Here is a 56,123-nt window from a genome sequence, read left to right as displayed (position 1 = left end):
GCCACCGGCAGCACGAGCTGCAGCGGGAACTCCCACACCCGCGTTCCGGGGGCGGCCATGGTCACGGAGGGCAGGATCTGCAGCACGGTCGTGGAGAACAGCGCCACGAGCACGATGCCGACCACGAACTCCGGCAGCGAGGCGAGGATCATGGACCCGGTGTTCAGCGCGGTGTCCGAGGCGCGGCCGCGGCGCAGGGCGGCCCAGGTGCCCAGGGCGAGCCCCAGTGGCACGGCGATCACGGCGGCGATGGCCATGAGCACGAGCGAGTTGACGATCCGCTCGCCCAGCAGCGCGCTGATCGAACCGCCCGTGGCGGCGGAGACGCCGAGGTCCCCGGTGAGGATGCCGCCCAGCCAGTCGAAGTAGCGCTGCCACCAGGGCTGATCCAGCCCCAGCTGCGAGCGCAGGGCCTCGAGCCGCTCGGGGGTCGCCTGCTGGCCAAGGATCGCCTGGGCGGGATCGCCCGGCAGCAGCAGGGTGAAGACGAAGACGACGAAGGACACCGCCAGCAGGACCAGCACGGAGACCGCCAGCCGCTTCAGGATCATGCTCAGCATCTCTCAGGCCTCCCCGTCCGCGGCGTCGCCGGTCTCGATCCAGAGGTTCCGGAAGCGGAACGACGCGATCGGCATGCCCGATCGGTCGCTGGCCCCGCCGCCCACGTAGCGCTGATAGGCATCGGCCACGTCGAAGAAGCCGAAGATGATGTTGCCGCCCTCGTCGTGATGCAGCTGCATGGCCTGGCGGATCAGCTCGTCGCGATCGGCGTCGTCCAGGGTCTCGCGGGCTTGGGCCACGAGCTGCGTGAACTCGGGCTGGTCCCAGTGGGTCTCGTTGTACGGAGAGTCCGGCAGGGAGGTGTCCGCGGCCTGCGGCAGGAAGTTGCGCGTGTAGTAGAACGACTGCGCGAACGGGAACTCCAGGTAGCCCGAGCCGAAGAACGTGGTGGCATCGACCCTGCGCAGCGAGACCTCGATCCCGGCGTCGGCGGCCTGCTCGACGAAGACCGTGGCGGCCTCGACCGCACCGGCCTGGATCGGGGCGGTCACCAGCTCGACGCTCAGCCCGTCCGGGTGTCCGGCCTCGCTCAGCAGCTGCTTGGCGCGCTCGATATCGCGCTCGCGCTGCGGCAGGTCCTGCGGGTAGGCGGAGTCGAACGGCGAGTACATGTCGTTGCCGACCCTCCCCTGCCCGGCGAAGGCGACCTCGATCATCTGCTCACGGTCGATCACGAGCTTGAAGGCCTCCCGCACCCGGGGGTCGTCGAACGGCGCCATGTCGGTGCGCATGGTGAACGGGACCCAGTTGCCGGTCTCGGAGGTGATCACCTGGATGCGGGGGTCCTCCGAGATCACGTGGACCAGCGGCAGCGGCACCTGCGCGATCACGTCCACCTGCGAGGACAGCAGCGAGTTCATCAGCGCGTCCTCGTCGTCGAAGTTCATCAGCAGGACCTCGTCCAGATGCGGACGGCCCTGCCAGTAGTCGTCGAAAGCCGTCAGCTGCGTGGTCCCGCCCGGTTCGAAGTTCGTGAGCCGGAACGGACCGGTGCCGATCGGGTCGGCGGGGTCGTAGTCCTGCGGCACGATGCCCATGACGTATTGGGCCAGCGCATCCGTGAGCACCGCGTCCGGGGAGCCCAGCACGAAGCGCACGGTGCGCTCGTCGACCTCCTCGACGGACTCGAGCGTGGCCAGCTTGCTGGACCCGCTCTTGGGATCCTCCGGGTTCATGATCCGTTCAAAGGTGAAGCGCACGTCCGCCGAGGTCAGCGGCCTGCCGTCGTGGAAGCGCACCCCTTCGCGCAGCGTGACCGTCCACTGATCGCCGGTCTCGTTCGGCTCGGCCGACTCGGCCAGCGACGGCACCACCTGGTAGTCCGCGTCATAGGCGAACAGGGTGTCGTAGAGGTTGAACATGCGGGCGGCGTCGCCGGTGCCCAGGGGAACGTGGGCGTCGACGGTGTCCGAGGCGCCGCCTCCGGTGATCCCCACGCGCAGCGTCCCGCCCTCCACGGGGGTGTCGCCGGCCTCGAGCACCGAGGCCTCCGTTCCGCCGCAGCCGCTGAGCACGAGCCCGGCACCGCCGGCAGCCACGGCCAGCAGCCCCCGACGGCTCAGCCGAGGGGGTATCGGGCGAGCGGAGAGCGCAGACGAGGACAGGGGGATAGAGCGGAGCTGAGGGTCTGAAGCCATGGAGTCATCCGAGTGTCGAGCCCCGAGACGTGACGGGGCGCTGCGCCCGGGCGATCGCAGCGGACCTGACCGGGTCGTGGGCAGAAGGATGCTCAGCTACGGGATGCTGCCGGAGCTGCGCTCATGGAAGCTCCAGTCGCGGCGGCGGGCCTGGAGGGTGGATCCGCTCACTGTCGTCATGATCCGCCTCCTTCAGGTGCGCGCGACCGCGGCACCGGGGTGGTGCCGGACCCATGAGGTCTCCTGCCGAGTCGCACGTCACACACTAGGCCCCGGGATGGACCGCGGCCAGGGCGGAGGGCTTGATTGCAGGCCTTGTCATGAGCGGGTGCTGCGGAGCCGAGGGCTCGGGTCGGGCGTCGCGGGCCTGCACGTCAGGCCCGGGCGGCCTCCTCGGCCAGCACGTCCATGGCCAGATCGGCGCGGTTCGTGACGATCGCATCCGCCCCCTCATGCAGGAGGGTCCTCATGTCCTGCGGCTCATCGACGGTCCAGACGTGCACCTGGACTCCGACCGCGTGGGCGCGCTCGATCAGCCGCTCGGTGATCAGGCGGCGATCGCGCAGGCGAGGACCGATCACCGGCAGCCCGATCAGCTCGGGGGCGAACCAGCGCCAGAACATGGGCAGCTGCACGGCCTCGAACGGCGGGACCCAGCGCCCCGCCAGCCGGAGCACCACCGGCCACAGCCGCGGCACCAGGCTCAGGCAGATGATCATCAGCGCGGAGCCGAGGGATCCGGCCGACGAGCTCGGCACGGCCAGCCCGCGCTCGCGCAGGTGCTGAAGGGTTCGGCGCCGGCGGCCGTCCGAGAAGGACGCGATCCGCACACGGTCCACGGCACCGGTGCGCTCCAGCAGCTCGGGCAGCGCCGCCACGGAGGCCTCGTCCTTCACGTCGATGTTGAACCGGGCCTCCGGCATCTCCTCGAGCAGGTGCGCCAGCGTCAGCGGGGGCTCTCCCCCTGCCACGCTGAGCTCCATCATCTGGGCGTGGGTGTGATCGCCGACCTGCCCCGAGCCGTCGGTGACGCGGTCCAGCGAGCCGTCGTGGAAGACCATGACCACGCCGTCGCTGGTGGTGTTGACGTCGAGCTCGAGCCACAGGCAGCCGAGGTCCCAGGCGGCCTGGAAGGCGGTGAGGGTGTTCTCCGCTCCCGCGAGGGAGAAGCCGCGGTGGGCCATGACCGACGGGGTGGAGCCGTCCCTGTTGGTGTCGACGGCCGAAGGCGCCGTGCGGGATTCCATGCGCCGATAGTACGCACTTAGTTACCGACGAGTTACCAGAGTTCCTGGCAGTTGCCACGTGATTCCCGCGACGTGGTTCACAGGTCGGCGCGCACCGCCAGCAGCTGCTCGATGACCTGGGCGACGCCGTCGTCGTCGAAGCCGGGCGCGGTGCGCTCGACGGCCGCCACGACCGCCGGGTCCCCGGAGCTCAGGGCATAGCCGTACCCCGCCCACTGCAGCATCCGCAGATCGTTCGGCATGTCGCCGAAGGCCAGGACCTCATGGGCCTCGATGCCCCTCTGGCGGCAGTGCTCGGCCAGCGCCTCCGCTTTGGAGAGCCCGGTGCGCGCGATCTCTGCCAGGGGGGCCTGCGCCACGGAGTGCGTGACCGAGACCAGATCGGAGACCTCCTCGCTGACCGCGGCCACGAACTGCTGCGGATCGGCTCCGGGCAGGCGGGCGAGGAGCTTCACGACGCAGTCATCGGGCTCGAGCACCTGGGGCAGCGGGCCGATCCGAGCTCCCCTGATCCGAGTGCGGTCACCGACCAGCCAGTCCGGCTCGGCCGCCACGCCGCGCAGCGTCTCGGCGCTGAACACGGCCTGCGGGAAGAGTCGGCGCAGGCGCGCATGGACCTCGAGCGCCGTCTGGGCGCTGAGGGTCCTGCTGGAGACCACGGCCTCCTGGGCGAAGTCGTAGACGAGCGCCCCGTTGGAGCAGATGACGGCCCCGATGGGTGCCTGGTCCTCCCCGTCCGCGCCCGGGGCGATCGACTCCCCCAGCTCATGGAGATCGCGCAGAGGATCCAGCCATCGCCACGGGCGCCCCGTGACGAAGATGATCGGGATCCCGGCCGCCTCGAGCTGTCTCAGGGCCTGCTGGGTCCGAGGCCGGAAGCGGAAGTCGTGGCCGATCAGCGTGCCGTCGAGGTCGCTGGCCACGAGACGGACCTCCCGGGCCATCCGCTGCGGATCCGGGCCCAGGAGGTCGGTCCGACTCATTTCTCCTCGTGGGTCCCGGTCAGGAAGGCCCGACCGATGCCGTGGAAGAACAGGTTGAAGTTCAGCACGGCGGGCGAGGCGCCCTCCACGTCCAGGTGATCGGTATCCACCGCGGTGACGCAGAAGATGTAGCGGTGAGGGCCGTGGCCGGGAGGCGGAGCCGCGCCCTCGAAGGCCTCGGAGCCGCCGTCGGCGCGGTGGCGCGTGGAGCCCTCCGGCGGGTTGGCGGCCGCACCGGTCTCCAGGGAGGTCACGTCCGCGGGGATGTTGGACAGCGCCCAGTGCCAATAGCCCGAGGGCGTGGGGGCATCCGGGTCGAAGGCCGTCACCACGTAGGAGCGGGTGCCCTCCGGGGCGCCGGACCAGCTCAGCTGCGGCGAGACGTCCTGCCCCGCGACCTGTGCCTGGGGCAGCGGCTGGCCGTCGGCGATGTCCTGCGAGCTCAGCTCGAAGACGGGCAGCTCGGGAAGTCCTGCATAAGGTTCGCGATCGAGCATGGGATCCTCCTAGATCCGTCGTGTCGTCCTTGCGATGGTGTCCCGGTGCCGCCGGAGCTGTGCGCGGCGGCGCCCGGGGAGCTCAGTCATCCAGCGTCCGGTCGAGCCCGGCAGGATCGGCTCCGTCCGGCTCGACTGGAGCGGCCGGCTCCGCGGCGACGCCCGCCAGGGCCTCGAGCTCGCTGCGGCGCGGGAGATCCGCACCGGCGCGCGAGACGGTGATGGCCGCAGCATCCGCCGCCCGGATCAGGATCTCCCGGACCTCGTCCTCGCCGAGCGCCGCCAGGCGCTGGGCGGCTCCGGGACCGGTGATCCCGCGATCGGCGGCCTGCGAGATCAGCGCGGCCATGAAGGTGTCGCCGGCGCCGACGGTATCCACGACATCCGTGCGGCGGGCGGGGACCTCGATGCCCACGGGGCCGGTGGCCTCGGTCACCGCCCAGGGTCCCATCTCCCCGCGGGTCACGACCACCATGCCGGCGCCCTTGCGCAGCCACGCGCGGGCCGACTCCTGGAGGGTCGAGCCGGGGTAGAGCCACAGCAGGTCCTCGTCCGAGGCTTTGATGAGATCCGAGCGCTCGGCCAGCTCCTCCACGCGGGCGCGGACGCGCTCCACGTCCGGGGTGATCGACGGGCGGCAGTTGGGGTCCAGGCTGATCAGGGCTCGGCCCCGCGCCGCCTCGATGAGCCGACGCACCGTGTCCGCGCCCGGCTCGAGCGCGGCTGCGATGGAGCCGGTGTGCACAGCTTCCGAGGTCTCGGCGATGCGCTCCAGGTCCTCGTCCGACAGCGGCGGATCCCAGGTCAGCGCGAACTCGTACTCGGCCGAGCCGTTCTCGGCCAGGATGGCCTCCGCGGTGGAAGTCGGCTGAGCCTGGCGCGGCAGCGGCAGCTCGATCCCCTCTGCCGAGAGGCTCTGCTCCAGGAGGCGGCCGTCGTCGTCCTCGCCCCAGGTGCCCAGGAAGGTCACGGGGTGCCCCAGTCGGGCCAGGCCCACCGCGACGTTGAAGGGGCTTCCGCCGGGGTGCCTCACGGCCTCTCCGCCCGGGCGTGAGACGACGTCCACGAGTGCCTCACCGATGACTGTCAGCATGGCGCCACAGTAGCAGTGGGCCACGCCGCGGCTGCGTGATGCACCGGCTAGGATCTAGCCCGGATCCAGGCCTCTGTGCCTGCGCCACACACACTCCGGAGCACCGGCCCACCGCGGGCCAGCGGTGCGAGTCGTGCGACGACGCACGCAGCCAAGGCCCCGACAGCGTCGTCGGAGCCAGGAAGCAGGTCATCTGTGAACTCCGTCGAGCCCTGGAACGAGCGCGAGGCCCGCGCCGAGGCCATGGTGCCCGTGATCGGCCGTCTCTACCGCGAGAACAAGGTCGTCCTGAGCATCCACGGCCGGTCGCTGGTCCACAAGTCCGTCCTGGACATCCTCAAGGCGCACCGCTTCGCTCGGCGCATCGTCGGCGAGGAGCTGCCCACGGAGGTCAGCGAGCAGCTCATCGGCATCATCGACTCCCTCGATCTGGGCGCCAGCCGCATCGACCTGGGCCGCCTGGCCGCCGGGCTGCAGGAGTCCCAGCGCGAGGACATGCAGCAGTACGTCCGCGAGCAGCTGGCCGCCGTCGTCCAGCGCAAGGGCCAGAACAGCGCCAAGACGCAGGACGTGGTGCTCTACGGCTTCGGGCGCATCGGCCGCCTGCTGACCCGCATCCTGGTGGAGCGCAACGACGGCACCGGCATGGTGCTGCGCGCCGTCGTGGTCCGCAAGAAGCCCGGCAACGACCTGGTCAAGCGCGCGTCCCTGCTGCGCCGCGACTCGATCCACGGCAAGTTCAACGGCTCGATCGTGGTGGATGAGCAGCGCAACGTGATCACCGCCAACGGCGTGGACATCCAGGTGATCTACGCCGACAGCCCCTCCGAGGTCGACTACACCGCCTACGGGATCCACGACGCCATCCTGATCGACAACACCGGCGTCTGGCGCGATGTCGACGGCCTCTCCCGGCACCTGCAGTCCCAGGGCATCGCCAAGGTCCTTCTGACCGCGCCGGGCAAGGGCGGGATGAAGAACATCGTCTGCGGCGTCAACGACTCGGACATCTCCGCAGAGGACCGGATCGTCTCCGCCGCCTCCTGCACCACCAACGCCATCACCCCGGTGGTCAAGGTGATCGACGACGAGTACGGCATCTCCCAGGGCCACGTGGAGACCGTCCACGCCTTCACCAACGACCAGAACCTCACGGACAACTACCACAACGGCCCCCGACGCGGCCGTGCCGCCGGGCTGAACATGGTGCTCACCGAGACCGGCGCCGCCAAGGCCGTCGCCAAGGCGCTGCCCAAGATGGAGGGGCGCCTCACCGGCAACGCCATCCGCGTCCCCGTCCCCGACGTCTCCATGGCCGTGCTGACCCTGCAGCTCGATCGCGCCCCGGCCGATGCCGCCGAGCTCAACGCCTTCCTGCGCGGCATCTCCCTGGACTCCCCGCTGAGCCGCCAGATCGACTACACCGACTCCCCGGAGACGGTGTCCTCCGACCTCGTGGGCTCCCGCTACGCCTCCGTGGTGGACGGCCTGGCCACCGTCGTGAACGGCAAGACCGTGGTGGTCTACGTCTGGTACGACAACGAGTTCGGCTACTCCTCGCAGGTGGTGCGCGTGGCCGCCAAGATGGCGAACATCCAGCAGCCCACCTTCCCCTCGGACTGGACCGGCGCCAGCGCCATCCCGGCGAACTGAGGCTTAGGGTCCGCGTCGAGCGGCCTCCGGGTGCCGCCTTCCCCGTCGAGTGGCCCCGTGGTGTGCGCTGAGAGCCTCAGACGCACACCACGGGGCCACTCGTCTGCGTGGGAGCCAAAGGCTCACACCGCGGCGCCGTTCGACGCAGGTGAAGGCCGACGTGCGGAATCGAGAGCTCAGACGGCGCGAGCGGTGACGACCAGGTTGTACTCGTAGCTCCAGGCGCCGCCGGTGCTGATGGAGGCGCCGGAGCAGGTCACGAGCACCAGCTCATCCGGACCGGTGCTCTGCAGCATGTCCTCGGGAAGCGCCTGCTGCTCGTAGACCTGCAGCGATTCGACGACGTACTCGTGGACCTCGCCCTCGTCGTCGGTGACCAGGACCGGGGCGCCCGTCTCGAGTCCGGCGATCAGCGACGCTACGGGCGCACCGATCGGCGCGGACTGGTCGTACCAGACGGTGCCCGGCGCCTCGGGCAGCACGAGCGCTCCGTCCACCGCCCGCGACGGCGAGCAGCCCACGCTGATGCTCCGGGTCGGGGCCTCGAGGCGATCGGGCTGACCGGCCAGGGAGGCGGCTGCCGCGGAGGTGTCCACGGAGCCGTCGTATGTGTCTGCGGCGTCGGGCTGAGCGGCGTAGTGCACCGCCGTGCCGATCACCGCAGCCACCACCAGCAGCGCACCGAGCAGCGCCAGGACGGCGGCCACAGGCCTGCGGCGATCAACGCTCATGGGGCCCAGCATCTCTGGATCCAGGGACGACGAAGCCCCCGCCCGACGGCAGCTCCCTCAGGGCTGCCGCCGACCAGGGGCTCCGAGGGCTCACTCGCCGCGCGAGCGCCGCAGGCGCGGCACGGCGAAGACGGCTGCGGCCAGAAGCAGGAGCACGCCGCCGCCCAGGGCGAGGGGCGTCCAGCCGCTCGTGCCGACCAGACCGGCGCCCTCGCCCGAGTGGACCTCCACCTGATCGGGGCCGCCGTGGTCGCCGCCGCCCGAAGCCGGGACCACCGGCTGCTCGGAAGGCTGCTCGCTCGGGGCTGCCGGGGTCTCAGGCACGGCACAGGGCGTCACCGTGGGCTTCGGGGTCGGCTCCGGGGTCGGCTCGTCCGGCACCGCGACGATGCCGGCATCCAGCGAGCGCAGGTGACGAGCCCCGGGTCTGAAGGTCACCGTGGAGGTGGTGACGGCTGCGACAACGGCCAGAGCCGCCGTGCGACGCGGACGAGTGCTGCGGCCGAGGACGGCAGACGGATGCTGGGACATGGGTCTCCTCATGGTGGTGGGGGCGCCACCCGGTGCACCCGCTCACTCTCCCCCATGAGGCCAGGCACAGCACCTTGTGCCGTTGGCCACGTCGTAGACCTGAAACTGCAGGTCGGAACGGCTTTCCGGGGAAAATTTCCGCACCCGTCCCCACAGAAGCACCAGACGATCCCTCAGCCCAGCAGCCACTCCTGCATGGCCCGGCCCAGCCCGTGCAGATCCTCGAGATGGACCATCTCTCGCGCCGAGTGCATGGACAGCAGCCCGACGCCCACGTCCAGGGTGCGCATGCCCAGTCGTCCCGCTGTGATGGGGCCGATGGTGGAGCCGCACGGCACGGCGTTGTGGGAGACGAACTCCTGGACCGGCACATCGGCGCTGCGGCAGGCCAGCCGCCACTGGGCAGCGCCATCGGCGTCGGTCGTGTAGTGCTGATCCGCGTTGATCTTCAGCAGCGGACCGCCTCCCGGCATCGGCCGCACGGCGGGGTCGTGGTGGCCGGGGTAGTTGGGGTGCACCAGGTGCCCGGCATCGGAGGACAGGCACGAGGACGAGGCGATCGCCGCCCGTCGTCGGTCCTCGTCCCAGCCCAGCGCCGCCCCCACGCGCACCAGCACATCCTCGAGGAACGGCCCGGCGGCCCCGGAGCGGGTGCGCGAGCCGACCTCCTCGTGGTCGAAGGCCGCAAGCATCGCGATGTGCCGACCGCCGCGCAGGTCATCGAGCCGGCCGGTCAGCGCCTCGAGACCCGCGTGCACGGAGGTGAGGTTGTCGAGCCGCCCCGAGGCCAGCAGCTCCTGGTGCGCGCCGAAAAGGCGCGGCTGCTGCGTATCGGCCAGCACGATGTCCCAGCCCAGCAGGTCCTCGGCGCGCACCCGCAGACCGCCCCGGGAGGCCGCCTCGGCCAGCAGCGCCAGGACATCCCCGGGTTCGTCGCCGCAGCCCCAGATCGGCTGGGTGTGCTGCTGCGGATCCAGGCTCAGCGCCTTGTTGGCCCCGCGGTCCAGGTGAATCGCCAGCTGCGGGATCCGCGCCACGGGCTCCGTCGCCACCAGGCGGGACTCCGGCCCCTGCTCGGTGCGCACGGTGATCCGCCCGGCCAGGCGAAGCTCTCGATCCAGCCACGAGTTCACGAGCGGGCCGCCGTAGATCTCCACCCCGGCCTGCCACCAGCCTGAATGCCCCGTGCTGGGGCGCGGCTTGAGCTTGAACGACGGCGAGTCCGTGTGGGCCCCGACGACCCGGAATCCCGCCCGCTCCCCCAAGGCCTCCGGGGTCACCCAGGCGATCAGGGCGCCGTCGCGCACCACGTACGACGGCTGCCGGACGTCGTCGCCGGACCAGGCGTCGCGCTCGTCGAGCTGATGGAAGCCGGCGGCCCCGAGCCGTCGCGCGCCCTCTGCGGCAGCGTGGAAGGAGCTCGGCGAGGCCATGACGAGCTCCGCGAGATCCTGGGCGTTCCGCGCGGCCGACGACTGCCGCCAGTCGGGATCGGCGGGGATCTGGGGACTGGGCTGAGCGTGCGTGTCGACCATGTGCTCCAGTGTAGGGACGGCCCACGGAAGCAGCTGCGTGCGATGGCGGGACCCCGGGGCACATCCATCGACTCGAGTCCATGCCGTGCCGTCGGGCTCTGCTCCTTAGAACTTCGAGATGTAGGGCATTCCGAACCTCAGAACCTGTATGTTCGCTGTATGACACACGCGGCGTCGGACGCCCCTCCGAAGCCCGCCTCCCCCCAGATCCCCTCTGACGGCACGGGGCGGGACCCCACCATGGGCATGACCGCCCTGGCCCTGGCCCTGACCGCCATCGTGCTCTCGACGATCTGCGCGGCCTTCGTGGGCGTGGTGCTGATCGAGGCGCAGCAGTTCGGCGACGGCACCTGGGCAGGCATGCCGCGCGACTCTCAGATCAAGGCCTCCGTGCTGCTGGCCGCACAGGCGGTCTGCGGTCTCATGGGCCTGGCCGCCATGGCCATGGGCGCGACCGCCTTCCTGCGCCGACGCGGACGCGGCGCGGGCCGCATGGCCATGATCGTGGCGGCGCTGGGCCCCTTCGTGGCCTGGGGGACCTGGAGCGCCGCCTCGAGCGTCGCAGCCTGAAGACCCGCGCCTGACGGGGCCTCCCGCCGGAGCTCACCCTGCTCTGCCGCACCGCGCCACTCGACCAGGCAGCGCCGCGGCACCGATCACGGTGAGGGCCGCTGGCCCTAGGGGCGCGGCGGAGCCGCCGGGGGGCCCATGGGGGCGGGCTGCTGCGGCTGCCCGGGGACGGGCGCTCCGGGCTGTCCGACGGGAACGTCCGGGCCCGCCTGCCAGGAGGTCGCGCCCGGACCGGCCTGACCACCGGCACGCCAGGCGCCGAGCATGTCCGCGATCTCCGCAGCTGCGGGCAGCTCGCGCACCCCGGCGGCGTCGAGCCCCGTGAAGCGCTCCCAGTCGCGGCGGGCGCGGGCCGGCCACACGGCGCTGTGTCGGGTCACGGCCAGGCCGCTTCGCTTGGCGATCCAGATCGCCAGGAGGCCGAAGGACACCTGCATGACCGCCGTGACGAGGAAGCCGAACCAGCCCACGGACTCTGCCTGCGCCTCCGGGTCGAACGGCACGAACAGCACCGTCAAGGAGGCGAAGATGTTGTTGACGACGTGCAGAGCGATGGCGGCCTCGAGCCCGCCGGTGCGCCAGACGACCCAGCCGGCCACGAGCGCCATCATGCCGACGGAGAGCTGACCCCAGATGTCGTAGAGGTGCCCGAGCATGAACAGCGGGACGGGCAGCAGGATCGCGAACAGGGGGTGACGCAGCCAGCGTCCCAGCATCTGCGCCAGGTAGCCGCGGAACACGACCTCTTCAGCGGTGCACTGGATGGGCACGATCAGCAGCATCAGGATGAGGCTCAGCCACCACCACGGCTGCGGCTCGAACTCGAGGCCCTGCTCCTGCGGGGCCAGCGCGCTCAGCAGCAGGCTGAGCCCCACCTGGATCACCAGGTAGATCGCGGCGGCCACGCCCAGGGTGATGGAGAGGTACTTCCAGCGGATCCGTCCGGTCACCGACCAGATCAGTCCCATCGGCCGGGGCCGCATGACCCAGCGGGCGAACAGCGCGATGGGCAGCCAGATCGCGACCGATCCGAACAGCAGCACGAGCAGCCACGGATCCGCCATGTTCATCTGGTTGGGATCGCCCGTCATGAACGTGTCCGTGAGCTCGGGGCGGAAGACAAGCATGCCCAGCAGGAGCGCGACGGTGAAGAAGATGCTCGCCCCGAGATATATCCCGCCGCTCAGCGCGCCCTCGATCAGCGGGGCCCACGGGCGATGCCGGTGGTCGGCGAGCCCGAGCCGGTGATAGGGCAGGTCGCGGACCTCCGCACCCAGTGGAAGGCGTCGCGTCCCGGAGGGAGCCCCGGTCCCGCGCGCGGGCGGACCGCCGACGGGCCCCGGCGCTGCGGCACCGCCCCAGGGCACGGGCTCAGAAGGGGAAGCCGTGGGCGACGACTGGGCGGAGGCGGCGGTGCTCATGGTCTCCACCGTATCCGCGCGGGACGACGACGCCCTCCCTCCCGAGGATGGTTCCGGACAGCGCCGCGGTCCCTCTCACGGACGACGACGGCCCCCGATCGCTCGCCCGCCGCACCGCGCCGAATCCGACCGGAGCCGAGCCGTCCCCGCAGGCTCTGGCCCTCAGCGGGCGAAGACCTCCGCGAAGCGAGCCAGCAGGCGCCGCGGCTGATCGGCCTGGGGGCCGTCGATCACGCGACGGCGCACCTCCTCGGCGTCCTCCGGACGGAAGTACCCGTGGTTCTTGTAGGCATCGATCCGGCTCAGCAGCGCGGTGTCGTCGAGCTCCGGATGGAACTGCGTGGCCCAGGCGCGCTCGCCGATGCGGAACATCTGCACCGGGCACTCCTCCCCCGTGGCCAGCAGCACGGCATTGGACGGCAGAGCGCGCACGGCCTCCTGGTGCCCCACGTACCCCCAGAAGGTCTCCGGCATCCCCTCGAGCAGGACGTCCCGGGAGCCTTCGTCGGTCACGGTGATCCGGATGGGACCCACGCCCTCGGCGTAGGTGCCGTCCACGACCCCGCCCTGATGCACGCCGAGCGTGCCCACGCCGTAGCAGGCCCCGAAGAAGGGGGTGCCGCGGTCCATGACGCGGTCGAGCAGCTCGCCGAGGTCCTTCTCCACACGGACCTGCACCTCGGTCTTCTCCGCCTGCGGCGTGGAGGTGGTGAACGGCGAGCCGCCCACGAAGATCCCGGAGATCTCGTCCAGGTCCAGATCCTGCAGCTCGCGGGCGACCTCCGGACCCTTCTCCAGGCGCAGCTGGCGCAGCTGATCCGGCTCCAGCCCCGTGAAGCGCAGGAAGGTATCGAGCTCCTCCTCGGCGATCGAGTCCTCCGGCCGGGTGGAGATCAGCAGGAACGGCTTCACCTGCGCCGCCTCAGGCCCGAGCGTCGGACAGCGCGGCCGAGGCGGCCTCGCGGGCGGCCTCCGGCGACGGGGCCTGCACGGCGGCCTCCGCGGCGCGCTTCATCTGCTCGTCCGTGGCCTCGCCGACCTTCACGCCGACGGCTGCCAGAGCCGGGGCGGCCGCGGACAGCGAGGTGATGCCCAGGCCGATGAGCACGCAGGCCAGCAGCGGGTCGGCTGCGGCCTCTCCGCACACTCCCACGGGCTTGCCGGCGCGCTGGCCCGCCTGCGCGGCCATCTGCACGAGCTTGAGCACGGCGGGCTGCCAGGGATCCGTGAGCTGGGCCAGACCCGAGGCCATGCGGTCGGCGGCCATGGCGTACTGGGTGAGGTCGTTCGTGCCGATCGAGAAGAAGTCGACGTGCTCGATCAGCTGATCGGCCAGCAGAGCGGCCGACGGGACCTCGATCATGACGCCGGGCTTGAGGCCGCGCTCGCGGCACAGATCGCCGAACCACTTGGCCTCATCGACCGTGGCGATCATGGGGGCCATGACCCAGGGCTCCGCCCCGGATCCCTCGGCCGCAGCGGCGATGGCGTCGAGCTGACGGGTCAGCACGCCGTCGTCCTCGAAGGCGATGCGCACGCCGCGCACGCCCAGCGACGGGTTGGGCTCTTCCGGCATGGTCGCGAAGGCCAGGGGCTTGTCCGAGCCGGCGTCGAGGGTGCGCACGACCACCTTGGAGCCGTCGAAGGCGTCGAAGACCTCGCGGTAGAGGGCGGTCTGCTCGGCCACGGAGGGCTCGGCCGTGGCGTTGAGGAAGGACAGCTCGGTGCGGAAGAGGCCCACGCCCTCCGGCAGGCCGGTGGCCACGGCGGTGCGGGCGCCCGCTCCGTCCTGGACGTTGGCCAGCAGCTGGATGCGGGTGCCGTCGGCGGAGACGGCGGGGCCGGTCCAGGTGCGGATGCGCGCCAGCGTCTCGGCGGACTCGGCGGCGCGGGAGGCGGCGGAATCGGCCTCCGGCTCGAGCTCGATCACACCGGACTCGCCGTCGACCAGGATCAGCTGGCCGTCCTCGATCTGACGCAGCGCGGAGCCTGCGCCCACCACGCAGGGGATGCCGAACTGGCGGGCGATGATGGCGGTGTGGCTGGTCTTGCCGCCGAGCTCGGTGACGATGCCCTGCACGAGCTCGGGCTTGAGCCCCGCGGTGTCCGCGGGGGCGAGGTCGTCGGCCAGCAGGATGATCGGCTCGGCCGGATCCGGGACGCCGGGCTCCGGCTCCCCGCGCAGCTCGGCGATGACGCGGTCGCGGATGTCCTTCAGATCCGTCGTGCGCTCGGCCATGAGGCCGCCGATCTTCTCGAACTTGGCCACGAAGGTGTCCGTGGCCCGCGCCGCGGCGAGCTCGGCGGAGGCACCGGAGTCGATCTGCTTGCCGACGGCGCGGCGCCAGCCCTTGTCCGTGACGAGCGCGGCGGTGGCGCCGAGGACCTCGGCCGCGTGGCCCTCCGCACGCTGCGCGCGGGCGTCCAGGCGTCCGGCGACGGTGGCGGCGGCGATGTCGAAGCGCTCCTTCTGCGACTCGCGATCCGACTCCGGGATCTCCGGCCCGTCGGTCGGCAGGGCCGGGCGGGGCCGGACCCACATGGCGGGACGAGCCGCGACGCCGGCGACGACGCCGATGCCCGTCAGGTCGGCCTGCGGGGCAGCAGCGGCGGCAGTGTTCAAACGGGCATCTTCGGACATGAAGAGCGCTCCTCATCATCGAGTCGCTGAAACCGCGCGGACATGCGCGGGCGAGCGTTGCTTGCAGGTATTCTAGTGAAGCGGGACACAGATTGACAATCAACGCATCCGGGCATGATCATGTACAAATGGGCGTAATGAACATCACAGAGCAGCCTCTCTCGGGGGACGCGGCGGGCTCGGATCCGGACACCGGGCAGGGCCTCTTCGCGCCCGAGCGGCGGCAGGCCATCTCGCAGCAGGCCGCCGTCCAGGGGCGCGTCTCCGTGGCGGAGCTGGCAGTGCAGTTCTCGGTCGCCCCGGAGACCATCCGCCGCGACCTCGACGTCCTGGAGCGGCAGGGCCGCATCCAGCGCGTGCACGGCGGCGCCATCCCGCCGCTGGGGCGCAACGGCCGCGAGGCCGCCGTCGATGACCGCAGAGCCACCCGGATCGGGGCCAAGGCCGCGATCGCCCGGGCCGCCATGGGCCATCTTCCGCCGGCGCACGGCTCGATACTGCTCGACGGCGGCAGCACCACCGGCTGCCTCGCCGCCGCCATGTCCGCCGCAGCGCGGGAGGGGGCCCTCGAGCCCGTCACGGTCGTGACGAACTCCCCCAGCGCCGGCGTGGAGCTCTCCCACGCCCGCGATGTCGAGGTCCTCCTGCTGGGCGGACGACTCCGCCCGGTCACGGAGACGGTCGTGGGAGCCCAGACCAATGCCCTGCTGAGCTCGATCTCCGCGGACGTCGCCTTCCTGGGCTCCAACGGCCTGTCCGCCGTGCTCGGACTGACCACCCCGGACGCCGAGGAGGCCGCCGCCAAGCGCCTGATCGCCGCCCGCTCCCAGCGCGTGATCGCGCTGGTCGACTCCACCAAGTTCGGCGCCGAGCACCTGTGCACGTTCGCCGACCTCAGCGCGATCGACGTCCTCATCACGGACGCCGTCCCGCCCAGCTCCCTTGCCGAAGCCCTGAACCGAGCAGAGATCGAGGTCGTGATCGCATGATCGTCACCTTCACCGCCAGCCCCAGCATCGACCGCACCGCCGCCCTGACCGCCCCGCTGGAGCGCGGCGGCGTCAACCGCATCGCGTCCGTGGACGACGGCCCCGGGGGCAAGGGCATCAACGTCTCCCGCGCCCTGGCCCTGGCGGGCGCACCCACCCTGGCTGTGCTGCCCGCAGCCGGCGGGGACCCGCTGCTGTCGGCCCTCGCCCAGGCGGACGTGGCCCACCGTGCGGTGGACCTGCCCGGACGCGTGCGCACCAACATCACCCTGACCGAGCCCGACGGCACCACCACCAAGATCAACGAGCCCGGGGCGCTGCTGGATGACGATGCCCAGCTGGCCTGCCTGGCCGCGGTCCGCGACGCCGTCTCGCCCGGCGACTGGGTGGCCCTGTGCGGCTCGCTGCCCCCGGGCCCGTCGGAGGACTGGTACGCACAGCTGATCACGCAGCTGCGCGGCAGCGGGGTGCAGATCGCCGTGGACACCTCGGACGCCCCGCTCGTGGCGCTGTCCGAGCGCCTCGAGACCGCAGCCCCGGACATCCTCAAGCCGAACGGGCTCGAGCTCGGCCAGCTCGTGGGCGATGACGGCCTGGCCATCGAGGCCGCCGCCGACGACGGCGACTTCCTGCCCGCCGCGCGTGCGGCCCGGCGGCTCGTGGAGCGCGGGGTCCGGGAGGTGCTGGCCACCCTCGGCGGTGCCGGGGCCGTGCTGGTCACCGCCGAGGGCGCCTGGTCCGCGACTCCCCCGCCCATCACACCGGTCTCCACCGTGGGCGCCGGCGATTCGTCGCTGTCCGGGCTGCTGATCGCCCACACGGAGGGCCTGGCCCCGGCCGAGCGGCTGCGCCGCGCGGTGGCCTACGGCTCCGGCGCCACCGCGCTTCCCGGCACCGGCGTCCCCTCCCCCGAGCAGATCGACCTCGACGGCACCACGGTGTCCGAGCTGCCGCTCGACTGAGCGGCCCCCAACAGATCTCCCCCTGCATCCGCAGCGGATGCAGGCTCCCCGCGGTCGCCACCGGGACTCCCCCGGAGGCGAGCACCACCGAGCGGCCGCCGGCCGCCGCATCGAAGGACAGGACATGTCAGAGAACGCACCGCTGATCACAGCCGACCTGGTCTCGCTCGACCAGGATCTCGGCTCCGAGAAGACCAAGGTCATCACCAAGCTGGCCGGGATCGTCGCCGCCACGGGCCGGGCGGACTCCGCCAAGGGGCTCGCGGGCGATGCCCTGGCCCGCGAGGAGCAGTCCGCCACCGGCCAGCCCGGCGGCATCGGCATCCCGCACTGCCGCTCCGCTCACGTGCAGACCACGTCGCTGGCCTTCGCCCGCCTGCCCAAGCCCGTGGACTTCGGCGCCAAGGACGGACCCGCGGATCTGATCTTCCTGATCGCCGCCGCCGACGGCGAGGGCCAGGCCCACCTCAAGCTGCTGTCCAAGCTGGCTCGGGCCATGGCCCGCAAGACCTTCCTAGCCTCCCTGCGGGAGGCCCAGTCGGCCGAGGAGGTCGTGGCGATCGTCGAGGAGGTCCTGGCCCCCAAGCCCAAGCCGGCCACGGATCAGCTCGAGGCCGCTCCGGCACCGAGCGGCAGCACCGCCACCGGGTCCTCCGATGCCCAGTACGGGGGCGCCGCAGCGGGCGCCGCAGCCGGAGCAGGTGCGGCGGGCGCGGCAGCGGCCGACGACGGGGCCCAAGCGGCCCCCGCCAAGCGCCACCTCGTGGCCGTGACGTCGTGCCCCACGGGCATCGCGCACACCTACATGGCGGCCGAGGCGCTCGAGCAGAAGGCCGCGGAGATGGGCCACGAGCTCGTCGTGGAGACCCAGGGCTCCTCCGGCGGCACGCCGCTGACGCAGGAGCAGATCGATGCGGCGGATGCCGTCGTCTTCGCCGTGGGCGTGGGCGTGCGCGACCGCGAGCGCTTCGCCGGCAAGCCGGGCGTGGAGGCTGGCGTGAACGTGGGCGTCTCGGATCCCGAGGGCCTGATCACCAAGGCGCTGGCCGCGGCCGATGACCCCAATGGGCACCGGATCGCCGGCGGCGGCGGCTCGGGCGGCGAGTCCGCTGGCGCGGGCCAGGGCGGCACGAGCTGGCCGCGGCGCATCCAGCAGGCGCTGATGACCGGCGTATCCTACATGATCCCGTTCGTCTCCGCGGGCGGTCTGCTGATCGCGATCAGCTTCCTCATGGGCGACGCCGGCATCGCCAACGTGTCCGCCGACATCGTCGCGAACAGCAGTCTCGCCAATCTGCCTAGCGCAGCCGACTACTCGGACGTCGCCATCCGCGGCGACGGTCTGCTGCTCTATCTGGCGGCCGTGCTCAGCGTCGTCGGCGGTCTGGCCATGACGTTCCTGGTCCCGGCGCTGTCGGGCTACATCGCCTACGCCCTGGCCGGTCGCCCCGGCATCGCCCCGGGCTTCGTGGGCGGCGCGATCGCCGTGGCCCTGAACGCCGGCTTCATCGGCGGCCTGGTCACCGGCCTGATCGCCGGTCTGATCGCCATGTGGATCGCCTCGATCAAGGTGCCGCGCTGGCTGGCCGGGCTCATGCCCGTGGTCATCATCCCGCTGGTCACCACGCTGATCGTGGGCCTGCTGATGTACCTGCTGCTCGGCGCCCCGTTGGCCGCGCTCATGACGGCCCTGCAGAACGGGCTGTCGTCGATGTCCGGCTCCTCCGCGGTGCTGCTCGGCGTGATCATCGGCCTGATGATGTGCTTCGACCTCGGCGGGCCGGTCAACAAGGCCGCCTACCTCTTCGGCACCGCGGGCCTGTCCGCCGGCGGCGAGGCGAACCAGATGATCATGGCCGCTGTCATGGCCTCCGGCATGGTGCCGCCGCTGGCGCTGGCCCTGTCCACCACGGTGCGCGGCAAGCTCTACAGCGAGGCCGAGCGCGAGAACGGCCGCTCCGCGTGGCTGCTCGGCGCGGCCTTCATCTCCGAGGGCGCCATCCCGTTCGCCGCGGCCGACCCGCTGCGCGTCATTCCGTCGATGATGGCCGGCGGCGCCGTGACCGGCGGACTCATCGCGGCGCTGAACGTCACGCAGAACGCCCCGCACGGCGGCATCTTCGTCATCGGCACGATCGGCAACCCGGTGGGCTTCCTGATCGCGCTGGTCGCCGGTGTGGTGGTCTCCGCGGTGATCGTCACGGTGCTGAAGACCCAGCGCCAGCGCGCGCTGATGGCCCGCGCCCAGGGCGACGCCGAGTCCGCAGATGCGCCCACGGCGCAGACAGCCGCGGCCTGAACGGCCTAGGCTGAAGACACCACTAGCAGCGGTGCGATGAAGCACCCGTCAGGAGGAAGCATGCCCAGCAAGAAGGTCATCGTCGGCTCGGCCGTCGGACTGCACGCCCGTCCCGCAGCCATCATCTCCGAGGCCGCCGGGGAGTACGACGACGAGATCCTGATCGGTCTCGTCAACGACCCGGACGAGGAGCCGGCGGACGCGTCGTCGTCGCTGCTGATCATGGCCCTGGGTGCCGAGAAGGGCACCGAGGTCGAGGTCTCCTCGGACGACGCCGAGGCCGTCGAGAAGATCGCCGGGCTCATCGAGCAGGATCTCGACGCCAGCTGATCCGCCTCCTCCCGGAGGCCGGGAGCGCACAGCACGGGACCCCCGCAGCCGCCTGGCTGCGGGGGTCCCGTCGTCTCCGCCCTCCCCGCGGCCGGCCGAGGGAGGGCCGGAGTCGGCCTCTCGAGGCGGAGGCGTCGAGGCAGGCGGCGGGCGTCGGTGCGTCGGGGTGACGGGTCAGACAGCGCGGGCCGGGGCGCCGGACCCCGCGCGGCGATCGCGTCGGGCAGCGACGACGACGGCCGCGGACCAGGTCAGCAGCAGGACGAACAGCACCAGGTAGGGGATGACCCAGATCGTCTCCGCGGCATGCAGGTGCACGCCGAACAGGTCCACGATCCACAGCCCGCGCATGGGCCCGATGTAGGCGCCCACGAGCCAGATCCACGCCATGATCTGCGCTGGCAGCCGGAAGCCCCCGCGCAGAACGTGCGGGAAGGCCTCGGTGAACAGCGCTACTGCGATCACCGGGTAGTACACCTGGTGGTGCGACCAGGAGATCGGCGACATGAACAGCATGACCAGCGCGTTCATGGAGATCGCCGACAGCGTCATCCCGCGGTGCAGCAGCAGTGGCAGCGCCACGGCCACCGCGATCAGCATGATTAGCACCAGCACGTAGCGGATCGGGTCCACCGCATCGGCCGGGACGCCGGTCTTGATCAGCACGCCGGTCAGGGCGGTGTTGTCGATGTACTTGATCGAGCCCACGCGGTCGGACGACGAGACGGCGTCGGTCCAGAACTGGATCGAGTCCTGGTACAGGACCAGGAAGCCCAGCCCGACGGTCGCGGCGAACGTGACGCCCATGGCCAGGATCGCCTTGAAGTTCTTCCCCATGAGGAAGATGAGGCCGAAGGCCAGCGGGGTCAGCTTGATGCCGGCGGCGATGCCGATCAGCACGCCGCGCGGGATGAAGGCCACGGCGTTCTCGAGCCGCGAGCCGGTGCCGTCGGTGCGGCGCACCAGATCCAGGAAGATCAGCGCGAAGAGCAGGATGTTGACCTGCCCCAGCGAGATCGTGCGGATCCAGGGGCCGCAGAACAGGATCAGCGCGGTGATCAGGGCCAGCGACGCCGACGAGCCCAGCGCCCGCGTCCACGGCAGCGGACGGCCGCGCCGCTCGGCGACGGCCAGCAGGCCGCGGCCCAGCACGACGGCACCGATGATGTCCAGACCCAGCAGCAGGAAGCGCGTGAGGTCGAACGGGATCCAGGCCAGCAGCCCGAACAGCAGGGCGGCGAACGGCGGGTAGGTGAACGGCAGCGTGTCCGGGCCGCCCCACGGGACGGGGAACTCGAGGTCGTACAGCGGCTGCGCCCGGGTCGCGGGGTGGGCGACCCACTGCGCACCCATGTTGTAGACCATGAGGTCCAGAGACCCCTCGACCACGAGCTTGACGGCCCAGGCCAGCACGGCGACCAGGGCGATCCAGGCGAGGGCCCTGCCCCACGCGGGGCCGTCGCCCGAGCGAGGCGCGGGCGCTGCGCGATCTGCGGCCTGCGCGGCGACGGAGCTGGAGCGGGCAGAGGAAGACAACCGGACCTCCTGGACGGTGGGTGCGGCCCCGGGCGGGACCGGACCAGGGTAGCCCTCAGGCACCAAGGACTTCGACGGCAGTCTCAGCGCCGACGCAGGCCGCGCAGCACCACGGCCAGGGCCAGCGACCCCGCAGCCCCGAGCACCGTCCCCCACCGGTCCGGGCGCACCAGTCCGTGGGCGTCCTGGGAGGCGGTGAGGCCGTGCTCGGCGCTCGACGGGTGATCGTCGTCCTCAGGGGTCGATTCCATGCTCAGTCTCCTGTCGTGGGCAGGCCCGCCCCGCTCCATGACGACATGCCTCCGGCCAGGTGCCGGACGCGGCGCGTCCGTCCGGCCACGATATCCGCCTCGCGCAATCGGTTGAGGGCCTGGGCTGAGCGCACTCCGGCCTGGCAGAGGAGGATGACGTCATCCGGGCCGTCCAGCTGGCCAGCCGCGCCGTCGGCGATCTCCGGCGCATCGGGTTGCCCGAGGAGCTCTCCCAGCGGGATGAGCTGCGCGCCGTCGATCCGCTCGAGCCGGTGCTCCCAGGGCTCGCGCACGTCGATCAGCTCGAACGACGCGCGCCCCGCCGCCCGTTCGGCCAGCAGGTCGGACAGCTGCTCGGGGGTCACCAGCTCCGGATCCGGCGATGGATCCGAGGCCGTCGGGTCCGACGATGGAGGCCCCGGCTCGCTCGCGACGCAGCTGGCGCCGCCCCCGCTGGTCCCGGTGGCTCCGGCGAGGAGCCGCTCGGAGTCCTCGGCCCCCGGATAGCCGTCGCGGGCCGGGTCCGCGAAGGGCGACATGTGCGTGACGGCCGCGGCTCCGGCGGCTCGCCGCAGGGGGATCTGGGTCCAGCTGCCGTCGAGGGCGTCGCAGATCGACAGCCTCCCCAGCAGCGTGACGCCGGCGCCCATGATCAGCTTCATGGCCTCCATGGCCAAGGCGGAGCCGAGCATCCCCGGCAGCGCTCCGAGCACTCCGGCCTCCGCGCAGCTGGGCACCGAGCCCGGCTGCGGCGGCACGGGGTGCAGATCGCGGTAGGTGGGCCCGTGCTGCGCCCAGAACACCGAGGCCTGGCCGTCGAACCGCAGGATCGAGGCCCACACATGGGGGATCCCGGTGATCTCGCAGGCATCGGAGACGAGGTAGCGGGTGGCGAAGTTGTCCGAGCCGTCGAGCACCAGATCGGACCCGGACACGAGCTCCAGGGCGCTTCCGGCGTCCAGGCGCCGCCGGTGCTCGACGACCTGCACGTCCGGATTCAGCTCCCGGATCCGCGCGGCGGCAGATGCCGTCTTGGCCCGCCCCACCGCCTCGGAGCCGTGGATGACCTGGCGCTGGAGGTTGGACAGCTCCACGTCGTCGTCGTCGACGATCGCCAGGGTCCCGACCCCCGCGGCGGCGAGGTAGAGCAGCGCCGGGGAGCCGAGCGCCCCGGCGCCCACGCACAGCACCGTGGCCGCGCGCAGGCGGCGCTGGCCGAGCTCGCCGATCTGCGGGACGCGCAGGTTGCGCGCGTAGCGGCGCAGCTGCTCCGGACTCAGCTGAGGGCCGGGCTCGACCAGCGGCGGCAGGCCGGCGGCGCTCAAAGGTTCACCCACTGCCTGCCTCCATCGTCCAGGTGCTGCTCCTTCCAGATGGGCACGCGGGCCTTGATGCAGTCCACGAGCTCGTCGCAGGCCTGGAAGGCGATCTTGCGGTGAGAGGCCCCCACGGCGACCTCCATGGCCGAGTCCCCCACCCTCAGATGCCCGATCCGGTGGGCCGCCGCCATCCGCAGGCCCGGGTGGGCGTCGGCGATCTCCTGGCAGGCGGCGCGCAGCGCTTCGGCGGCCTGCGGATGCGCGGTGTAGTCCAGGGAGGCGACGCCGCGGCCGCCGTCGTGATCGCGCACGATGCCGCTGAACCCGACGACGGCGCCCGCCGTGGAGGCAGAGGCCATGGCCCGCAGGCCCACCGGATCCAGCGGCTGATCCGTGATCCAGGTGTCCACGACCGTGGACGGGGCCAGGTCGGCCGGGTGATCGCCCTGCTGGCCGGAGGGCTGGTATCCGTCGGCGGGCGGAACCGGGGGCTTGTCGGCGGCGGAGGCGCCGTGCTCGGCTGGCGGCACCGGGGCAACGGCCTCCTCGACGGGTGCGGCAGGCGCGCCGTCAGCGGAGGCCGCTGAGGGTGCCGCTTCCGTGCGGGGGGCCTCGGGGCTCGTGTGCCCGGCGTCCCGGTCGCCCTCGAGCTGGTGCAGGATGTGCTCGAGCAGCGGGATGATCACGGCCATGCCGTCCTTCACCCCGCCGCGGGAGCCCGGCAGATTGACCACGAGCGTGCGCCCGCTGATCCCGGCCAGTCCGCGCGAGAGCACGGCGGTGCGCACGTGCTGCAGGCCCTCGGCCCACAGCGCGTGGACGAGCCCGGGAAGCGGCAGGTCGAGCAGCTCGGCGGTGATCTCCGGCGTGCGGTCATCGGCCATCATCCCGGTGCCCCCGGAGGTCACGACCAGGTCCGGACGCTCGGACTGCGGCAGCTCGCGCAGCAGCCGGTGCAGCTCCCGGCGCAGAGGCTCGCCGTCCGCCACCACCACGGGCTCCGGGCACTCGATCCCGGCCCGTCGCAGCGCCGTCACTCCTGCAGGCCCAGCGGTGTCCTGGTAGGTGCCCGCAGCGGCGCGGGTCGAGGCCACGACCAGCACAGCGCGCCGCGGGGGCAGCTGCGGATCCCGCTCGCCCCAGGCGCGGGCGCCCTCCGATTCGGTGCTCATCGGCTCGGTGCTCATGGCTGCGCGTCCTCTCTGGTCCAGTCGCCGGACTTCCCGCCCGACTTGGCCAGGACCCTGATCCCGCCGATCTCGGCGTGCTTGTCCACGGCCTTGATCATGTCGTAGAGCGTCAGCGCCGCCACGGAGACCGCCGTCAGCGCCTCCATCTCGACGCCGGTGGCCCCGCGGGTGCGCACGGTGGCCAGCAGGCGCACGGACTCCGTCCGGCGCTCGAAGTCCACCGAGGCCTTGGCGAGCGGCAGCGGGTGGCACAGCGGGATGAGGTCCGGTGTGCGCTTGGAAGCCATGATCCCGGCGATCCGCGCCGTCGGCAGGGCATCGCCCTTGGGCAGCTCGGCCGCGAAGATCCTCTCGATCACATCCGGTCGAGTGCTCAGCACCGCCTCCGCGGTGGCCTCCCGGGAGGTCTCGGCCTTGGCGGAGACGTCGACCATGTGGGCCGAGCCGTCCGCCCGGACGTGGCTCAGACCGCTGCTCGGGGTCTCGGACATGGGCTCCTCCTGAGGTGCTGCGAGCTGGGTGCTGCCGGCCGGACGCCGCGAGACGCAGGGCGCGCCCGGCGGAGTCGTCGTGCCGTCCACCGTACGGGGACCGCACGACGGGACAGCCTGTGGGCCCGACGGACGACCCGCCCCCCTGCGGCGGGCAGAGACGGGCCGAGCGCGAGGCGCTGTGCGGGCTCAGGCCGTCTGGCGCTGGTCCACCTTGCCGCCGTTGCGCAGTACGAGCGCCACGAGCAGGCCGAGGATGCAGAACGCGGCCAGCAGCATCAGCCCGAAGAAGTAGGAGTTGTGCTCCGGGTTGTAGGTGGCTCCCATGACCAGCGGCGGGAAGTAGCCGCCCAGGCCGCCTGCCGCGGCGATCACGCCGGAGACGGTGCCCACCGTGCGGGAGTCCGAGGCCCGCGACACCCAGGCGAACACGCCGCCGGTGCCCAGTCCTAGGAAGACGGCCATGGCCAGGAACAGCGGGCCGTAGACGAACTCGTGGGAGGGCTGGAAGGCGACGATCGCGGCGAGCGCGGCCGCGCCGACGTAGGAGGTGATCGACACGGTCTTGGGACCGATCCGATCGGCCAGGGTGCCGCCGATCGGCCGGGCGATCACCGCGGCCAGGGCGAATCCGGCGGTGCGGGTGCCCGCGGCCGTGGGGTCGTAGTCGTAGACGTTGCCCAGATACGTCGGCAGGTAGTTCGAGAAGGCGACGAACGCGCCGAAGACGATCGCGTACATGAAGCACAGCATCCAGGTCTCCTTCAGCGCGAAGGCGGCCTTGAGCTTGGGCATCATGGGCGTGGGCTCCAGTCCGCGTCGCGTGGGCGACTCGCGCAGCGCGATCCAGCTGATCGCGGCCATGGCGGCCACCAGCACCGCGACCAGCACGTGGGCGCCCATGTAGCCCAGGCCTGCGACGATGCGCGGGGTGACGAAGGCGGAGACCGCGGTGCCGACCATGCCCGCGCCGAACACGCCGGTCGCGAAGCCCTTGCGGTGGGCCTCGTACCAGGCCGAGCAGAACGGGATGCCGATCGCGAAGACCGTGCCGGCGATGCCCAGGAAGAACGAGACGAAGACGAGCAGCCCGAAGCTGTTCAGCTGCCCCACGATCGCGGTGAGCAGCACGAGCGGAGCGGTCACGCCCAGGATCGCGGTGAACATGACGCGCCCGCCGTAGCGGTCGGTCAGCGCGCCCACCGGGACGCGGGCCACGGAGCCGACCAGGATCGGCATGGCCACGAGGATCGAGGTCTGCCCCGCGGTGAGGTCCATGGCCTGCGAGTAGCGCGAGGACAGCGGGCCGATGATGGTCCAGGCCCAGAAGCCCATCACGGAGGCCAGGGTCGCGATGATCAGGTTCCGGGTCTGGCCGGCCTTCAGCTCGGCGTCGACGGACGGTCGGGTGCCCTCAGCGGACATGGGTGATCTCCTGGTGGTCGGCGCCGCGCTCGAGGCGGCGCGAGGGTGTGCAGTGGGGCCGTGAGAGGGGCGCGTCAGCGGCGCCCGGAGGACGTCGGCTGGCGCTTGGGCCGGGAGGCCGACGACGGCGCGCGGTCCTGCGTCCCGATCGGGTCCCAGCCGCGGCGCACGGGGGCGTGGCCGGTGGTGCGGCCCCGGTCCCGGGAGCGGTAGATGATGTACGGCCGGAAGAGGTAGTGCACCGGCGCCGTGAACGCGTGGATCAGGCGGGTGAACGGCCAGGCGATGAACAGCGCGAACGCGAACAGCACGTGCACCTTGAACGAGGGCGACGACGCGGCCATGGCGCCCACGTCCGGCTGCAGGATCCATATCGAGCGGAACCACGGGGAGACGGTCTCGCGGTAGTTCACGACGGTGTGGTCGAAGACCGAGATCAGCGTGGTCGCGATGCCCGCCAGCAGGGCCAGCACCAGCAGGACGTACATCATCTTGTCGTTGTTCGTGGTGGCCATGAACACCGGGCCTGTGGTGCGGCGGCGGTAGATCAGCAGGGCCAGGCCCACCAGCGTGCCGAAGCCCGCGAACATGCCGATCGTCAGCGCCATGATGTGGTACATGTGCTCGGACACCCCGGCGAAGTCCGTCCAGGACTTGGGGATGACCAGGCCCACGATGTGCCCGATCAGCACCGCCAGGATCCCGAAGTGGAACAGCGGCGAGGCGATCCGCAGCAGCTTCCCCTCGTACAGGGACGACGAGCGGGTGGTCCAGCCGAACTGGTCGTACTTGTAGCGCCAGATCGTGCCGCCGATGAAGATCAGCAGCACCACGTAGGGCAGCACACCCCACAGCAGGATGTCGGTGGTGTTCATGCGGTCTCAATCCCTGGAGCTCGTGGAGGCGGCGGCCTCGCGTCGGTGGGTGGGGGTGCAGCCGGCAGCGGCATGCGCGGCCGAGGGATGGGTCGCCGGATCCACAGGCACGGCACCTGCCGCCCCGCCGGTCATCCCCGAGGCCGAGGAGTCGGAAAGCGGCAGCAGCCGCGGATCGAACGGCTGCAGGCCCACGGTCTCGGTGGGCGGGCCGTAGCCGGCCATGCGCATCACGGCGTCGCGGTCCTCCGGGGAGGCTCCGGGCAGCGTGGTGCACACGAGCTCGACGATCCCCAGGTGCGGGAGGCCGTCGTCCTTCAGCGCCAGGCGCAGCAGCTCCAGCGAGGGCCGGTAGCGCTGCAGCAGCTCGGCGCCGTCGTCGGGGGCCACGAGCGCTGCGAACTCCAGGACCACCGGGAGGTGATCGGGCAGCTCCGAGTCGTCCAGGCGGAACCCGTGCTCGGCGTAGAGCTCCTTGAACGACAGCAGCGACTCGCCGCGGCGGCGGGTGTCGCCGTCGGTCCAGTACGTGAGGTGGAGGCTGTGCCGGCGCGAGAGGTCGTACTCCTGGACCCAGTCGCCCTGGATCTCGGCCAGCGGCTTGGAGAGCATCCACTGCTCGAGGCGGTCCACGGGCGCCGGGTCGACCCCGACCTCCCGCAGCGCCGCGCGGATCTGCGGGACCCGCCCGAGCAGCTCCCGGTCCGGGTAGCCCAGCAGAAGTGCTGCCGACTGGCGCACTACTGCGGAGCGCTGGGGGTCGGCATCGCGCCACGGCGCCGTCTCGACGGTGCCCTTGCCGCCCAGCCCGAAGATCCTGGCCAGCAGGCTCATCGCGGCTCCCCCTTCGACCCGGGGGACGAGCTCTCCGGGAACAGCCCGTACGGGGTCCCGTTGCCGTCCCAGTTCAGGAGGTTCACCCGGCCCGACATCTCGGCGGCACCCGCAGGCGAGTCAGCGGTCTGGCGCGCCTTGAGCGTGGCGAAGTTCTCGACCGCCACCGGCATGGGGCGCCCGGAGGCCTCGCCGAGACCGCCCATCTGGCCCATGCCCGGGCCGCCGTCGCCATCCAGGGAGCAGCCCATCTCCTCGAGGTTGTGGGCGTCCTCGGTGTGCGCGGTGGGGATGACGTAGCGCTCGGAGTACTTGGCGATCGCCATGAGGCGGTACATCTCGTACATCTGCGAGCCGGTCATGCCCACGGCCTGGGCGATCGACTCGTCGGCCTGGTCGCCCAGGGTGATGTCGCGCATGTAGGAGCGCATGGCCGCCAGCTTGCGCAGCACGTTCGTGATGATCTCGGTGTCCCCGGCCGTGAACAGCTCGGCCAGGTACTCCACCGGGATGCGCAGCGAGTCGATCGCCCCGAACAGGACGTCGAGGTCCTGGCCGTCGTGGCCCTGGGTGGAGAGCAGGTCCACGATCGGCGACAGCGGCGGGACGTACCAGACCATCGGCATGGTGCGGTACTCGGGGTGCAGGGGCAGAGCCACCCGGAGCTCCTTGGCCAGCTTGTAGACGGGCGACTTGCGCGCGGCCTCCATCCAGTCGTCGGGGATGCCGTCGGCGCGGGCCTGACGCTGGACCTCGGGGTCGTTCGGGTCGAGCATCAGGTCGAGCTGGGCCTCGTAGAGGTCCTTCTCATCCGGGGTCGCGGCGGCCTCGGTGACGCGATCGGCGTCGTAGAGGAAGATGCCGATGTAGCGCATGCGACCCACGCAGGTCTCGGCGCAGACCGTGGGGATGCCGACCTCCACGCGGGGGTAGCAGAACGTGCACTTCTCGGCCTTGCCCGTCTTGTGGTTGTAGTAGATCTTCTTGTAGGGGCAGCCGGTGATGCACTGGCGCCAGCCGCGGCACTGGTTCTGATCGACCAGCACGATGCCGTCCTCGGCGCGCTTGTAGATCGCCCCCGACGGGCAGGCCGCCATGCAGGACGGGTTCAGGCAGTGCTCGCAGATCCGCGGCAGGTGGAACATGAAGGTCTTCTCGAAGTCCAGCTTGATGCGGTCCTCCGAGTCCCGGCGCAGCTTCTGCAGCACCGGGTCCTGGGACTCCGTGGCCTCGATGCCGCCCAGGGAGTCGTCCCAGTTCGCCGACCACTCGACCTTGGTGTCCTTGCCGGTGATCAGCGACTTGGGCTTGGCCACCGGGAAGTCATCCGAGGCCGGGGCCGAGACGAGGTTCGCGTAGTCGTAGGTCCACGGCTCGTAGTAGTCGTCCAGGTGCGGCTGCACCGGCGAGGCGAAGATGCCGAAGAGCTTCTGCAGGCGGCTGCCCGACTTGAGCTGCAGGTTGCCGCGGCGGTTGAGCGTCCAGCCGCCGCGCCACTTCTCCTGGTCCTCGTAGCGGCGCGGATAGCCCTGCCCGGGGCGGGTCTCCACGTTGTTGAACCAGACGTACTCGGTGCCGGCACGGTTGGTCCACGCCTGCTTGCACGTCACGGAGCACGTGTGGCACCCCAGGCACTTGTCGAGGGTCATGACCATCGCGGTCTGAGCCATGATGCGCATCAGTACTGGACCTCCTGCGAGCGCTTGCGGACGACCGAGGTGACATCTCGGTTGTTGCCGGTGGGGCCGTGGTAGTTGAACGCCCAGGACTGCTGGGCGTAGCCGCCCACCATGTGCGTGGGCTTGAGCATGATCCGGGTGACCGAGTTGTGGATGCCGCCGCGGCGGCCGGTGGCCTCGGACTTGGGGACGTCGATCGTGCGCTCCTGCGCGTGGTGGACGAAGACCGCTCCGGGGCGCATGCGGCTGGTGACGATCGCCCGCCCCACGAACACGCCGTTGGTGTTCACGCACTCGACCCAGTCGTTGTCCCTGACCTCGATCAGCGCCGCGTCCTCGTCCGACATCCACACCGACGTGCCGCCTCGCGAGAGCGAGAGCATGAACAGGTTGTCCTGGTACTCGGAGTGGATGGACCACTTGTTGTGCGGGGTCAGGTAGCGCACGGCCACCGAGAGGTCCCCGCGCTCGCCGAGCCGCGGCTCGCCGAACAGCGCCGCGCTGTTCAGCGGCGGCCGGTAGGTCGGCAGGTTCTCGCCCATGTCCGACATCCAGTCGTGGTCCAGGAAGAAGTGCATGCGCCCGGTGAGGGTGTGGAACGGCTTGAGCCGCTCGATGTTCACCGTGAAGGGGGCGTAGCGCCGTCCGCCCGTCTCCGAGCCGGACCACTCCGGGGAGGTGATGACCGGCACCGGGGCTGCCTGGGTGTCCGCGAAGGTGATCTTCTTCTCCTCCGAGCCCAGCGCCAGGTCGTGCAGCTGCTTGCCCACGCGCTTCTCGAGGGTCTTGAAGCCCTGCACAGCAAGCTCGCCGTTGGTGGTCCCGGACAGCGCCAGGATGGCCTCGGCCATGCGGGCGTCGGTCTCGATCGCGGGTCGGCCCTCAGCCGCACCGGAGTCGAAGACGCCGTGCTTGCGCCCCAGCGCCTCGACCTCGTGGTTGACGTCGAAGGTGATGTTCTTGGTGGTCAGCCCGAGCTTGTCCGCCAGCGGGCCGAGTGCCACGAACTTGTCGCCGATCGCGGTGTAGTCGCGCTCCACGACCTTGAGGTTGGGGAAGTTCTTCCCCGGCACCGCCGGAAGGTCCGTGCCGCGCCACTCGGGAACGTGCCCGCCGGGCTGGTTGATCTGCCCCGGGGTGTCATGGGTGATCGCGGTGGCCACCAGGTCGTGCCGGGTGTCCAGACGGCCCTGGGACAGGCGCGCGACCTCGTCCGAGAGCAGCCGGAACAGCTCGTGATCCGTCTTGGCCTCCCACGGCGGGGTGATCGCCGGGTTGAAGGCGTGGACGTACGGGTGCATGTCCGTGGAGGAGAGGTCGAACTTCTCGTACCAGGTGGCGGCCGGGAACACGACGTCCGAGAGCAGCGTGGACGACGTCATGCGGAAGTCCGCCGAGACCAGCAGGTCGAGCTTGCCCTCCGGCGCCTTCTCGTGCCAGGCGACATCGCGGGGCTTGTGGTCCACGTGGTCCTGGCCCAGCACGTTGTTCTGCGTGCCCAGCAGGTGCTTGAGGAAGTACTCCTCGCCCTTGGCGGAGGAGCCCAGCAGGTTCGAGCGCCACAGCACGAGCGTGCGCGCCCAGTTCGCCTCCGCGTCCGGGTCCTCGACCGCGAACTGCAGATTCCCGGCCTTGGCCTGATCGGCGACCCACTGGCCCTCCGATTCGGCCTCCCCGCGCTCGACGGCAGCCGCTGCGGCGTCGGCGACGTCGAGCGGGTTCTGCGTGAACTGCGGGTAGAACGGCATCCAGCCCAGGCGCGTGGACTGGGCCACGACGTCAGCGGTGTGCATGCCGTCCAGATGGCCCTTGGCCAGCGGGGACTGCAGGTGCGCCGAGGAGTGGCCGTCCTGGCGGAACTGGTCGGTGTGCATGTACCAGAACGCGGTGCCGATCATGAACCGCGGCGGGCGCGACCAGTCGCTGGCGGAGGCCATGGTGGCCCACCCGGTGATGGGACGGGCCTTCTCCTGACCCACGTAGTGCGCCCAGCCGCCGCCGTTGCGGCCCTGGCAGCCGCACAGCATGAGCATGGCCAGGATCGCGCGGTAGGTGACATCGCCGTGGTACCACTGGCACAGCCCGCCGCCCAGGATGATCATGGACCGACCGCCGGAGCGCTCGGCGTTGGCGGCGAACTCGCGGGCCACGCGGATCGCGGCCTCGGCCGGGACGGAGGAGATGGCCTCCTGCCATGCGGGGGTGTAGGCGGTCTCGGCGTCGTCGTAGCCGGCGGACCACTGGCCCGGCAGGCCGTCGCGCCCGACCGCGTACTGGGCGAGCATCAGGTCGAAGACCGTGGTGACCGTCCGGCCCGCCACCGTGCGGGTGGGAACGCCGCGGCGGACCACGGAGCCCTCGCCGGTGTCGTCGACGAAGGCCGGCAGCGCGATCTCCGAAGCCGCCCCGTCCCAGTCGCCCAGGTCCATGATCGACAGCGCCGGGTCGTGGCCCTCGAGGTCCAGGTTCCAGTCGCCCTCGTCCTGGGCGTTGTAGCGGAAGCCCATGGAGCCCTTGGGGATGAAGGCCTCGCCCGTGGCGCGCTCGAGCATCACGGTCTTGAACGCGGGATCCGCCTGATCCGAGCCGAGGTCCTCGGCGGTGACGAACTTGCCCGGGACGGTCTGCCCGTTCTCGTCGGTGACCAGGGTGACCAGGAACGGGAGGTCCGTGAACTGCTTGACGTAATCCTCGAAGAACGGGGTCCGCTTGTGCGCGAAGTGCTCCGTGAGGATGACCTGGCCCATGCTCATGGCCAGCGCGGCGTCCGAGCCGGGCTGGGCGGGCAGCCACTCGTCGGCGAACTTGGTGCTGTCCGCGTAGTCCGGGGAGACCGAGACGACCTTGGTGCCGCGGTAGCGCACCTCCGCGACCCAGTGGGCGTCCGGGGTGCGGGTCACGGGGATGTTGGAGCCCCACATCATGAGGTAGGTGGCATCCCACCAGTCCCCGGACTCCGGGACATCCGTCTGGTCGCCGAAGACCTGCGGCGAGGCCACGGGCAGGTCCGCGTACCAGTCGTAGAAGCTGTTCATCACGCCACCGATGAGGTTGATGAACCGGGCGCCGGCGGCATGGGAGACCATGGACATGGCCGGGATCGGCGAGAAGCCCACGCAGCGGTCCGGGCCGTAGGCGCCGATCGTGTGCACGTGCGCCGCGGCCGTCATCTCGAGGGCCTCCTGCCAGGACGCGCGCACGAGCCCGCCCTTGCCGCGGGCCTGCTGGAACTCCCGGCGCTTGGCCGGATCGTCCACGATCGAGGCCCAGGCCGCCACGGCGTCGCCGCCGTGGGCCTCACGGGCCTCGCGGTACATCTCGAGCAGCACGCCGCGCACATAGGGGTAGCGCACGCGGGTGGGCGAGTAGGTGTACCAGGAGAAGGCTGCGCCGCGGGGGCACCCGCGCGGCTCGTACTCGGGGCTGTCCGGGCCGACCGACGGGTAGTCCGTCTCCTGGGCCTCCCACGTGATGATCCCGTCCTTGACGTAGACCTTCCACGAGCACGACCCCGTGCAGTTCACGCCGTGGGTGGAGCGCACGACCTTGTCGTGGCTCCAGCGGTTCCGGTAGAAGGAGTCGCCCGCGCGGCCGCCCTCCCGGAACTCGGCGCGGCCGTCCGCGGTCTGCTCGCGACGGGTGAAGACGCGGCCGGTCTTCAGCAGCGCCTGGCTGGCGGGGCCGTCGACGCCTGCGGCGTGGGCAGTATGCGCTCCGGAAGTCGTATTCGTGCTCATAGCTCGAGGCTATCTACGAGGCCGAGTCGCTGAGGAATGATTTCCGGCAGTTGCCCGAATTGCAGAAACGGATCCGGAAGACCGCTTGATCTCCGTCAAGGAAATCCGGATCCATATCTGGCACAGGCGTGATCACGCGGATCAAGAGCCCTCGAGGCAGCAAGGCCACCCTTATGGGAATTACACTACAGCGGCGTTCCTGAATTCGCTTCCTTCATTTCTTCTCGAATACCCCCAGAGAAGGCAAGCGATTTCCGGAAGATGCCACGAACCGACCGGAGGTCGGCGGGGGAGTCAGCGAGCGCCCGCCTCCGCATCGGCCGACGCGTCCGGATCAGCCTCGGCCTCCTCCTGCTCCTCGAGCTCGCGCTCGCGCTGGCGCGCCGAGGGGTTCGACGCCACGGCGACGACGGCCGTGATCAGCAGGACCAGGAAGATCCCGTAGAACATCCACACCGACGGGTAGAACCAGAACAGCGCCATCCCCCAGCCCACGAGCGTGAGCACCAGCGCGAGCACCGACAGGACCAGAAGCCCCAGCCGGACGGTCGAGAACCGCTCGGCGCGCCCGCGCAGCCCGTAGAAGACGGCCAGGCCCATCAGGAAGAGGGTGAAGAACAGCTGCCCGGTGACCGTGATCGCGTCCTGGTGGTACTGATGCATCCCCAGCGCCTGGATCACTGCGGCGATCGCGAGCAGGGCGGGGGCGATGACGGCGGACTTCATGCTGGGAGATCTCCTGGGGGCCGGTGGCGGACCCGGCCAGTCTAGGGGCGAGACCTCCGGGGCGCCCGGACTCGCTCCGCCTCGTCGGAGTAGATAGACAGGCCAACTAGTCTGTGTGGCTATCTAGCCATGAGCTCGACACCAGACACCTCAGCGGCACGGCGCAGCGAATGGCTGCGCGGCGTGCTGCAGCCGTGCGTCCTCCAGTGCCTGGTCGACGGCCCCGCCTACGGATACGCGATCATCGCCCGATTGGCCGAGGCCGGGCTCGGCGAGATCAAGGGCGGAACCCTCTATCCCCTGCTCGCCCGCCTGGAGGCCCGCGAGCTCGTCACGATCGAATGGCGCACCGGCGAGGGCGGCCCGGGCCGCAAGTACTTCCGACTCACCGAGACCGGCCGGGCCGAGCTGGCCGACGCCCGCAGCGCCTGGAGCGCCTTCACCGCAGCCGTCGACGCCCACCTGGAGCTCGACCGAGCTCCCTCGCACCCCTGAGCCCCGCACCTCTTCAGGAGATCACCATGAGCACAGCACCCGATTCCCTGGCCGATGACCACGACGTCTGGCAGCGCCCGTTCGTGCGGATGCACCGCCGCTGGTGCGATGACTTCGTCCTCGAGCTGCGCCTGCGCGATGTCCCCGGCGCGCGGATCGGCGACCACCTGGCCGAGGTCGAGTCGCACTGCATCGAGACGGGCGCCGAGCCGAAGGAGGCCTTCGGGGATGCGACCGAGTACGCCCGCGAGGTCGGCAGCGCGGACGATCCGGTACGAGGCGGCGGGACCGTGCGCGTCACCCTGATCTGCTTGGCTGCTCTCGTCGTCTTCCTGACGGGCAATGACGCGACGAACCGCTGGGCCCGGGGCGAGGCACTGTCCTTCAACCTCGTGGAGCTGATCTGCCTGGGCCTGCTCGCCGCCGGAGTGGCGGCACTGCCCGTCCTGCTCGGGCCGCTGCTGCGCAGGACGCGGCTCGGCCTCGCCTTCTTCGCCGGACTCTTCCTGCTGGGCGCGCTGCGCGCCCTGGCCGGACTCCTGCCGCTGGAGCCCGTGGTCGACGGCATCCCGGCAGCACCTGTCTGCGTGGGCGCCCTCCTCGTCCTGTGCGGGCTCTCGGCCCTGGAGATGCGCGAGCTCTCCGGCGACGACGACCGTGTCACCTCTCCCCTGCGCGCTCCGGACGGCGCGCAACCGCCGGCTCGTCGAGGCGTGGTGCTGATCGCCTGGATCTTCCCGATCGCCTTCGTCGCGCTGGGGGCGCTGGCCTGGATCGTCGCCTGAGCGGACGCGGGCCGGGCTCAGCCGCGGCCGCAGGTCGAGACCGGGGTCCGGCCATCGAAGCGCGCCTTGAGGAAGCTGAGGATGTGCGGCGGGTCCGTGACGTCGTCGGAGACGCTGTGGACGATCAGCACGGGCGCGCTCGGCGCCGCGGCGGCTCCGAGGCGCTGCCGCTCGAGGATCGACAGGGACGGCTCGGTGCGGCTCAGCTCGGTCACGGAGCGCCCGCTGGCCGTCAGCGTGGCAGTGGGGATCAGGGCGGTCGGGGCGATCGCCGAGGTGGTGCACTCGCCGATCGTCTCGGTGTAGAGCTGCACTCCGCGGGGGTTCAGGAACGACGCTGGCGAGACGCCCTCGGACTCGACCAGCCCGCTGAGCGTGTACATGAGGAAGCCGTTGTACAGCCCGTTGTCGATCTTCGCCGCGACCTGACTCAGATCCGTGGGAGGGGCACCGACCGCGACGGCCTGCACCCGGAGATCGGGCGCGCAGGAGGCAGCCAGCTCGCCGGCTGAGGCTGCGGCCCCGCCGCCCTGGGAGCAGCCCACGATCCCGACCGGAGTCTGCGCGCTGGCCCCGCCCAGTCCGGCGTCGCGCACGGCGCGCGCCACGGCGAGCCCCACTCCAGGAAGGAGCCGGTCACCGGGGTGATCGCACCGTCCGAGTCGGCCGTGGTGTACATGATCCGGGACTGCGCCTCACCCAGCCGCACCACCCGGGCCGAGGCAGAAGGGCGAGGACTCGTGCTTGAGCCGGCTCGCCGGCGCCTGGGGCAGCTGCGAGGGTGCGGCATAGAACGCGCCCAGCGGCTGATCGGCCGCACTGTCGGCGGCCGAGACCGCCCGGGCTGCAGCCGGGGCCGGGGGCGCGGTCTCCGGGACGGCCTCAGCAGCGGGATCGGAGGCGCTCGACGACGACCCGGGCGCCGCCGCCGCGGGGGCCAGGCCGCCGAGGCCCAGGGAGAGGGCGACCAGGGCCGCGGTGACGCTGAGCAGGGACGCGCGGAGCTTCATGGGGACCTCGATGCTGGTGCGGATGCAGCTGGTGGCCGGAGCGCATCCTGCACCCATGCCGCCCGCGACGTGCGACGATGATCAGCCCGTCACGTTCGAGACAGAAGTGCATCCATGGTGCCGCCACCTCGGCGCGGCGCGTCGGATGTGATATGTACCATAGGCTCTGCGCTGCCACAGCGCGCCCCCAGACCCCGTTCCAGGAGGACCCATGACCATCGTGATCGCCCGCGCCGGCACCGCCGAGGGCCAGGCCGCCCTGGACGCCGGACTGGCCGAGGCCGCCCGTCGCTCGGAGGACGCCGTGATCTTCCACCTCGGCGGGGACGATTCGGATACCGAGGCCCAGGAGCTGCAGGGCGTCAAGGTCGCTCACCAGTTCCCGGACGCCCGCGGCCGCGACGCCGTCGGCGATCTGCTGGATGCCGCCGAGGCCGCGGACGCCTCCCTGATCGTCGTGGGCATCCGCCACCGCAGTCCCATGGGCAAGCTGCTGCTGGGCAGCGCCGCGCAGCAGATCCTGCTCGAGTCCGCCTGCCCGGTGCTGGCCGTCAAGCCCGAGCGCCGCTGAGGTCTCCGCTCCAGAGCCCGGCACCTCGCCCTCCGCGAGGTGCCGGGCTCTGATCGTTCCCTGGACCGCCCGCCCGGTGAGGGGTCGCCTCTGCCGCCCTTCACCGGCGGAAAGGCCCGCACGACAGACCCCTCACGGCCGCGGGCATCCGCGTCCGAGCGCCTCAGAGCAGACGGACCTCCACGGGCTCGCCGGCGGGCACCGATCCCTCGCCGGGGCCCAGGACGATCAGGGCATCGGCCTGCGCGGCCGTGGCCAGCAGGTGCGAGCTGTACCCGCCGAGTCGGTGCGCTCGCCGTCCGTCCCAGCGGGCCCGCACGATCCGAGACCGACCGGGCAGCCGCTCGAGATCCTCGGCGCACGCGGCGCTGATCGTGCGCGGCGCCTCGGCTCCGGCACCCGCCGCCGCGAGCGCCGGGCGCAGCAGGGTCTCCGCCGAGACCCAGGTGGACACCGGATTTCCGGGCAGGCAGACGACCGCCGTGCCGTCGATCATGGCCAGGCCCTGCGGACCGCCGGGCTGCATGGCCAGGTGCAGGAACTCGCTGTTCTGCTCGGCGCCCAGCACGCGGCGCACGACCTCGAAGGCCCCCTCGGAGATGCCGCCGGAGCTCACCCAGAGATCGGGCGCCTCGAAGTCGGAGGAGGCCAGCAGACGGCGCAGCTCATCGTCGTCGTCGATCACGTGACGCACCGCCGTGACACGGCACCCCATCCGCTCCAGCTGCGCCCGCAGCAGCGGCGCGTTTGCATTGTGGATCTGGGCGGCGGCCGGCTCCTGCCCGGGCGCGACCACCTCGTCCCCCGTGGTCAGGACGCCGACCCGCAGCGCAGCGCGCACCCGCGCCCGCTGCAGGCCCAGAGCCGCGATCGTCCCGATCGCCACGGGGCTCAGGACCATCCCGGCACCCAGCACGGACTCGCCGCGGGCGACATCCGAACCTGCCGGGCGCACGAAGCGCCCCCTGGGCTGCTCCGCCGGCACCTGCACCACGGCACCGTCGGGGAGGAACTGCGCCGGTGCGACCTCCTCGACCGGCACGACGGCGTCCGCACCGACCGGGATCGGCGCCCCGGTCATCACGGGCGCGGCCGTCCCGGGCGCCAACGGGGCGGGCTCGTGCCCGGCGGCACCGGTCGCGGCCACCGTCAGCTCAATGAGGCCCGGTTCAGCACCGCCTGTCTGCGCATCGGCCTGCGAGCCGCCGTCGTGCAGAGGACCGCCCTGCGTGTCGGCAGCGCGCACGGCGTAGCCGTCCATCTGGGAGTCGTCGAAGCGCGGCAGCGGCATGGGTGCTGCCAGCCCCTCAGCCAGCACGCGGCCGTCGGCGTCCTCGAGCGCGACCTCCTCCGGGGCCCGGTCCGCCCAGCGGCTGCGCTCGATCAGTGCCTGGATCGCGGCGATGTGCTCGGTCATCCCGCGTGATCGGTGCCCGTGCCCATGCCTGCCGCCGTGCCCTGCCATCTCGACCACCCCTGCCATGTCCGCCCCGCTGCTCCGGCTTGAGCCGCGTCAAGGCTCCCGGAGACTGTGCTGTCTATGGTCTCTGATCTGGCACCGTCAGCAGGAACGCGCCGGTCGGCGTGATGCAAGTCCGGGCCTCCGCAGCAGGATCCGCAGTCCGCGCCGATAGCCTGAGACGACGACCAGCACCGACTGGAGCCCAGCCGGGAAGGGAACGAGGTGACCCCCATGACCACCGCTCTCGGGATGCCGGGTCTGCGCACGCGGCTGGCGCCGTCGCCTGCGGATCCCGCGCAGGGGCTCGTGGACTCCTTCGGGCGCCGGGCCGCCGATCTGCGCATCTCTCTGACCGACAAGTGCAATCTGCGCTGCACCTACTGCATGCCCGCCGAGGGGATGGACTGGCGTCCGTCGTCCGAGCTGCTCACCGCCGCCGAGATCCAGCGCCTGGTGCGCATCGGCGTGCAGCGCCTGGGGATCGTGGAGCTGCGGCTGACCGGCGGCGAGCCCCTGATCCGCCCGGATCTCGAGGAGATCATCGCAGGAGTGCGCCGCGAGCACCCCGAGCTGCCGATCTCCCTGACCACGAACGCGATCGGGCTGGACCGCCGCGCCGCCGGGCTCCGGGCAGCCGGGCTCACGCGGCTGAACGTCTCGCTGGACACCCTGGACCGGGCGACCTTCGCCCGTCTGGCCCGCCGCGACCGGCTCCCGCAGGTGCTGGCCGGCATCCGGGCCGCTCAGGAGGCCGGGCTGGAGCCCGTGAAGATCAACTCCGTGCTGCTGCGCGAGATCAACGACGACGGCGCCGCCGACCTGCTGGCCTGGACCCTCGAGCAGGGGCTGCAGCTGCGCTTCATCGAGCAGATGCCCCTGGACGAGGACCGCACCTGGACGCGCCGCGGCATGGTGACGGCCGCGGAGATCCGGCAGCTGCTGAGCCGGCGCTTCCGCTTGGATCCGCGCCCCGTCCCTCGCGCCGGCGCCCCGGCAGAGCTGTGGGACGTCCGCGCGCTGGATGCCGAGCTGGCGGACGAGCCGCTGGGCACCGTGGGGATCATCGCCTCCGTGACCGAGCCCTTCTGCGGCGACTGCCGGCGCACCCGCCTGACGGCCGAGGGCGAGATCCGCTCGTGCCTGTTCTCCCACGAGGAGTTCAGCCTGCGCGACCTGCTGCGCGGTCGGACCGGCCAGGGCGCGCTGCCGCAGGAGAGGGCGGACGAGCTGATCGCCGAGCGCTGGCGCGCGGCCATGTGGATCAAGCCCGCAGCCCACGGCATGGATCGCACCGGACTGGGTGACGACGGCTTCGTGCAGCCCGTCCGCTCCATGTCCGCGATCGGCGGATGAGATCCTGGCCGTGACGCCCGCGTGCGCGCGGGCCGCGTACCGTGATGCCGGAGATCGCGAGGAAGGTGCGACATGTCGCTGACGATCAACTACTACGCCGCGGCCAAGGCCTCGGTGGGCCGGGACACCCAGGAGCTGGACTTCGACGCCCTGCCTCGCGACGGCGACGGTCGCGTCACCCGGGGTGCGGTGGAGAACGCGCTGATCGCGGCCCACCCCACGGCTCCTGCGGGCGAGCAGCCGCTGGCCGAGGTGCTCGAGCGCTGCTCGTTCCTGCTCGACGGCCAGGCCTGCCCCGAGCCCGAGACCGAGATCCCCGACGGATCCGCCCTGGACGTCCTGCCGCCCTTCGCCGGGGGCTGAGGTGGCCCCGCTGCCGAAGCTGCCGGTCCCGGTGCCTGCTCCGGCATCCGCGCCGACGCCCACCCGCAGCTCCCGCGCGGCGCTGAGCGCGATCGTGGTGGCCGGGGGCCGATCCTCTCGCCTGGGCGGATCGCCCAAGGCGCTGATGCGCCCGGATCGCGACGGCGCTCCCGTTCTCGTGCGCGGCGCCGTCGAGGCCCTGATCGGACTCGGCCTTCCGGCGCATCGGATCGCCGTCGTGGGCCCGGAGGACCTTCCCCTGCCGGACGGCGTGCTGCGCACCCGAGAGGACCCGCCGTTCTCCGGTCCGGCGGCCGCCCTGGCCGCTGGCGCACTCGCCCTGGGGCTGGCCGAGCCCTCCGGGGCCTGCGCCTCCGCCGAGCCCTGCGAACCTGAAGGGGGCGACGATCCCGCCGCGTCCGGCGCTGCGGACCGCGCCGTCGACCCCGACGAGCAGTGGACCCTCACCCTGGCCTGCGACATGCCCCGGGTCGCCGACGCCGCTCGGGCCCTGATCGCCGAGATCGAGGCACGGGGCACGAGCCGAGCGCACTCCCCCGCCTCGGATGCCACCGACTCGGGCCGCACCGGCACAGCGCCCCTCGAGGCCCCGCGCGGGATCGTGCTGACGGACCGCGGCATCCTCCAGCCGCTGGCCGCCGTCTACCGCAGCGCGGCGCTGGGTCGGCAGCTGGTCGACCAGCCCGTCGTCGATCGCTCGGTGCGTCGAGTCCTCGGGCCGCTGTGGGACCGGCAAACGGCCGTCAGGGGACTGACCGATGACGTCGACACATGGGACGATGTGAAGAGATTCGGGCTCGTGCCCGTTCAGGACTGAGGAGACCATGAGCGATCAGCCGCAGACCCCCCGCACCCTTCGCAGCCCCGACTGGGCGCAGGCCCGCCAGGCGGCCTTCGACGCCGCTGCGGCGCTGCCGCCGCACTGGCTCCCGCTCGGGGAGACGGTGGGCGAGACCCTGGCCGAGGACCTGCGCGCCGAGCGTCCGGTGCCCCACTACACCTCCTCGGCCATGGACGGCTGGGCAGTGAACGGACCGGGCCCCTGGCGGATCAACCGCGGCGAGTACGAGCAGATCGACCAGCGCGTGGCCTGGGCCCGCACCGAGGAGCCGCAGCTCAAGCCCCCGCGATCGCTGGCCGTCGGCGAGGCCGCACCGATCGTCACGGGCGGACTGGTCCCGTTCAGCACGAGCGCGGTGCTGCGCTCGGAATGGGGCCTCGAGGACGGCGACTCGCTGCGCCTGAGCCCCGAGGCACCGGAGGGCGCCCCCGAGGAGGGACAGAACCTGCGCCGGGCAGGCCGCGAAGCCGAGACCGGAGAGCTGCTGATCCGCGCCGGGACGCGGCTGACCCCGGGGCACGTGGCCTTCGCGGCCACCACGGGCCTGGACATGCTCCCGCTGCTGCGGCGCCCGCGAGTGACCCTGCTGCTGACCGGCGACGAAGTCGACGAGGACGGCGTCCCGGAGCCGGGACGGGTCCGGGACGCCTTCGGCCCGCAGCTGCCGCAGTTCGTGCACCTCCTGGGCGGTCAGGTGGATGCCGTGCACCGCGTGGGCGATGACCGCGAGCAGATGCTCGAGCGGCTCACCGGCTCCGCGGTGGGAGCGGAGTCCGTGCTGGACTCCCGCGCGCAGCTGATCATCACCACGGGCGGCACGGGCCGCTCGACCGCGGATCATCTGCGCCCGTCGCTGGAGGACAGCGGCGCGCATCTGCTCATCGACGAGCTGGGCCTGCGCCCGGGCCACCCCGCGCTGCTTGCCCGCATGCCGGAGGACGGCCCGTTCGTCCTGGGCCTTCCCGGCAACCCGCTGGCGGCCATGACCACCCTGATGCTGCTGGGCGCGCCGCTGCTGGCCGGGCTCGGCGGCAACGTCATCCCGCCGCTGACCACGGTGCGCCTGACCCGCGAGCTGCCGGCCTCCAGAACGGATCGACTGGCACCGGGACTGGCCTTCGTGGCCGGCGCCGCCGTCTCCGGGACCACGATCACCGACCTGAGCGAAGGCGCTGACGCCCAGGGCACCGAGCTGCCCAGCGCGGTGGCGCTGTCACGCGCGGGCTCCGACCAGCTGCGCGGCTTCTCGCAGGCCAACGTGCTGCTGCTGATCCCCGCCGACGGCGTGCGGCCGGACGAGCCCGTCCAGGCGCTGCCGCTTCCCTGGCTCTGAGGCGGCGGAAGCACCGGTCGGCCGGCCGGACCGTGAGGGTCCCGTCGGCCAACCGAGCAGGCTGGTCCGTCAGGCCGTGACGAAGTACGTGATCGCGCAGATCACGAAGACCGCAGAGGCCGCCAGCGCGCACCCCAGCTCGATCACGATGCCGAGGCCCATGGCCTTGAGCGCGACCCAGCTGGACTCCAGCGCGGCGTTCAGGTCCCGCTGCCGGTAGGTCTCCGAGAGCAGCAGGCCCACCGCGAAGCCGATGAACAGTCCCACCACGGGGATCACGAACAGGCCGATGACCGCACCGATCACCCCGTAGAGCACCGAGCTGTTGGGGATCTGCCGCTTCTTGAGCCGAGCGCCGGTCAGCGCCAGGGAGGCCGACATCCCCGCGATCGCCAGCGGGACGCCCAGGGCCAGGGCCACCCATCCCTCCGGCGAGCGCACGACGGCAGCCCAGATCACCAGGCCGATCACGACCGTGATCGATCCGGGCAGGACCGGCACCACGATGCCGATGCAGCCGATGGCCAGCAGGAGGACGGCGACGACGGTCGCGATGATCTCGGGGAGCATGAGGCCCATTGTGCCTGCCCGAATGCCCGTCGGCCTCCGCTCCACAAGCCTGAAGATGCACCCTTGCTAGCATGCAAGAGCCCTGACGGATTCCCGTCAGGGCCTCCCTTATGCGCGGAAAGGCTCATCATGAGCAGCACAACCCCCGGCTCGACGCCGCCCGGAGAGCCCTCGAGCGCCTCCGGACAGGACGTGGATCACCAGCCGTCCGAGCTGATCCCCCCGTCGCCGGCAACGGAGACCGACACCTCGTTCGATCGCCAGCATCACCTGCTCGACTCGCTGCGCGACTCCCTGACCCGCGCTCAGCCCGAGACCCGCAGGGGCCTCGACAAGGTCGTCTTCGGCTGCGCAGCCGTTCTTGCCGTGGTCTTCGTGGCGTGGGGCCTCATCAATCCCTCGGGCCTGGGGGCGGTGGCCGATCACCTCCTGGCCGGGACCATCACGGACTTCGGCTGGCTCTACGTCATCGCCGCCACCGTCTTCGTCGTCTTCGTGATCTTCCTGGCGTTCTCCAAGTTCGGGAAGATCCCCCTGGGACGCGACGGCGAGAAGCCGCAGTTCTCCACGTGGTCGTGGATCTCCATGATGTTCGCCACCGGCATGGGCATCGGCCTGGTCTTCTACGGCGTGGGCGAGCCGCTGTGGTTCTACATGGCGCCGCCGCCCGAGACGGCTGATCCCTCGACCACCGAGGCCATGCGCACCGCCATGGGCACGACCCTGTTCCACTGGACCCTCTACCCCTGGGCCATGTACGCGGTCGTCGGCCTGGGCATGGCCTACGGGACGTTCCGCCTGGGCCGCTCGCAGCTGTTCTCGGCCATGTTCACCTCAGTCTTCGGCCGTCGCTTCGTCAACGGCGTGGGCGGGCGGATCATCAACATCCTCGCGATCCTGGCCACGCTCTTCGGCTCGGCCTGCTCCCTCGGCCTGGGGGCCCTGCAGATCGGCGGCGGCATCAGCTCCGCCGGGATGATGGAGACCGTCACCACCCCGATCCTGGTCGGCATCATCACCGTCCTGACCATCTGCTTCGTGGCCTCGGCCGTGTCCGGCATCGAGCGCGGCATCCAGTTCCTGTCGAACTCCAACATGGTCCTGGCCGTGATCATCGCGCTGATCGTGTTCGTGGCCGGGCCGACCCTGTTCATCCTGGACATCATCCCCAACGCCATCGGCGCCTTCGTGCAGGAGCTGCCGGAGATGGCCTCGCGCACGAACTCCGTCGGCGGCGAGGACATGGCCTCCTGGCTGTCCTCGTGGACGATCTTCTACTGGGCCTGGTGGGTCTCATGGGCCCCCTTCGTGGGCCTGTTCATCGCCCGCATCTCGCGCGGTCGCTCCGTGCGCCAGTTCATCGCCGGCGTGCTCGTCGTCCCCTCGGGCGTCTCGACCATCTGGTTCGCGATCTTCGGCGGCGCGGGCATCGGACTGCAGCAGCGCGCCGAGTCCGCCGGCGACACCGGCTCCATGCTGGCCCAGCAGACCACGGAGGGCCCGGACATCAACTTCGACGCCATCCTGTTCGACCTGCTCAACGCCCTCCCGCTGAACCCGATCATGACCGGCGTGCTGATCGTGCTGACCGTCATCCTGATCGGCATCTTCTTCGTGACCGGCGCGGACTCCGCCTCGATCGTCATGGGCGGGCTGTCCGAGAACGGCGCGGAGGAGCCCTCCAAGGGCGGCATCATCTTCTGGGGCGTGGCCACCGGCGCCGTCGCCGCGGTCATGCTGCTGGCAGGCGGCTCGGATCCCTCCGAGGCGCTCAACGGCCTGAAGAACATCACGATCGTCTCGTCGCTGCCCTTCATGATCGTCATGCTGATCCTGTGCCTGGCTCTGTACCGGGACCTCGCCAGCGATCCTCTGGTCCTGCGCACCGAATACGCCCGACAGGTGCTCGTCGACACGGTCGCCCAGGTCCCGCTGGACTCCGACGAGCCGGTGGCCCTGGCCACGACCACGCCCGACACCGGCGAGATCCCGGCCGTGAACGCCGACGGCACGCCGCGCAGCGCGAGCTCCACGGACCCTGAGGACGGCATCGTGATCCGCTCGCAGTCCCTCGGCGTCCCGGGCTCGCGTCCGGGCGGGCCGTGGGACAACGCCTGGGACGACCCCGACGGCACCCGCTCCGCGGGATCCGAGGGCAGGGACAGCCCGCCGCGGGCCTGATCATCCGCACCACCGGCGGAGGCCGTCGACATGGACCATGTCGACGGCCTCCGCTCGTGCCCTAGGCTCGAGGCGATGCCGTCTTCCGACAAGCGCACCCCCGCCAAGAGCTCGCGCCGCTCCGCCTCCGCCGCCCGGCGCAAAGCGCCCCCGCGCCCCAAGCCGCGCGAAGGCAGCCGGGCTGCGGGCGGATCGGCCCCCGGCCGTCCGAGCGCGAGCCGTTCGGGTGCGGTGCTGCGCGCCTGGCCCGTCTGGGGCGCCCTCGGCCTGCTGATCATCGGCACCGTCGGCACGATCTCGCACAACAGCGACCCCAGCTGCTCGGATCACGGCGGAGCCATCCCCCGCGAGTGGGCCGACGACGTCGCCCATGCCGCCGAGGTCTCGGCCCTGCCGCCCGAGCTCGTGGCCGCGCAGCTGGACGTGGAGAGCCGCTGGGACCCGGAGGCCGAGAGCCCCGTGGGCGCCCAGGGCCTGGCGCAGTTCATGCCCGAGACCTGGGAGCTCTACGGCGAGGGCGAGGCCACGGATCCGGAGGCCTCGATCCGCGCGCAGGGCTACTACCTGCGCGATCTGCGCGAGATGGTCGCCGAGCTCGATCCCGCCGACGAGCAGGAGGAGACCGATCTCGTCCTGGCCGCCTACAACGCCGGGCCCACGGTGGTCCTCGAGGAGGGCGGCATCCCGGAGTACCAGGAGACGCAGAACTACATCGATCAGATCACCGAGCTCTCCGAGACCCGCTACGCCGGGGTCTGCTCCGAGGAGTCCTGAACCACGCCTCCCCAACAGGAACCCCGCGCACGACGACGGCGCCCGCTCCCTCGAGGGGAGCGGGCGCCGTCGCGAGCAGGGGGCGATCCCGGTGATCAGGCGCTGATCAGCGAGCGCATGAAGCGCAGGGCCACCGACAGGGCCGCCATGTCCGTGGCGGCATCGCCTCCGGAGCTCGACTCGATCTCCTGGAGGGTGCGTCCCACGCGCTCCAGGGACTGCCGGTTCTCCTCGATCCAGGCCTCGACCTTCTGCTCGGCCGTCTCGCCGTCGGCGCGCAGCGCCATGGCGGTCATGGACGTCAGCGTCGAGTACACGTCCTCGCGCATGGACATGCGCGCCAGGACCTCCCAGCGGGTGGTCTGCGGCAGGCCCGAGATCCGGGTCAGCATCGTCTGGATGCCGAAGCGCTCGTGCAGGGCGAAGTACAGCTGCCCCACGAGCTCGAGGTCCTGATCCTCGCCCTCGGACTCCACGAGACGCACGATGTCCAGCAGTGAGTAGGAGTCCAGCAGGCGCGACCAGGTCTGCGCGAGCTCCTCCGCGATGCCCTGCTCGAGCGCCAGCTGTTCGCGGCGCTGCGCGGCCTCGGCGTCCTCGGCTCCCAGGAAGGTGAGCCCCTCCCGACGGACCTCGGGGATCTGGGCGAAGGCCTCGACCACCTGCTCGACCGGCTGCTGGGACAGGCCGCGGCTGATGAGCCAGCGCACGGCGCGGTCCAGCAGGCGTCGGACGTCCTGGATCATCTGGATCCACTGCTCGGTCGAGACATCGGCCGGCAGCTCCGCCAGCTGCTGCAGCAGGGGGTCGAGCTCGAAGATCTCGACCGCCGCCAGGAAGGCCGCGGCCAGCTCGCCGGGCTCGCACGAGGTCTGCTCGAGCGCACGGTAGGCGAAGGTGGCCCCGCCCATGTTGATCATCTGGTTGGCCACCAGGGTGCCCACGATCTCGCGGCGCAGCGGGTGCGTCTGCAGATCCTCGCCGAAGCGCTCGCCCATAGCCTCCGGGAAGTAGCGCTGCACGATCCGCGCCGTCCAGGGGTCCTCGGCCAGGTCCGAGCGGATCAGCTCGCCGGAGAGCTGGATCTTGGCGTAGGCCGTGAGCACCGACAGCTCCGGGGCGGTCAGCGGCTCGTCGATCTCGGGGTCCTCGGCACGGGCCTCGAGCTGCTCGTCCGTGGGCAGGTACTCGATCTCGCGGTCCAGGTCCGCGTTCTCCTCGAGCCAGTCCATGAACCGCGCATAGGTCAGCGCATAGTCATCGGCCTTCCAGCGGTCGACGCTCAGCGTGATGTTCTGCGCCACGTTGGTGCGCAGCACGAGCGAGGCCAGCTCCTCAGTCATGGACTCGATGAACCCGGCGCGCTCGTCCTGGGAGAGCTCCTCCGCCGCGACCATGCGGTCCACGAGGATCTTGATGTTGACCTCGCGGTCGGAGGACTCCACACCGCCGGAGTTGTCGATCGCGTCCGTGTTGATCAGCACGCCGTTCTGAGCGGCCTCGATGCGGCCCAGCTGGGTCGCGCCCAGGTTGCCGCCCTCGCCGATGACCCGCACGCGGACGTCGGCGCCGTTGACTCGGATCGCGTCGTTGGCCTTGTCGCCCACATCGGCATTGGTCTCGGTCGAGGCCTTGAAGTACGTGCCGATGCCGCCGTTGTAGAACAGGTCCACGGGCGCCTTGAGGATCGCGCGCATCAGCTCCGGCGGGGCCATCTCCGTGGTGCCCTCCGGCAGGCCCAGGACCTCGCGGACCCGCTCGGAGACCGGGATCGACTTGGACGACCGCGAGTGGACGCCGCCGCCGTCGGAGATCAGGGAGGCGTCGTAGTCCTTCCACGACGACGGCCCCATCTCGAAGACCCGCTTGCGCTCGGCGAAGGAGGCCGCAGGATCCGGATCCGGGTCCAGGAAGATGTCGCGGTGGTCGAACGCGGCCACGAGCTTGATGTGCTCGGAGAGCAGCATGCCGTTGCCGAAGACGTCGCCGGACATGTCGCCCACGCCCACGACCGTGAAGTCCTGGGTCTGGGTGTCGTGGCCGAGCTCGAAGAAGTGGCGCTTGACCGACTCCCACGCACCGCGGGCGGTGATGCCCATGGCCTTGTGGTCGTAGCCCACCGAGCCGCCGGAGGCGAAGGCGTCGCCGAGCCAGAAGCCGCGCTCCAGGCTGATGGCGTTGGCGGTGTCTGAGAACTTTGCAGTGCCCTTGTCCGCGGCGACCACCAGGTACGAGTCGTCTCCGTCGCGGCGCACCACGGCCTCCGGGACGACCACACGGTCCTCGCCGTCCTCCTGCGGGACCAGGTTGTCGGTCACGTCCAGCAGCGAGCCGATGAACTCCTTGTAGGCGTCCTTGCCGGCCTCGCCCCAGGCCCCGCGATCCTGCGCCGGATCCGGCAGCTGCTTGGGGAAGAAACCGCCCTTGGCGCCGTCGGGGATGATCACGGAGTTCTTGACCATCTGCGCCTTGACCAGGCCCAGGACCTCGGTGCGGAAGTCCTCGCGGCGATCGGACCAGCGCAGCCCGCCGCGCGAGACCGGGCCGAAGCGCAGGTGCGTGCCCTCCACGCGCGGCGACCACACCCAGATCTCGTGGCGCGGACGCGGCAGCGGTGCCGCGGAGATGCGCCGCGGCTCGAGCTTCAGCGCGATCGCGGGCCGGTCCTGCTGGTAGGCGTTCGTGCGCGCGGTGGCGCAGACGACCTCCACGAGGGTGCGCAGGAAGCGGTCGGCATCCAGAGAGGGGACCTCGTCCAGGGCGGCCTCGAGCTTCTCGAGCACCTCGGCGCGGGCGGCTTCGCGGGCTTCGTCGTCCGGCTGCCCGTCCTCCCCGGCGAAGCGCTGCGGGTCGAACGAGGTCTCGAACAGCTCGACGATCCCCCGGGTGACCTGCGGCTGGGCCAGCAGCGTGTCCGACATGAACTCGAAGGAGTGCGGGACGCGCAGCTGCAGCAGGTACTTCACGTAGGCGCGCAGCACGGCGATCGAGCGCCAGTGCATGCGCTCGGCGAGCACGAGCCGGTCCAGGGAGTCCGACTCCGAGCGACCGGAGATCACGGCGCAGAGGATCTCCTCGATGAGGTCCTCGGTGCGAGCGTCGTCGGGGCCCACGGCATCCACGCCGTCAGGCAGCTCGACGCCGAAGTCGTAGAGCTGGAACTCGCGGCCGTCGCCGGTGCGGACCTGGTACGGCTTCTGGTCCAGCACCGTGAGCCCGAGGTTCTGCTCCATGGGCAGCATCTCGGTCAGCGTGAGGCTGCGGGTCAGGTAGACGTTGACGCGCACGGGCTCGCCCTCGGCCGTGGACGGCGCCACGCGCACCTCGGCGGGCAGGGCCTCGTCACGGCCCCACAGCATCTCGCAGCGGCGCAGGTCCTCGATGGCCTCGTCGATCTCGTAGTGGGCGCGGTAGTCCGCGGGGAACGCCTCCGCCCAGCGCTGCACGTATTCCCGGGCGCGCTCGGAGTCGAAGAGCTCCTCGATCTCCATGGACAGCGCCTCGGGCCACGAGCGGGCGGCCTTGCGCACCCGCAGCTGCAGCTCCTCGTGATCGACCGGCGGCGGGACGTCCTGCGGCAGGCGCAGGCGGAAGAAGAGCCGGGCCAGCGAGGAGGTCGACAGCGAGACGTCGAAGTCGACGTCCACCGCGCCGTAGGCCTCGGTGAGGATCTCCGAGATCCGCTCGCGGACCTCGGTGTTGTAGCGATCGCGCGGCAGGTAGACGACGGCCGAGACGAAGCGCCCGAAGAGGTCCGTGCGGCAGAACAGGCGGGTCACGCGTCGCTCGTCGAGCTCGACGACCCCGCGGGCGGCCCGCACGGCCTCCTCCACGGACATGTGCAGCAGCTCGTCGCGCGGGTACTCCTCGAGCACGGACTGCAGGTCGCGCTCCGAGTGGGAGTCGGGGCGGAAGCCGAAGGTCTCGGAGACGGCCCGGACCTTGTCCCGCACCCACGGGGTGTTGCGGGCCGAGGTCGAGTACGCCTTGCGGGCGAACAGGCCCAGGATCAGGTACTCGCCGTCGACCTGGCCGTCCGCGTCGAAGCGGCGGACTCCGATGTAGTCGAGGTAGTCGTTGCGGTGCAGTCCCGAACGGGTGTTCGCCTTGGTCACGAACATCGCCTGGCGATCGCGCGCGTGCTCGGCGGCCTGGACCGTCAGGCGCCGCGGGCGTCCGGACTTCTCCTCCGTCTCGGCGAGGATGCCCAGGCCGCTGCCCTCCACGGAGGACAGGTACAGGCCCTCGTCGTCCTCGCGGAGGTCGTACTCCTTGACGCCCATGAGCACGAAGCGCCCGTCGAGCAGCCAGGTCAGGAACTCCTGGGCCGGCTCGACGTCGTCGAGCTGCGAGCGCATGGGGCTCAGGGAGTCGTTGACGCTGCCGACCCTGCGGACCATGTCGTCGTGATCCGCATCGATCTGCGCGACCGTGCGCAGTGCGGGGCGCAGGCCCTCGATGAGCTCCTGCGCCTGGGACTCGTCCAGGTGCTCGGACAGCTCGACCTGTATCCAGGACTCCGCCGCGGACGTCTCGCCGAGGGCCCCCACGATCGGGATGGTCTGCGTGTCGCCGCTGGAGATGGCACGGACGTCCTCGAGCTCGTCGACGGAGCGCAGCTCGCCGTCGTCGTCGCGGGTGGCCCGCAGGATGGGGTGCACCACCAGGCGCGCGCCGCCCCAGTCGCCGGCGATCCGGGCGTTGAGCGTGGAGACCAGGTAGGGGACGTCGTCGGCGACGATCAGCACGACCGTGCGCGAGCCCTCGTCCAGGGTGGTGATCAGGACCTCGCCGCGCTCGCGGTGCTGGGCGAGCTCGCGGTGGCGCTGGGCACGAGCCGCGAGCACGTCCTCGCCGCGCCTGTCGAGATCCTGTGCCGGAGCGCCGGCGTAGTAGGTCCGCATCCAGGGCTCGGAGCCCGGCCGCGGATGCCGCCGCCCTCCGGAGTCCTGCGCGTCTGCGGTCGAGGGGTCGGGACGGTCCTGGGACTCTGCCACTGGGGGATCACACCTTTGTGAAGTCGTGAGCTGGTCATCCGCTTCTGGCGGCCGATTCGGCCACTGTAGCCGGGGGACAGCGGCCGTGACAGGGACACGACGGCGCTCGAGTCCGCGCGCCCAGACGGCCGCGGCCACCGCGCGCCGCCGACGCCCGCAGCGCGGCCTGCGGCCCACCCCGATGACGGCCCGCCGAGCCCGATCGACGGAGCATCGCCGCTGGTCACGACCCACTTCATGCATCTGAGGCAGTTCACGCGCAGGTCATCCGACGGACCCCAGCGCCTCGCCCGGGGGCCACCTCAAGCTCAGGGGCGATTCCTAGTCTCGGCAGGGCCTGCCCAGGCGGCATCCAGCCTCTGCTCCTTCGGACCGCCCGCAGGCCCGCACTGCCCCGCATGCATCTCCCACCCTCCGCTGGAAAGGCTGCTCCCATGCCCACGAACCTCACGCTGCGCACCGCCGCGCTCGGCGCCGTCCTGGCCCTGGCCGCTTCATCCGTCCCGGCCGCCGTCGCGGCTCCCGCCACCGCTGCCCCGTCGGACGAGCGGGCCTCGCAGGCGGAGGACTTCGACCTGCAGTCCCACCGCGGCGGGCGCGCCGAGTGGACCGAGTCCTCGCTGACGGCCTTCTCCCGCTCGCTCGAGCTCGGCGTCACCACCCTGGAGCTGGACGCCCACCTCACCGAGGACGACGTCGTCATGGTGTGGCACGACGACACCATCCAGCCGGAGAAGTGCCAGGACACCGGCCCGGTCACCCCCGGCGATCCGGACTACCCCTACGTGGGCGATCGCTTCCGCGAGCTGACCTACGCGCAGATCCAGACCCTGGACTGCGGCTACCAGCAGCTGCCCGGCTACCCGGTGCAGGACAACATCGAGGGCAACCGCATCGCGACCCTCGAGGAGGTCTTCGCCGTGGCCGTCCAGCACGGGGCTCAGGACGAGATCCGCTGGAACATCGAGACCAAGGTCGAGGACCCCGCGAACGCCCCCGAGCGCGAGGCGCTGGTCGACGGCGTCATGGCCACGATCCAGGAGCACGGCTGGCCCGAGCGCACCACGCTGCAGTCCTTCGACTGGGCGGCCCTGGACCAGGTCCGCGAGATCGATCCGGACATGACCCTGGTGGCCCTGGCGGAGTCGGAGAACCCGGTCGGCGCCGGCATCGACCCGCAGGATGCCGCTGATCGCGGCTACGACGTCTGGTCGCCGGCCCACGCGCTGCTCACGGAGGAGAACATCGCCGAGGCCCACGAGCTCGGCCTCGTCGTGACCCCGTGGACGGTGAACAACCGGGCCGACATGGAGCGGCTGATCGACTGGGGTGTGGACGGCATCATCACGGACTACCCCTCCACGCTGCGCGACGTCATGGCCGATAGCGGCTGGGCCCTGCCGAAGGCCTACCCGCTGGTCGAGCAGCCGCAGTTCGGCCGCGGCGCTGAGACCCGCGCCGAGCGCGAGCACACCGGCGCGGCGCGCTCGGTCAAGGATGTGCGCGAGCGCTCCGAGACCGCCCGCGAGCGCTACACCCGCTGAGCGGATCGGCTGCGGCGACGCCCGCGGCCCGGCGACGACGACGGCCGGCTCCCCGCGCGGGGAGCCGGCCGTCGTCGTCGCGCGCGAGGACCGGTCGGATCAGCCGATCCACTCCTCCTGCAGCTGCAGGACCTGCGTGTTGATGATCCGGGGGTGGGTGTCGCCGCTCCAGTGGTTCAGGGCGATGCGGATCAGGGACCCGTGGGTGACCATGAGGACGTCGCGCCCGGGATGATCGGCGGCGACCTGCTGCACGGCCTGCAGGGCCCGGGCCACGAGCTCGTCCTCCGGCTCGGCCGGGACCATGAGCTCGGCGTACTCCTCCGGGGTGAGGTTCTCGTTGTGCTTGCCCTCGGTGGAGCCGAACGACCGTTCGATGAGGCCGTCGTAGGTCCCGCCGAACTCCGCGCCCAGCGTCTCGGCCACGATCTGCCCCGTCTCGCGCGCACGGGACAGGGGCGAGGTGACCACCGCATCCCAGCTCTCGCCCTCATCGAGCATGCGCTGAGCGGCGTCGCGGGCCTGCTGGCGGCCCGTCTCGTTGAGCGGGACGTCCGTGCGGCCCTGGAAGCGCATGGCGCGGTTCCAGTCGGTCTCGCCGTGGCGCATGAACGCGAGCATCTGCTCTCCTGACCGGCCCCGCGCGGGGCCACGATGTCTGCTGGGGCGAGCCGGGCTCGCCTGCTCGGGCCGGTCCGGACAGACTGGGGCCATGAGCGATTCCAGCACCAGTGTCCCCCAGCCCTCGGCCTCCCGCGATGACCCGGGCCTCACCCGGCTGATCTACGGCGCCATGCCCCTGGGCGGCTCGTGGAGCGCCGATGATCCGCTGACGGAGGAGCAGGAGGAGGTCGGCTTCGCGGCCCTCGATGCCGCCGAGGAGGCGGGGTACCGCGACCTGGATCTGGCCGACATCTACGCGGCGGGCAAGTCGGAGACCGTCGTCGGCCGCTGGCTGGCCCAGGACCCGCAGCGACGGCAGCGGATGCAGGTGCAGACCAAGGCGGGGATCCGGATCCCGGGCGGCACAGCCGCCGGCGATGCGCCCATGCACTACCGGCTCGACGCCGCCACGGTGCGCGGGTCGCTCGAGAAGTCGCTGACCCGCCTGGGGGTGGAGTCCGTGGAGCGGTTCTTCATCCACCGCTGGGACCCCTTGGCGGATCTCGACGAGCTCGGGGCCGCACTGGATGCGATCGTCGACGAGGGGCTGGCCCGCCGCGTGGCGGTGTCGAACATGCCGTGGGATCACCTGCAGCTGCTCCAGCAGGCGATGACCAGCCCGCTGTCGGCCGCCCAGGTCCAGCTGAGCCTGGATCACCGCGACCTGATCGAGGCTCAGATCCTGTGGAACCACCCCGAGGGCCGCACCACAATCCAGGACGGGACGTTCCTGGAGCGCTGCGCCCGCGCCGGCATCGAGGTCCAGGCCTGGGGATCGATGGCACAGGGGATCTTCACCGGAGCACCCGCCCCTTCTTCGACCGACGAGGTCCGCAATCTGCAGCCCACGATCGAGCTCGTGCGACAGCTGGCCCAGGAGCTGGACTGCTCGCGCGAGGCGGTGGTGCTGGCCTGGCTGATGCGCCTGCCCCAGCGGATCCGCCCGGTGATCGGCACCACCAGCTCCGATCGCATCCGCGCCTGCGTCCAGGCGGATGCTGCCGCCTCGAATATGACGCACGAGCAGTGGTACCGCCTCTGGAACGTCGCACGCGGCCACGACGTGCCATAGCCGCAGGTCACGGGCAGCTCGGCAACTCGCTGTGGACCGGCCGGGGGACAGCCACCCCCCGAGCTGAGGTTGAATCTGCATACTGGCTTGCCAGAGCATCCGTGGTGCCGGTAATTTGCGATCGAAATACCGACGGACGACGTCGCCAGGCCCCCACCTGGGCATCGTCCGGCGCGGGGAGGAGCACCACCATGAGCACCACTTCCGACGAGTCCGCCCATCGGACCGCCATGCCCTTCCTCGGGGTCGACCCCGAGTCGCTGAGCCTGAGGCACCGCATCCCCCGGCTCCCGGCGCTGGCCGTGCGCACGCAGGAGCTGCCGCAGCTGGACGATGCCTCCGTCGAGCTGCGACTGCTCGGCACCGGACACCAGCTCGTGCTGCGCCTGGGCGATTCGGAGTGGATCGAGACCCTGGCGCAGATGCCCGGGCTCATCCCCCACCTGCCCACCGAGGCACACCTGGACGCACCCCTGCCCGGCCTCGGCGCGTACGAGATCCGCTGCACGCTCACGGAGCACTCCGAGCGCGGCCTGGCCAAGCAGCGCGAGCGCTTCCATCTCCAGAGCGAGACCGCCCAGGCCTCGCTGCTGCTGCGCGGGGCCGACGGCGCCGCCGCTGCGGCGTGCCTCTACCTGCCCGAGGGCCACGACGAGCTGCGGTGGCGCACCTGGCGCACCCAGCCCGAGACCGGACGTCTGGTGCAGACGGTCAGCACCCTGCAGCTTCCGGCTGTGGTCGGGCATCAGCTGCGCGCCAGCTGAGACGGCGTCCCGCCGCCTGGGACTGCCGCGCCGCCGTCGGACCCGTACCGGTTCTCAGCTGAACAGCGGGTCGCCCGTATACGGAGCCAGCAGCTCGCGCCGCTGCGGCTGCAGGCGCAGCACCGTCTGGGACTGCGGGTCGAAGAACGCGAGCTGCGTGTGCGCGCGGATGCACCATTCGCCCGTGCGCGGGTCGGCGATCTCGATGCCGAGGATCAGCGCTGCGCCGGCCGCCTTCACGATGCGCACGCGCGTGGGGGCGGGGATGTTGCTGTACTCGAGCGGACGCACGTAGCGCACGCGGTGCTCCACCACGAGGGCCTGCGTGCCCTCCGGGAGGGCGTCGAAGAGCTGGACCCGCGCCGGCCGCGCCTGGTTCCCGGTGCCCACGGGCACGCCGAAGGCCTCGATGCGCGCCTCTTCGAGCATGCGCACGACCTCCACGTTGTTGATGTGGCCGTAGGCATCCATGTCGCCCCAGCGCATGGGGATCTGAACGACGACGCCCGGGCCGTCCTGGGCGATCTCGGGCGCAGCAGATGTGTGTTCGGACATGTTGCGGGATCCTTCCGGGTGGGGGCCCCAGAATAGAGGCTGCGGAACGACGACCCGCATCGGACCAGAGAAGATGAGCATCACCATGAGCACGACCACTCGCACCGGCACGCGGATCCCGCGCCGCCGTCGGCGCCTGAGAGCCCTGGGGCTCGGCGCCGGCGCCCTGGTGCTCGTCTGGCTGGTGGTGTGCACCGTCGTGGTGCTGCACCCGGACGTCACCGAGGACCCCCAGCCCGCGGATGCGGTCTTCGTGCTCGGGCCCGCCGACGAGGCCCGCGTGGCCCACGCCCGCGACCTGATGGACCAGGGGCTCGCCCCCACCGTCGTGTACGCGACCCCGCAGGGCGACTTCGGCGGCGGCGGGGAAGTCGCGACCGACGAGATCGGCAAGCCGCACTGCGATCAGGGCAAGGACTACGAGGTCATCTGCTTCGAGCCCGACCCCTCCACCACGCAGGGCGAGGCCATGAAGATGCGCGAGCTGGTGGCCGAGCGGGGCTGGGACAACATCATCGTGATCACCATGCGCCCGCATGTCTCCCGCGCCCAGCTGATCGTGGACCGGTGCTACAGCGGTCAGACCCAGTGGTCCCCGATCGACTACGTCAACGACTACTGGCGCTACCCCTGGATGACGTTCAAGGCCTACCTCTACCAGTCGGGTGGCTTCCTCAAGGCCTGGGCGACCCCGGGCTGCGACAACCAGCTGCCCGGCAAACCCAAGTCCATCTGAGGCCCCGTCCGCCCGGATTGGCGCGCGAGCACGGACTCGGGTACGCTATCCGTCGTTGCCCGCAGGGATGAGAGTCGCTGCGAACCACGAGCGCGAGTGGCGGAATTGGCAGACGCGCACGGTTCAGGTCCGTGTGCCCGAGAGGGCGTGGGGGTTCAAGTCCCCCCTCGCGCACGATGTGATGTCTCAGTACATCGGAAACACCCCGAACCCTCAGGTTCGGGGTGTTTTTCGTTGTGGCTGGTACTTCCGCGTGGGGTCCAGGGTGAGCTCGCGGAGGATCTCTCCGG

49 protein-coding genes and 1 tRNA gene (1 of these 50 running past the window's edge) are annotated in these 56,123 nt (G+C 71.4%); 20 read left to right on the top strand and 30 right to left on the bottom strand.

Translation table 11 applies throughout. The features are described 5' to 3' along the window. From FFS25_RS09890 to FFS25_RS09865, 6 genes are all read right to left on the bottom strand, one after another. Positions 1-560, bottom strand: the 5' portion of a protein-coding gene (locus tag FFS25_RS09890; RefSeq protein WP_006213649.1) for an ABC transporter permease. 397 nt of this gene lie to the left of the window's left edge; 560 of the gene's 957 nt are visible here — the first part of the coding sequence; it begins with the start codon at positions 558-560; the stop codon falls past the left edge of the window. A gap of 3 nt (positions 561-563) precedes the next feature. Further along, positions 564-2,099: an ABC transporter substrate-binding protein gene (locus tag FFS25_RS09885; RefSeq protein WP_137802785.1), complete on the bottom strand. Its 1,536-nt coding sequence runs from the start codon at positions 2,097-2,099 to the stop codon at positions 564-566. 473 nt (positions 2,100-2,572) lie between these two features. Continuing rightward, the gene (locus tag FFS25_RS09880) at positions 2,573-3,445 is read right to left on the bottom strand and encodes a glycerophosphodiester phosphodiesterase family protein (protein WP_058872102.1); all 873 of its coding nucleotides are present in this window, start codon (positions 3,443-3,445) and stop codon (positions 2,573-2,575) included. Positions 3,446-3,522: 77 nt separating this feature from the next. After that, positions 3,523-4,428: an HAD family hydrolase gene (locus FFS25_RS09875; RefSeq protein WP_058872101.1), complete on the bottom strand. Its 906-nt coding sequence runs from the start codon at positions 4,426-4,428 to the stop codon at positions 3,523-3,525. Beyond that, positions 4,425-4,925 carry a YbhB/YbcL family Raf kinase inhibitor-like protein gene (locus FFS25_RS09870; protein ID WP_006213654.1) on the bottom strand — a complete coding sequence of 167 codons (501 nt, stop codon included), beginning with the start codon at positions 4,923-4,925 and terminating at the stop codon, positions 4,425-4,427. The genes FFS25_RS09875 and FFS25_RS09870 overlap by 4 nt, the downstream gene beginning before the upstream one ends. 82 nt (positions 4,926-5,007) lie before the next feature. Next, complete coding sequence (locus FFS25_RS09865) at positions 5,008-6,018, bottom strand: carbohydrate kinase family protein (RefSeq protein ID WP_058872100.1); 1,011 nt, start codon at positions 6,016-6,018, stop codon at positions 5,008-5,010. Positions 6,019-6,213: 195 nt separating this feature from the next. Between FFS25_RS09865 and FFS25_RS09860 the strand changes: the two genes are divergently transcribed. Next, a complete protein-coding gene (locus FFS25_RS09860; protein WP_082677041.1) occupies positions 6,214-7,671 on the top strand; it encodes a glyceraldehyde-3-phosphate dehydrogenase in 1,458 nt (485 codons plus the stop codon). A gap of 176 nt (positions 7,672-7,847) precedes the next feature. Here the strand turns inward: FFS25_RS09860 and FFS25_RS09855 are convergent, their stop codons facing one another. The 3 genes from FFS25_RS09855 to FFS25_RS09845 form a co-directional block, all read right to left on the bottom strand. Next, entirely contained in the window at positions 7,848-8,402 is a 555-nt protein-coding gene (locus tag FFS25_RS09855) for a class F sortase (protein WP_171004165.1), read from the bottom strand. Between the two features lie 90 nt (positions 8,403-8,492). Further along, the gene (locus FFS25_RS09850; protein ID WP_137802783.1) at positions 8,493-8,933 is read right to left on the bottom strand and encodes a hypothetical protein; all 441 of its coding nucleotides are present in this window, start codon (positions 8,931-8,933) and stop codon (positions 8,493-8,495) included. Between the two features lie 173 nt (positions 8,934-9,106). Further along, positions 9,107-10,468 (bottom strand): M18 family aminopeptidase, encoded by a 1,362-nt coding sequence (locus FFS25_RS09845; RefSeq protein WP_137802782.1) that lies wholly within the window; start codon positions 10,466-10,468, stop codon positions 9,107-9,109. Between the two features lie 159 nt (positions 10,469-10,627). Here FFS25_RS09845 and FFS25_RS09840 point away from each other — a divergent pair, with 159 nt between their 5' ends. After that, positions 10,628-11,038, top strand: coding sequence for a hypothetical protein (locus FFS25_RS09840; protein ID WP_137802781.1), 411 nt, complete (start codon positions 10,628-10,630; stop codon positions 11,036-11,038). A 107-nt stretch (positions 11,039-11,145) separates the two neighbouring features. Here the strand turns inward: FFS25_RS09840 and FFS25_RS09835 are convergent, their stop codons facing one another. From FFS25_RS09835 to ptsP, 3 genes are all read right to left on the bottom strand, one after another. After that, positions 11,146-12,459, bottom strand: a complete 1,314-nt coding sequence (locus tag FFS25_RS09835) for a CPBP family intramembrane glutamic endopeptidase (protein WP_137802780.1) — start codon at positions 12,457-12,459, stop codon at positions 11,146-11,148. A gap of 162 nt (positions 12,460-12,621) precedes the next feature. Further along, complete coding sequence (locus FFS25_RS09830; RefSeq protein WP_137802779.1) at positions 12,622-13,371, bottom strand: glutamine amidotransferase; 750 nt, start codon at positions 13,369-13,371, stop codon at positions 12,622-12,624. Positions 13,372-13,381: 10 nt separating this feature from the next. Next, positions 13,382-15,100 (bottom strand): phosphoenolpyruvate--protein phosphotransferase, encoded by a 1,719-nt coding sequence (gene ptsP / locus FFS25_RS09825; protein ID WP_137802778.1) that lies wholly within the window; start codon positions 15,098-15,100, stop codon positions 13,382-13,384. Between the two features lie 137 nt (positions 15,101-15,237). On the opposite strand from ptsP, the gene FFS25_RS09820 reads away from it, so the two are divergent. From FFS25_RS09820 to FFS25_RS09805, 4 genes are all read left to right on the top strand, one after another. Then, complete coding sequence (locus FFS25_RS09820) at positions 15,238-16,089, top strand: DeoR/GlpR family DNA-binding transcription regulator (protein WP_171004164.1); 852 nt, start codon at positions 15,238-15,240, stop codon at positions 16,087-16,089. Beyond that, positions 16,086-17,051: a 1-phosphofructokinase family hexose kinase gene (locus FFS25_RS09815; protein ID WP_137802776.1), complete on the top strand. Its 966-nt coding sequence runs from the start codon at positions 16,086-16,088 to the stop codon at positions 17,049-17,051. The genes FFS25_RS09820 and FFS25_RS09815 overlap by 4 nt, the downstream gene beginning before the upstream one ends. Before the next feature lie 124 nt (positions 17,052-17,175). Beyond that, on the top strand, positions 17,176-19,350 hold the full coding sequence (locus FFS25_RS09810; RefSeq protein ID WP_137802775.1) for a PTS fructose transporter subunit IIABC: 2,175 nt from the start codon (positions 17,176-17,178) through the stop codon (positions 19,348-19,350). 60 nt (positions 19,351-19,410) lie between these two features. After that, positions 19,411-19,680, top strand: a complete 270-nt coding sequence (locus FFS25_RS09805) for an HPr family phosphocarrier protein (protein WP_137802774.1) — start codon at positions 19,411-19,413, stop codon at positions 19,678-19,680. Between the two features lie 174 nt (positions 19,681-19,854). Here the strand turns inward: FFS25_RS09805 and FFS25_RS09800 are convergent, their stop codons facing one another. The 11 genes from FFS25_RS09800 to FFS25_RS09755 form a co-directional block, all read right to left on the bottom strand. After that, positions 19,855-21,216, bottom strand: a complete 1,362-nt coding sequence (locus tag FFS25_RS09800) for a glycosyltransferase 87 family protein (RefSeq protein WP_137802773.1) — start codon at positions 21,214-21,216, stop codon at positions 19,855-19,857. Between the two features lie 83 nt (positions 21,217-21,299). Beyond that, the gene (locus FFS25_RS13440) at positions 21,300-21,467 is read right to left on the bottom strand and encodes a hypothetical protein (RefSeq protein ID WP_006213672.1); all 168 of its coding nucleotides are present in this window, start codon (positions 21,465-21,467) and stop codon (positions 21,300-21,302) included. A 2-nt stretch (positions 21,468-21,469) separates the two neighbouring features. Beyond that, on the bottom strand, positions 21,470-22,804 hold the full coding sequence (locus FFS25_RS09795; RefSeq protein ID WP_137802772.1) for a ThiF family adenylyltransferase: 1,335 nt from the start codon (positions 22,802-22,804) through the stop codon (positions 21,470-21,472). Continuing rightward, positions 22,789-23,973, bottom strand: coding sequence for a molybdenum cofactor biosynthesis protein MoaE (locus tag FFS25_RS13435; protein WP_171004163.1), 1,185 nt, complete (start codon positions 23,971-23,973; stop codon positions 22,789-22,791). Before FFS25_RS13435 ends, FFS25_RS09795 begins: the two co-directional genes overlap by 16 nt. Continuing rightward, a complete protein-coding gene (moaC, locus tag FFS25_RS09785; RefSeq protein ID WP_006213675.1) occupies positions 23,970-24,467 on the bottom strand; it encodes a cyclic pyranopterin monophosphate synthase MoaC in 498 nt (165 codons plus the stop codon). The genes FFS25_RS13435 and moaC overlap by 4 nt, the downstream gene beginning before the upstream one ends. Positions 24,468-24,656: 189 nt before the next feature. Then, the gene (locus FFS25_RS09780) at positions 24,657-25,892 is read right to left on the bottom strand and encodes an MFS transporter (protein WP_006213676.1); all 1,236 of its coding nucleotides are present in this window, start codon (positions 25,890-25,892) and stop codon (positions 24,657-24,659) included. A gap of 74 nt (positions 25,893-25,966) precedes the next feature. Further along, positions 25,967-26,767: a respiratory nitrate reductase subunit gamma gene (narI, locus tag FFS25_RS09775; RefSeq protein ID WP_024289264.1), complete on the bottom strand. Its 801-nt coding sequence runs from the start codon at positions 26,765-26,767 to the stop codon at positions 25,967-25,969. Between the two features lie 6 nt (positions 26,768-26,773). Beyond that, positions 26,774-27,601, bottom strand: a complete 828-nt coding sequence (gene narJ, locus FFS25_RS09770; protein WP_137802771.1) for a nitrate reductase molybdenum cofactor assembly chaperone — start codon at positions 27,599-27,601, stop codon at positions 26,774-26,776. Then, on the bottom strand, positions 27,598-29,280 hold the full coding sequence (narH, locus tag FFS25_RS09765; protein ID WP_137802770.1) for a nitrate reductase subunit beta: 1,683 nt from the start codon (positions 29,278-29,280) through the stop codon (positions 27,598-27,600). The genes narJ and narH overlap by 4 nt, the downstream gene beginning before the upstream one ends. Next, positions 29,280-33,017 carry a nitrate reductase subunit alpha gene (locus tag FFS25_RS09760; protein WP_137802769.1) on the bottom strand — a complete coding sequence of 1,246 codons (3,738 nt, stop codon included), beginning with the start codon at positions 33,015-33,017 and terminating at the stop codon, positions 29,280-29,282. Before FFS25_RS09760 ends, narH begins: the two co-directional genes overlap by 1 nt. A gap of 294 nt (positions 33,018-33,311) precedes the next feature. Then, on the bottom strand, positions 33,312-33,743 hold the full coding sequence (locus FFS25_RS09755; RefSeq protein ID WP_137802768.1) for a hypothetical protein: 432 nt from the start codon (positions 33,741-33,743) through the stop codon (positions 33,312-33,314). Between the two features lie 129 nt (positions 33,744-33,872). Here FFS25_RS09755 and FFS25_RS09750 point away from each other — a divergent pair, with 129 nt between their 5' ends. Then, positions 33,873-34,238 carry a PadR family transcriptional regulator gene (locus FFS25_RS09750; protein ID WP_137802767.1) on the top strand — a complete coding sequence of 122 codons (366 nt, stop codon included), beginning with the start codon at positions 33,873-33,875 and terminating at the stop codon, positions 34,236-34,238. A 26-nt stretch (positions 34,239-34,264) separates the two neighbouring features. Next, entirely contained in the window at positions 34,265-35,023 is a 759-nt protein-coding gene (locus tag FFS25_RS09745; RefSeq protein ID WP_137802766.1) for an HAAS signaling domain-containing protein, read from the top strand. Positions 35,024-35,040: 17 nt separating this feature from the next. On the opposite strand, the gene FFS25_RS09740 is transcribed toward FFS25_RS09745, so the two are convergent. Together FFS25_RS09740 and FFS25_RS09735 are read right to left on the bottom strand one after the other, a co-directional pair. After that, positions 35,041-35,631, bottom strand: a complete 591-nt coding sequence (locus FFS25_RS09740; protein ID WP_171004162.1) for a lipase family protein — start codon at positions 35,629-35,631, stop codon at positions 35,041-35,043. A gap of 87 nt (positions 35,632-35,718) precedes the next feature. Beyond that, the gene (locus FFS25_RS09735) at positions 35,719-36,033 is read right to left on the bottom strand and encodes a hypothetical protein (protein WP_137802764.1); all 315 of its coding nucleotides are present in this window, start codon (positions 36,031-36,033) and stop codon (positions 35,719-35,721) included. A gap of 211 nt (positions 36,034-36,244) precedes the next feature. Between FFS25_RS09735 and FFS25_RS09730 the strand changes: the two genes are divergently transcribed. Then, on the top strand, positions 36,245-36,604 hold the full coding sequence (locus FFS25_RS09730) for a universal stress protein (RefSeq protein ID WP_061712893.1): 360 nt from the start codon (positions 36,245-36,247) through the stop codon (positions 36,602-36,604). Positions 36,605-36,767: 163 nt separating this feature from the next. On the opposite strand, the gene FFS25_RS09725 is transcribed toward FFS25_RS09730, so the two are convergent. Beyond that, positions 36,768-38,021 (bottom strand): molybdopterin molybdotransferase MoeA, encoded by a 1,254-nt coding sequence (locus FFS25_RS09725; RefSeq protein ID WP_171004161.1) that lies wholly within the window; start codon positions 38,019-38,021, stop codon positions 36,768-36,770. A gap of 276 nt (positions 38,022-38,297) precedes the next feature. Between FFS25_RS09725 and moaA the strand changes: the two genes are divergently transcribed. From moaA to FFS25_RS09705, 4 genes are all read left to right on the top strand, one after another. Next, positions 38,298-39,419, top strand: coding sequence for a GTP 3',8-cyclase MoaA (gene moaA, locus FFS25_RS09720; protein WP_058872093.1), 1,122 nt, complete (start codon positions 38,298-38,300; stop codon positions 39,417-39,419). A 72-nt stretch (positions 39,420-39,491) separates the two neighbouring features. Then, a complete protein-coding gene (locus FFS25_RS09715; protein WP_058872092.1) occupies positions 39,492-39,782 on the top strand; it encodes a MoaD/ThiS family protein in 291 nt (96 codons plus the stop codon). 1 nt (position 39,783) lies between these two features. Continuing rightward, positions 39,784-40,620 (top strand): molybdenum cofactor guanylyltransferase, encoded by an 837-nt coding sequence (gene mobA, locus FFS25_RS09710; protein ID WP_249933854.1) that lies wholly within the window; start codon positions 39,784-39,786, stop codon positions 40,618-40,620. A 7-nt stretch (positions 40,621-40,627) separates the two neighbouring features. Then, positions 40,628-41,977 (top strand): molybdopterin molybdotransferase MoeA, encoded by a 1,350-nt coding sequence (locus FFS25_RS09705; protein ID WP_058872090.1) that lies wholly within the window; start codon positions 40,628-40,630, stop codon positions 41,975-41,977. A 69-nt stretch (positions 41,978-42,046) separates the two neighbouring features. Here FFS25_RS09705 and FFS25_RS09700 read toward each other — a convergent pair whose 3' ends face one another. Next, a complete protein-coding gene (locus FFS25_RS09700) occupies positions 42,047-42,547 on the bottom strand; it encodes a DUF456 domain-containing protein (protein ID WP_058872143.1) in 501 nt (166 codons plus the stop codon). Between the two features lie 129 nt (positions 42,548-42,676). Between FFS25_RS09700 and FFS25_RS09695 the strand changes: the two genes are divergently transcribed. Next, complete coding sequence (locus FFS25_RS09695; RefSeq protein ID WP_058872089.1) at positions 42,677-44,728, top strand: BCCT family transporter; 2,052 nt, start codon at positions 42,677-42,679, stop codon at positions 44,726-44,728. A gap of 75 nt (positions 44,729-44,803) precedes the next feature. Beyond that, a complete protein-coding gene (locus FFS25_RS09690) occupies positions 44,804-45,502 on the top strand; it encodes a lytic transglycosylase domain-containing protein (protein WP_249933853.1) in 699 nt (232 codons plus the stop codon). A gap of 95 nt (positions 45,503-45,597) precedes the next feature. Here FFS25_RS09690 and FFS25_RS09685 read toward each other — a convergent pair whose 3' ends face one another. Further along, entirely contained in the window at positions 45,598-50,499 is a 4,902-nt protein-coding gene (locus tag FFS25_RS09685) for an NAD-glutamate dehydrogenase (protein ID WP_137802762.1), read from the bottom strand. A 434-nt stretch (positions 50,500-50,933) separates the two neighbouring features. Here FFS25_RS09685 and FFS25_RS09680 point away from each other — a divergent pair, with 434 nt between their 5' ends. After that, positions 50,934-52,043, top strand: coding sequence for a glycerophosphodiester phosphodiesterase family protein (locus FFS25_RS09680; protein ID WP_137802761.1), 1,110 nt, complete (start codon positions 50,934-50,936; stop codon positions 52,041-52,043). Between the two features lie 99 nt (positions 52,044-52,142). On the opposite strand, the gene FFS25_RS09675 is transcribed toward FFS25_RS09680, so the two are convergent. Beyond that, entirely contained in the window at positions 52,143-52,664 is a 522-nt protein-coding gene (locus tag FFS25_RS09675; RefSeq protein WP_058872085.1) for a histidine phosphatase family protein, read from the bottom strand. A gap of 91 nt (positions 52,665-52,755) precedes the next feature. Here FFS25_RS09675 and FFS25_RS09670 point away from each other — a divergent pair, with 91 nt between their 5' ends. Next, positions 52,756-53,778: an aldo/keto reductase gene (locus FFS25_RS09670; protein ID WP_249933852.1), complete on the top strand. Its 1,023-nt coding sequence runs from the start codon at positions 52,756-52,758 to the stop codon at positions 53,776-53,778. Between the two features lie 191 nt (positions 53,779-53,969). Next, entirely contained in the window at positions 53,970-54,542 is a 573-nt protein-coding gene (locus tag FFS25_RS09665; protein ID WP_006213704.1) for a DUF2617 family protein, read from the top strand. Positions 54,543-54,596: 54 nt separating this feature from the next. Here the strand turns inward: FFS25_RS09665 and FFS25_RS09660 are convergent, their stop codons facing one another. After that, positions 54,597-55,097: an acyl-CoA thioesterase gene (locus FFS25_RS09660; RefSeq protein WP_171004160.1), complete on the bottom strand. Its 501-nt coding sequence runs from the start codon at positions 55,095-55,097 to the stop codon at positions 54,597-54,599. Between the two features lie 85 nt (positions 55,098-55,182). Here FFS25_RS09660 and FFS25_RS09655 point away from each other — a divergent pair, with 85 nt between their 5' ends. Together FFS25_RS09655 and FFS25_RS09650 are read left to right on the top strand one after the other, a co-directional pair. Then, positions 55,183-55,833: a YdcF family protein gene (locus tag FFS25_RS09655; RefSeq protein ID WP_171004159.1), complete on the top strand. Its 651-nt coding sequence runs from the start codon at positions 55,183-55,185 to the stop codon at positions 55,831-55,833. 90 nt (positions 55,834-55,923) lie between these two features. Beyond that, a tRNA-Leu gene (locus FFS25_RS09650) sits at positions 55,924-56,007 on the top strand. Positions 56,008-56,123: the final 116 nt, after the last annotated feature.

This window comes from Kocuria sp. 2SI, from assembly GCF_005502825.1.
GTDB lineage: Bacteria > Actinomycetota > Actinomycetes > Actinomycetales > Micrococcaceae > Kocuria > Kocuria palustris.
Note: the sequence above shows the minus strand (reverse complement) of the source record. Positions and strands in the feature narration are given on the sequence as shown.

What these genes read in the sequence shown, in the direction of transcription:
- FFS25_RS09880 (WP_058872102.1), bottom strand. Translation starts at nt 3,445, where the DNA reads ATGGAATCCCGCACGGCGCCTTCGGCCGTCGACACCAACAGGGACGGC.
- FFS25_RS09875 (WP_058872101.1), bottom strand. Translation starts at nt 4,428, where the DNA reads ATGAGTCGGACCGACCTCCTGGGCCCGGATCCGCAGCGGATGGCCCGG.
- FFS25_RS09870 (WP_006213654.1), bottom strand. Translation starts at nt 4,925, where the DNA reads ATGCTCGATCGCGAACCTTATGCAGGACTTCCCGAGCTGCCCGTCTTC.
- FFS25_RS09865 (WP_058872100.1), bottom strand. Translation starts at nt 6,018, where the DNA reads ATGCTGACAGTCATCGGTGAGGCACTCGTGGACGTCGTCTCACGCCCG.
- FFS25_RS09855 (WP_171004165.1), bottom strand. Translation starts at nt 8,402, where the DNA reads ATGAGCGTTGATCGCCGCAGGCCTGTGGCCGCCGTCCTGGCGCTGCTC.
- FFS25_RS09850 (WP_137802783.1), bottom strand. Translation starts at nt 8,933, where the DNA reads ATGTCCCAGCATCCGTCTGCCGTCCTCGGCCGCAGCACTCGTCCGCGT.
- FFS25_RS09845 (WP_137802782.1), bottom strand. Translation starts at nt 10,468, where the DNA reads ATGGTCGACACGCACGCTCAGCCCAGTCCCCAGATCCCCGCCGATCCC.
- FFS25_RS09840 (WP_137802781.1), top strand. Translation starts at nt 10,628, where the DNA reads ATGACACACGCGGCGTCGGACGCCCCTCCGAAGCCCGCCTCCCCCCAG.
- FFS25_RS09835 (WP_137802780.1), bottom strand. Translation starts at nt 12,459, where the DNA reads ATGAGCACCGCCGCCTCCGCCCAGTCGTCGCCCACGGCTTCCCCTTCT.
- ptsP (WP_137802778.1), bottom strand. Translation starts at nt 15,100, where the DNA reads ATGTCCGAAGATGCCCGTTTGAACACTGCCGCCGCTGCTGCCCCGCAG.
- FFS25_RS09820 (WP_171004164.1), top strand. Translation starts at nt 15,238, where the DNA reads ATGAACATCACAGAGCAGCCTCTCTCGGGGGACGCGGCGGGCTCGGAT.
- FFS25_RS09815 (WP_137802776.1), top strand. Translation starts at nt 16,086, where the DNA reads ATGATCGTCACCTTCACCGCCAGCCCCAGCATCGACCGCACCGCCGCC.
- FFS25_RS09810 (WP_137802775.1), top strand. Translation starts at nt 17,176, where the DNA reads ATGTCAGAGAACGCACCGCTGATCACAGCCGACCTGGTCTCGCTCGAC.
- FFS25_RS09805 (WP_137802774.1), top strand. Translation starts at nt 19,411, where the DNA reads ATGCCCAGCAAGAAGGTCATCGTCGGCTCGGCCGTCGGACTGCACGCC.
- FFS25_RS13440 (WP_006213672.1), bottom strand. Translation starts at nt 21,467, where the DNA reads ATGGAATCGACCCCTGAGGACGACGATCACCCGTCGAGCGCCGAGCAC.
- FFS25_RS13435 (WP_171004163.1), bottom strand. Translation starts at nt 23,973, where the DNA reads ATGAGCACCGAGCCGATGAGCACCGAATCGGAGGGCGCCCGCGCCTGG.
- moaC (WP_006213675.1), bottom strand. Translation starts at nt 24,467, where the DNA reads ATGTCCGAGACCCCGAGCAGCGGTCTGAGCCACGTCCGGGCGGACGGC.
- FFS25_RS09780 (WP_006213676.1), bottom strand. Translation starts at nt 25,892, where the DNA reads ATGTCCGCTGAGGGCACCCGACCGTCCGTCGACGCCGAGCTGAAGGCC.
- narI (WP_024289264.1), bottom strand. Translation starts at nt 26,767, where the DNA reads ATGAACACCACCGACATCCTGCTGTGGGGTGTGCTGCCCTACGTGGTG.
- narJ (WP_137802771.1), bottom strand. Translation starts at nt 27,601, where the DNA reads ATGAGCCTGCTGGCCAGGATCTTCGGGCTGGGCGGCAAGGGCACCGTC.
- narH (WP_137802770.1), bottom strand. Translation starts at nt 29,280, where the DNA reads ATGCGCATCATGGCTCAGACCGCGATGGTCATGACCCTCGACAAGTGC.
- FFS25_RS09760 (WP_137802769.1), bottom strand. Translation starts at nt 33,017, where the DNA reads ATGAGCACGAATACGACTTCCGGAGCGCATACTGCCCACGCCGCAGGC.
- FFS25_RS09755 (WP_137802768.1), bottom strand. Translation starts at nt 33,743, where the DNA reads ATGAAGTCCGCCGTCATCGCCCCCGCCCTGCTCGCGATCGCCGCAGTG.
- FFS25_RS09750 (WP_137802767.1), top strand. Translation starts at nt 33,873, where the DNA reads ATGAGCTCGACACCAGACACCTCAGCGGCACGGCGCAGCGAATGGCTG.
- FFS25_RS09745 (WP_137802766.1), top strand. Translation starts at nt 34,265, where the DNA reads ATGAGCACAGCACCCGATTCCCTGGCCGATGACCACGACGTCTGGCAG.
- FFS25_RS09735 (WP_137802764.1), bottom strand. Translation starts at nt 36,033, where the DNA reads ATGAAGCTCCGCGCGTCCCTGCTCAGCGTCACCGCGGCCCTGGTCGCC.
- FFS25_RS09730 (WP_061712893.1), top strand. Translation starts at nt 36,245, where the DNA reads ATGACCATCGTGATCGCCCGCGCCGGCACCGCCGAGGGCCAGGCCGCC.
- FFS25_RS09725 (WP_171004161.1), bottom strand. Translation starts at nt 38,021, where the DNA reads ATGACCGAGCACATCGCCGCGATCCAGGCACTGATCGAGCGCAGCCGC.
- moaA (WP_058872093.1), top strand. Translation starts at nt 38,298, where the DNA reads ATGACCACCGCTCTCGGGATGCCGGGTCTGCGCACGCGGCTGGCGCCG.
- FFS25_RS09715 (WP_058872092.1), top strand. Translation starts at nt 39,492, where the DNA reads ATGTCGCTGACGATCAACTACTACGCCGCGGCCAAGGCCTCGGTGGGC.
- FFS25_RS09705 (WP_058872090.1), top strand. Translation starts at nt 40,628, where the DNA reads ATGAGCGATCAGCCGCAGACCCCCCGCACCCTTCGCAGCCCCGACTGG.
- FFS25_RS09700 (WP_058872143.1), bottom strand. Translation starts at nt 42,547, where the DNA reads ATGCTCCCCGAGATCATCGCGACCGTCGTCGCCGTCCTCCTGCTGGCC.
- FFS25_RS09695 (WP_058872089.1), top strand. Translation starts at nt 42,677, where the DNA reads ATGAGCAGCACAACCCCCGGCTCGACGCCGCCCGGAGAGCCCTCGAGC.
- FFS25_RS09690 (WP_249933853.1), top strand. Translation starts at nt 44,804, where the DNA reads ATGCCGTCTTCCGACAAGCGCACCCCCGCCAAGAGCTCGCGCCGCTCC.
- FFS25_RS09680 (WP_137802761.1), top strand. Translation starts at nt 50,934, where the DNA reads ATGCCCACGAACCTCACGCTGCGCACCGCCGCGCTCGGCGCCGTCCTG.
- FFS25_RS09675 (WP_058872085.1), bottom strand. Translation starts at nt 52,664, where the DNA reads ATGCTCGCGTTCATGCGCCACGGCGAGACCGACTGGAACCGCGCCATG.
- FFS25_RS09670 (WP_249933852.1), top strand. Translation starts at nt 52,756, where the DNA reads ATGAGCGATTCCAGCACCAGTGTCCCCCAGCCCTCGGCCTCCCGCGAT.
- FFS25_RS09665 (WP_006213704.1), top strand. Translation starts at nt 53,970, where the DNA reads ATGAGCACCACTTCCGACGAGTCCGCCCATCGGACCGCCATGCCCTTC.
- FFS25_RS09660 (WP_171004160.1), bottom strand. Translation starts at nt 55,097, where the DNA reads ATGTCCGAACACACATCTGCTGCGCCCGAGATCGCCCAGGACGGCCCG.
- FFS25_RS09655 (WP_171004159.1), top strand. Translation starts at nt 55,183, where the DNA reads ATGAGCACGACCACTCGCACCGGCACGCGGATCCCGCGCCGCCGTCGG.